Here is a 55,089-nt window from a genome sequence, read left to right as displayed (position 1 = left end):
ACGCTGGTCAATGTGCTCTCGGGCGAACTGTCCACCGACGACGGCGAGATCCGGATGAACGGCCAGGACATCACGCACTGGGTACAGCCCCGGCGAGCCCGTGCCGGCATTGGCCGCAGCTACCAGCGCACCACCATTTTCCCCAGCCTGTCGCTGCACGAGAACTGCCGCCTGGCCGCCCAGGCGGGACACCAGCACTTCTGGCGCTGGCTGCAGCCGGCCACCACGTGCCTGCGATCCAACGAAGCGGCGGAACAGGTGCTCGAATTGACCGGCCTGCAGGCCCTGCGCGGCCAGGCGGCGGGATCGCTGTCCCACGGCAAGAAACGCCAGCTCGAGATCGCCATGAGCCTGACCACCCAGCCGCAGGTCTTGCTGCTGGACGAACCTCTGGCCGGCATGGGGCCGGAAGAAACCGAACGCATGCTGGAGCTGCTGGAATCGCTCAGGTCCGACCATGCCATCCTGCTCATCGAGCACGACATGGACGCGGTCTTCAGGATAGCCGACCGCATCACCGTGATGGTCAACGGGTCGGTGATTGCTCACGGCGACCCCGAGTCCATCCGCAGCAACGCGGACGTCCAGGCCGCCTATCTCGGCAAGGAGGAACCGTGCCAGCACTGATCGAAGCCAGCGAACTGCACACCTACTATGGCGAAAGCCACGTCCTGCGCGGCGTCAGCCTGCGCATCGACGCCGGCGAGTCGATCGGCCTGCTCGGGCGCAACGGCATGGGCAAGACCACGCTGATCCGGACCTTGGTCGGCCACATCCGGCCAGCCCGTGGCACGGTCAGCATCCGCAGCCAGTCGCGCGGCCAGCGGCCGCCTCACGAGGTTGCGCGGCTGGGCATTGCCTACGTGCCTGAAGGACGCGGCATCTTCCCCAACCTGAGCGTCCGGGAAAATCTGCTGGTTGCGGCCGGGCCGGGTTTTTCGGGCAACAGCGACTGGACCCTGGCACGCATCCTGGCCCTGTTCCCCCGCCTGGGTGAACGCCTGCGACACGGCGGCCACCAGCTGTCTGGCGGCGAACAGCAAATGCTGGCCATCGGCCGGGCGCTGCTGACCAACCCCGACGTCCTGATCCTGGACGAGGCAACCGAAGGCCTGGCCCCTCTGATCGTCGAAGAGATCTGGCGCGTGATCGGCAGCATCCGTGCATCGGGGGTCGCCACCCTGATCGTGGACCGGAACTACCGCAAGATCCTGGCTCACACGGATCGCTGCATCATCCTGCAAAAGGGCGTGGTGGCGATCGAGGACAACAGCGTGGCGCTCAGCGCCCAGGACGAGGTCCTGAGCCATTATCTGGGGGTCTGACAGCCTGCGGCAGCAGGCCGCGCGCTACGATCCGAATGCGGCGGCCGCGCGGCCGATCCGGTCGTTGATGCCCTGCCAGGCAGGCTCTTCGGGGGGACGTTGCAGCACGATGCGATCGTAGCCGGCAACATCCAGTTCGCGCAGCAGCGCGTACAGGCGGCGCGCATAGTGGGCCGGTTCAGCCCGCACAACCACCCAGTCCACGCCCTCGGGCGCAGGCCCGGGCGGCGTATCCAGCACCACCACGGCCAGGCGGCGGACGGCGGATGCGGCCTGCACGCATCCCCATGCCGGGGCTGGCGCCGTGCCGGCCGCCCAGGCCGACAACTCGGCAGGGCCCATCAGGGCCACCGGCGTATGCGGCGCATAGTGCGCCTTGAGAGACCCCGACACCCGGGGCGCGGCTGCGTCGGGCATGTTGGGCAGGTCGCCCAGGACTTCCGCCAATTGCAGCACGTCGATCTGGCCTGGCCGCAGCAAGGTCGGCCCCACGCCCTGATCCAGGCGGGACAGATCCAGGATGGTCGATTCGATGCCGACCTGAGACTCGCCGCCTTCCAGGATCATCAGGGCCTGGTCGTCCAGGTCGGGAAAGGCCTGGCGCACATGGCTCGCCCGGGTTGGCGACACCTGACCGAACTGATTGGCCGAAGGCGCCGCGACGCCGCCACAGCCATGGGGCTTGAGCGCCGCGAACACATGCAGCAGGGTCTGCGCGACCGGATGCGCCGGGCAGCGCAGGCCGATGCTGTCCTGGCCGCCGCTGACCGCATCCGGGATCCGGTCGGCGCGCGGCAGGATCAGGGTCAGCGGCCCCGGCCAGAACGCCGCCATCAGCTGTCGCGCCTGGAGCGGCACTGTGGTCGCCCAATAGGCCGGATCCGTGTCCGGCGCCAGGTGAACGATAACCGGATGGTTGGCAGGACGCTTTTTGGCTGCGTAGATGCGGGCCACTGCCTGCGGGTTCTCGGCATCGGCCCCCAGGCCATAGACGGTCTCGGTGGGAAAGGCCACCAGGCGCCCCTGATCCAGCCGGCGGGCGGCTTCCAGAATACGAGCCTGCATGGAGTCAGGCATCCGGCAACCCCAGCACGCCAGCTACGCGGGCGATGCGGTCCTGCAATTCGGCTGCCGTAGCGCCCAGGATATTGATGTGACCCATCTTGCGCCCGGCGCGAGCCTGGTTCTTGGCATACAGGTGCAGACGCGTGCCAGGCACGGACAGAACCCCCGCCCAATCCGGCTCGCGTTGCTGCCCATCGGGGCCGAACCACAGGTCGCCCAGCAGGTTCAGCATGGCGGCAGGGCACAGCGTATCGGTCGCGCCCAAGGGCAGGCCGGCCATGACGCGGGCCTGCTGTTCGAACTGGCTGACCAGGCAGCCGTCCTGGGTGTAATGGCCGCTATTGTGGGGGCGCGGCGCCATCTCGTTGGCAATGACGGCGCCATCGCGCAGCACGAAGAATTCGACGCACAGCACCCCGTGATAATCCAGATGATCCGCCACCCGCAGGGCATGCCGGCGGGCCTGGTCCGCTACGGCGGGGGCTATCGTGCCATCCACGGTCGACACGGCCAGGATGCCGTCGCGATGCGCGTTGCGCGCAGGCGGATAGGTGACCGTGCGGCCATCCAGGCCGCGCGCCACCACGACGGAGATCTCGTAGTCCAGCGGCTGCAGGGATTCCAGCACGCAGGCCACCCCACGCAGGGACTCAAACGCCCGCCGGGCGTGTTCGCGGGACGCCACCCGCATCTGGCCCTTGCCGTCGTAACCCAGGCGCGTGGTCTTGAGAATGCCCGGAAACAGGGATTCTGGGCAGGCATCCAGATCGGACGCCCGCAGCACGGCCGCATGCGCGGCCACCGGCACTCCCGATGCCTGCAGATAGGCTTTTTCGGCCAGGCGGTCCTGGGCAATGGCCACGGCATCCCCGGAAGGGGTTGTCCGGCACAGCCGGGCCAAGTTGCGCAGGCTATCGGCCGGCACGTTCTCGAATTCGGTCGTCACTGCGACGCATAGATCGCCCAGGGTATCGAGCGCCTGTGGATCATCGTAGGCAGCGCGGATGTGGCGATCCGCCACTGCGCCGGCCGGGCTGGACTCGGCAGGGTCCAGTACCGCCACGCGATAGCCCAGCGCCTGGGCCGATTGGCAGAACATGCGGCCCAGTTGGCCGCCCCCCAGCACACCCAGCCAGGCCCCTGGAGCCGTCGGCAGAGTGGGCCCGTCGCCGGAGCCCGCCATCAGGAAGCCTCCGGCGGCACGACCATGGCGCGGGCGGCCTGAGTCTGGCGCGCCCGATAGGCCTGCAGACGCTGCAACAGGTCGGCATCGGTCATGGCCAGATTGGCGACCACGTGCAAAGCGGCATTGGCAGCTCCCGCTTCGCCGATGGCGAAGGTGCCGACGGGCACCCCTCGGGGCATCTGCACGATGGACAGGAGAGAATCCTCGCCGCGCAGATAGCGCGAAGGCACTGGCACCCCGAACACAGGCACCGGCGTCAAGGCGGCCATCATGCCAGGCAGATGGGCGGCTCCGCCCGCACCGGCCACGATGGCCCGCAGGCCCCGTGTGACGGCCTGGGCGCCGTATTCGACCATATCCAGCGGCATGCGGTGCGCCGATACCACTCGGGTTTCGTGAGCGATGCCGAACTCGTCGAACACCGCCGCTGCATGACGCATCACGTCCCAGTCGCTGGACGAGCCCATGATCAGCCCGACCACGGGAGCGACGATGTCGTTCATGCTACCCCCTTGGCGCTACGCGCCGTCCCCCCGAGGGGGAATTCGCACTTGGGGCGGCCCGGCGCGCTCATGCTACCCCCTTGGCGCTACGCGCCGTCCACCGCGCGGCCTGCATGCCGCTCCGATTCGTCAGGCGCAGGCCAGTCCGCAGGGACTGCCCTGCGTCCGGACTCATCCCCCCGAGGGGGAATTCGCACTTGGGGCGGCCCGGCGCGCTCATGCTACCCCCTGGGTCAGGCGGTCCTGGGCCTCGCGGTATTTGGCTGCGGTGCGTTCCAGCACGTCGGCAGGCAGGCGTGGGGCGGGCGCGGTCTTGTCCCAGTCCTGCGTTTCCAGCCAGTCGCGCACGAACTGTTTGTCGAAGGACGGCGGACTGATGCCCAGGGCGTAGCTGTCGGCAGGCCAGAAACGCGACGAGTCCGGCGTCAGGACCTCGTCCATCAGGTGCAAGGTGCCCCGGGCGTCCAGGCCGAACTCGAATTTCGTGTCGGCGATCAGGATGCCCCGGCGGCTGGCATATTCGGCGGCCTCGGTGTAGAGCGCCAGGGTCATGCGGCGAATCTGCCCCGCGAGTTCGGCGCCGACCTGGGCCACCACGTAATTGAAATCGACGTTCTCGTCGTGGTGCCCGAATTCGGCCTTGGCAGCCGGGGTGAAGATGGGTTCGGCCAGCTTTTCCGCCTGACGCAGGCCAGGCGGCAGCGCCACACCGCACACCGCGCCGCTGGCCTGGTAGTCCTTCCAGCCGGAACCGATCAGGTAGCCGCGCGCCACGGCCTCGACCAGGATGGGTTCCAGGCGCTTGACCACCATGGCCCGCCCCGCCACCTGATCCCGTTCTTCGGGTGCCACCACGTCTTCGGGCGCGATGCCGGTGACGTGCGTAGGCACCAGATGCCCCAGGCGTTCAAGCCAGAATTCCGTCAGGGCGGTCAGGACCTTGCCCTTGCCTGGAATCGGGTCGCCCAGGATCACGTCGAAGGCCGAGATGCGGTCCGTCGCGACGATGAGCAGTTTGTCTTCGCCCACGGCATACATGTCGCGGACCTTGCCGCGCCCCAGCAGGGGCAGCGACTGGATGGTGGATTGGAGCAAGGCCGTCATCGAGATTTATTTCACCAATTGCTTGAGTTCGCCTGCGGCGTAGCGGGCCGCCATGTCCGACAGCGGGATCGGCTTGATCTTCGAGGCGTTGCCGGCCGTGCCGAACTGCTCGTAGCGAGCCAGGCAGACTTTCTTGGCAGCTTCGCGGGCAGGCTTGAGGTATTCGCGCGGATCGAACTTGCCCGGGTTTTCCGCCAGGAAGCGGCGGATGGCGCCCGTCATGGCCAGACGGATGTCGGTATCGATGTTGACCTTGCGAACGCCGAATTTGATGGCTTCCTGCAGTTCTTCCACCGGCACGCCGTAGGTTTCCTTCATGTCGCCGCCGAACTGGCGAATTTCCGCCAGCAGTTCCTGGGGCACGCTGGAGCTGCCGTGCATCACCAGGTGGGTGTTGGGCAGGCGGGCGTGGATTTCCTTGATGCGCTGGACCGACAGGATGTCGCCCGTGGGCTTGCGCGTGAACTTGTAGGCGCCATGACTGGTGCCCACGGCGATGGCCAGGGCGTCGAGCTGGGTTTGTTTGACGAAGTCGGCCGCCTGTTCGGGGTCGGTCAGCAGCTGTTCGCGGGTCATGGTGCCCTCGGCGCCGTGGCCGTCTTCCTTGTCGCCCTTCATGGTTTCCAGAGAACCCAGGCAGCCCAGTTCGCCTTCTACCGTGATGCCGAGTTTGTGTGCGATCTGGACGACCTGCCGGGTGACGTCCAGGTTGTACTCATAAGACGAGATGGTCTTGCCATCGGACATCAGCGAGCCGTCCATCATGACGCTGGAAAAGCCCAGGTCGATGGCGCCCTGGCAGACTGCCGGCGACTGGCCGTGGTCCTGGTGCATGACCACGGGGATGTGCGGGTAGGAGTCGACCGCTGCCTGGATCAGAAGTTTCAGGAAACCTTCGCCGGCATATTTGCGGGCGCCCGCCGAAGCCTGCATGATCACCGGGCTGTCCGTCTGGGCAGCGGCTTCCATGATGGCCTGGACCTGTTCCAGGTTGTTGACGTTGAATGCGGGAATCCCGTAGCCGTGCTCGGCGGCGTGATCGAGGAGCTGACGCATGGAAACCAGGGCCATGGCTGGACCTCCAAAAGGTGAGATAGTGGATAAAATCGGATTGCCAAGATTTTAAGGCGGAATGGGAATTACTGCTGGTTGCCTGCCCTTCTGGCCGACTTCGGCCGGAATGCCCGGACCACGGCGTCGCGCGTCTCGACGTACGGGCCGCCGATCAGGTCCAGGCAGTACGGCACGGCGGCGAACACGCCCGGCACCCGCACCTGGCCGTCCGCATCGCGCAGGCCTTCCAGGGTTTCCTGGATGGCCTTGGGCTGGCCCGGCAGATTGATGATCAGCGCCGCATGGTCGGGCTGCTCCCGGATGACGGCCACCTGGCGCGACAGGATGGCGGTCGGCACGAAGGCCAGGCTGACCTGGCGCATCTGCTCGCCAAAGCCAGGCATCTCGCGCGTAGCGACGTCCAGCGTGGCCTCGGGCGTCACATCCCGGCGGGCCGGACCCGTACCGCCCGTCGTCAGCACCAGGTCGCACCGGGCTTCGTCCACCAGTTCGCGCAGGGTGGCGGCGATGCCGGCCCGGTCATCCGGAATCAGGCGGGTCACGACCTGAGGCGGCCGGGTCAGGGCCGACACCAGCCAGTCCCTCAGGGCGGGAATGCCCTGATCCTGATAAACGCCCGACGAAGCGCGGTCGGACACGGACACCAGGCCGACAATCAATTCGTCGGGATGGCTGCGGCGCAGGGGAAAGGAATCGTTCATGGGATAGACTGTGCAGACATGGAAACGGACATTCTATTAGGTACGGCCCCGACGCAGGCGCGCACCCTGCTGCTCGTGGGCGGCGACCTGGGCGCGCGCACGGCGCAGTCACTGCCCCCGAAACGCTGGACCTGCATCGGCCTGCGGCGGCAGGCCATGATCGCCCAGCCCGGCGCCCGAGTCCACTGGCTGCAGGCCGACCTGGGTGATCCCGGCAGCCTGACCAGGGCACTGGCCGCCGTCCGGGACATCACGCCCACCCCCATCTCCCATATCCTGTACGCCCCCGCGCCGGACACCCGCACGCCCGAGGCCTACGCCCGCGCCTATCCGCAAGGCCTGCGGGCGCTGCTGGACGCGTTGACCCGCCTCGATGGCGTGCGGCGCTGCGTGCTGGTCGATTCCTCCGCCGTCTGGGGGCCGGGCGCGGACGACCGCCTGGTGGACGAGGACACACCCCCTGCGCCGGCGGATTTTCGCGGCACGGCGATGCTGGACGCCGAGGCCCTGTTGCACGCCCGGCTGCCCGAACGCGGCACCGCCCTGCGCCTGTCAGGCCTGTACGGCCCCGGCCGGCTGCGCTTGCTGGACGGCCTGCGCGCCGGGCGGACGGCCGCGCCGGACGGTCCGGGCCACTGGGCCAATCGGATCCATATCGACGACGCCGCGCGGGCCTGCGCCCACCTGCTGACGCTGGCCGACCCCCTGCCCTGCTACATCGGCACCGACGACCGCCCCATGCCCACGGCAACACTGTACGAGGCGCTGGCACAGATGATCGGCGGGCCGCCGCCTGGCCGGGAAGTCCGCCCCCCGGACGGCAAGCGCCTGTCCAATGCGCGGCTACGGGCCAGCGGCTGGGCGCCCGCCTGGCCCGATGCGCTGGAAGGCTACGCAGCCTGCCTGGCCGAGGCGTCTGCGCGCCGGCCCTGAACGCGGCGCCCAGGACGACGGGCCATGCCCTTTCAGCCTTGAGCCGCCTTGGCACGCCGCGTACACTGCCTCCCATGACCCGCATCCCCTCCACCTCGCCGCTTGCAAGCGGCCCGGACTCATCCCTGGAACTGAGCACTACGCTGAGCCTGCGCAGCGGCAGCCAGAGCTGGGGCACGGAACGGCGCATGGCACTGCTGGCCGCCATCGGCACGGAAGGATCCATCAGCGCGGCAGCGCGCAAAGTCGGACTGAGCTACAAGGCGGCCTGGGACGCCGTGGACATGATGAACGGCGTGGCCGGCGGCCTGCTGGTCGAGCGCGTCACCGGCGGCAAACGAGGCGGCGGAGCGCACCTGACGGACCGGGCGCGCGAACTTATCGCCTGGTACCAGGCGGCCCAGGCAGAACACCAGCGCTTCATGGAGGCACTGGCACGCTTCGGCCCCGACGGCACCCGGCACCTGGATCTGCTGCACAGCATGGCGCTGCAGACCTCGGCCCGCAACCGCTACGAGGGCACCATCGGGGCCATCGAATCCGGCAGCATCAATGACCGAATCCGGCTGGATCTGGACGAAGGCATTTCCCTGACCGCCACCCTGACCCACGCCAGCACCGAACGGCTGGGCCTGGCCGAAGGCAGGCGCGCGCTGGCCTTCCTGAAGGCCCAGGCAGTCCGCGTCCTGCCGCAGGACGCCGTTGATCGGGATACCGCCCCCGAGGGGCTGAACCGCTGGACCGGCCGTATCAGCCACCGCGCGGACGACGGCATCCTGGCGGAAATCAGCCTGGACGTCAGCGCCAGGGTGCGCATCACGGGGCTGGCCGCCCCCGACGCGCCAGCCGGCGGATTGGCGTCGGGCGAGCTGGCCGCAGCCTGCTTCCAGGCGGCCGATGTGCTGATCGGCACGATGGACTGATCAGCACTGTTGACGCGCTGCCCGCGTTCTGCAGGCCCGTGCCTCAACCCCGGGAAACCAGTTCGGCGCCGCCCTGGATTTCTCCGTGGGCAATATGGAATACCTGGTCGGCCAGGGCCTGGACGTCTGCCGGATCATGCGTGATCAGGACTGTGGGGATGTCGATGTCGCGCTGCAACTGGGCCAGTTCCACGCGCATCTGCGCGCGCAGGTCCGAATCCAGGGCTGACAGGGGCTCGTCCAGCAACAACAGGCCGGGATCGGTCGACAGGGCCCGCGCCAGGGCGACGCGCTGGCGCTGCCCGCCCGACAATTCGGCCGGATAGCGGTCCAGCAGGCCATCCAGATGAAAGGCCCGCACCCAGCGCATCGCAGCAGGCGGCAGCTCGCGACGGCGAAACCGGCGCCCCTTGAGGGCGCCGTCATCGTCCGCCGCGCTGATCGGCCACCCCCAGCCATGCCAGTTCAGCCAGCCGCGCTGCAGGCCGAAGCCGATATTGCGGCGCACGGTCAGGTGCGGGAACAGCGCATAGTCCTGAAACAGATAGGCCAGGCGCCGGGCGCGAGGCGGCAGGTCGATACCGGCGGCATGATCGAACAGCACCCGCCCATCGACCACGATGCGCCCCGCATCCGGTCGCAGCAGCCCGGCAATCGCCTGCATGGTCAGGCTCTTGCCCGCCCCCGATGGCCCGAACAGGGCCACCCGGCGCCCATCGGTCCGCCATGAGGGCTGCAGCAAAAAGCCGTCCGACCCGCCGATGCGGCAGCGGATGTCCACGCTCAGGCTCATGCGGCGCTCCGGGATCGGCGCGGCGTTCGCCCACCCGGCATCAGCCAGGCGGCCAGGCACAGCACCGCCACGCAAGTGGCCGAGGTGACCAGCACCAGGAGATTGGCGGTATCGTCATTGCCGGCCTGCACGGCTTCGTAGATGGCAATCGACAGGGTCTGTGTCTTGCCGGGGATATTGCCCGCCACCATCAGCGTTGCGCCGAATTCACCCAAGGCCCGGGCAAAGGCCAGCAGCACCCCGGCCAGAATGCCCCGCGCGGCCAGAGGCAGGCTGACGCGGAAGAACACGGCGGCCGGCGACACGCCCAACACGGCGGCTGCCTGCTCCAGGCGATGATCCACATCCAGAAAGGCGGCCCGGGCGGCCTTGAGCACCATGGGGAAGGCCACCACGGCCGCAGCAACGACGGCCCCCTGCCAGGTGAAGACCAGCTCGATGCCATGCGATTGCAGCCAGGCGCCCAGCCAACCGCGCCGCCCGAACAGCACCAGCAGGTAATAGCCGGTGACGGTGGGCGGCAGCACCATGGGCAGGGTCAGGAAGGCGTCGACCACATCGCACCAGCGCGACGGCCAGCGCGACAGTCCGTAGGCCACTGCAATGCCGCCCACCGTCGCCAGGGCGGTGGCCCAGCCCGCGACCTTCAGGGACAGCAGCAGAGGAATCCAGAGATCAGACATATCGATGTCGCCAGGCCGCCCGCCACCGGGCGCCACCAGGCAAAAGCGGCATTATGGCTTGGCGAAGCCGTACCGGGCCAGCACGGCCTGCCCTTCGGGAGAAATGACGTACTTGAGGAAATCGGCGGCTTGCGGAGCGCGACCGTCGCGCTTGACCAATGCGATCGGGTAGACCACCGGGGTGGGTGTCTGCACCGCCTGCACGACCCGGACCCTGTCCTTCATGAGCGCGGCATCCGTGGCGAAGACGAAGCCGGCATCGACTTCACCGCGCTCTACGTAGCTGAGCACCTGGCGCACGTTCTGGCCCAGGATCTCGCGCGCCTTGACCGTATCCCAGGCACCGGCCTTTTCCAGCGCCGCCTGGGTATAGCGCCCCACCGGCACGGACGCCGGATTGCCCAACGCGATCCGCTTCACGTCCGGCTTGGACAGATCCTTCAGGGACCGGATCGCGCGCGGATTGTCGGCCGGCACCACCAGCACGACCTCATTGCGCACGAAATCGACCCGGCTGGCCGGATCGATGGCCTGCGCAGCAGCGGCCTTGTCCATCGCCTTCTGGTCGGCAGACGCGAAAACGTCGGCGGGGGCGCCTTCGGTGATCTGGCGCAGCACCACATCCGACGCGCCAAAGGTCGTCAGCACCTTGGTGTCCGGATGGGCAGCCTGGTACTGAGCCGCCAGGTCCTTGAAGGCGTTGGTCAGGCTGGCGGCGGCCGACACCAGAATTTCGCCGGCCATGGCCGGGGCGACGACCCCGGACAGCACGCAGACGGCAAGCAGACGGCGGAATGACATGAAGGCTCCTTCAAACGGAAATCAGGGAATGTGCGCCATCGTAATATATATAGGTATATTTCGCTATTCGACAACACCAGGATTTGACCTGTCGCAAGCTTTGCACCGCGTCCCCTGCCGCCGGGCGGCCACCGTTCAGCGAGTAGAATGAGCCTCACCGTCCCGAGCGGCCGATGCCTCATGGCCGCCGGAGTCTGCGACCGACCTGCTCTGGATATGGCCACCCAGCCCTCGCCTTTTCCCACCATCGATACCTTTCTGGACACCCTGTGGCTGGAAGACGGCCTGGCCGACAACACCCTGGCGGCCTACCGACGGGATCTGAGCGCCTTCGCCCACTGGTTGCTGAAGACCCAGGACCTGCCACCGGAATCCGCTCGCCAGGAAGACATTCAGGCCTGGCTGGCCGCCCAATACCAGTTGACCAAGGCCAGTACGGCAAACCGTCGTCTGGCGGCCCTGCGGCGTTTTTATCTATGGGCCCTGCGCCGCAATCTGTGCTACGAAGACCCCTGCCTGGGCCTGCACAGCGCCCGGCAGCCCGCCCGATTTCCCAAGACCCTGTCCGAGGCCCAGGTGGACGATCTGCTGCAGGCGCCGGACACAGAGACGACCCTGGGCCTGCGCGATCGCGCCATGCTCGAAACCCTGTACGCGACCGGACTGCGCGTCAGCGAACTGGTGCACCTGAACGTGCAGGACACCAGCCTGAGCGACGGCGTGGTGCGGGTGGTCATGGGCAAGGGTGCCAAAGACCGCCTGGTGCCGCTGGGCGACGAGGCCCTGTACTGGATCGAGCGCTACCTGCGCGAAAGCCGCCCGGCCATCCTGGGCGCGCGCGCCTGCGATGCACTGTTCGCCACCACGCGCGGCGCATCCATGACACGCCAGGCATTCTGGCTGCTGATCCGCAAATACGCACAGCAGGCCGATATTCGCGTCCCCCTGTCGCCGCACGTGCTGCGCCACGCCTTCGCCACCCATCTGCTGAACCACGGCGCCGACCTGCGCGTCGTGCAGATGCTGCTGGGGCACGCCGATATTTCCACCACGCAGATCTACACCCATGTCGCCCGCGAACGGCTGAAAGCCCTGCACGCCCAGCATCATCCGCGCGCGTGACGCGGAGCCCTCATTCATCTGGCACTGTCATGTCAAAAACAAAGCACACGTCCGAAACTCCCGCCACGCATTGGCTGCGGCAGCAAAAGATCGCCTTCGGCGAACACCCCTACGACTACGTCGATCACGGCGGCGCCCGAGAAGCCGCTCACCAGCTGGGCGTCCCGCTGCATCAGGTCGCAAAGACCCTGATCATGGAAGATGAACACGGCCATCCGCTGGTGGTGCTGATGCACGGGGATTGCGAGGTCTCCACCAAGAACCTGGCACGGCAGACAGGCGCAAAGAAAATCAGCCCCTGCACGCCGGACACGGCCCAGCGCAATTCGGGCTATCAGGTGGGCGGCACATCGCCATTCGCCACGCGCAAGCGCATGCCGGTCTGGGTGGAAAAGACCTTGCTGGATTACGACACCGTCTACCTGAACGGCGGCCGGCGGGGCTACCTGATCAGCGTGGCCGCCAGCGTGCTGACAGGGCCCTTGGGCGCAAAACCCGTGGAAGTCGCGCTGGGAGACGACGCGGGATAGATTCCAGCCGCGCAGCGGCGGCAGGTCACTGGCGTCTCCTGCAGGAATCGAACCTGCAATCTTCCCTTAGGAGGGGAAAGTTATATCCATTTAACTAAGGAGACGCGGCGGACGGTGTGCGAACGCAACAGCCGATGCATCGGCTGCGATCGGACACACACAGCGATGCAAACAAGTAGTATAAAACACGCTTCCCGGCCACACCGATGCGGCGCCCGGTTTTTGTCTGATCCAGGCGGTTTTGATGATCCGTCAACATGTCTCGCAACACGGCGCCGCCCCGACTGCCGCCATCCGGATGCCCAGCCGTCGATCTTCACCAGGCCTCTGGCGCATTCTGCTGCTCGGCTGCCTGGCCCTGGCAGGCGCGTGGCACAGCCCGGCATCCCACGCCCAGCCGCCCAGCGTCTACCTGGAAGACCTGACTTCGCCCGAACTGCGCGAGCGCATCGCAGCCGGCGCCACCACCATCCTGATTCCCATCGGCGGCACGGAACAAAGCGGCCCGAACATCGCCCTGGGCAAGCACAACGCGCGCGCCCGCATCCTGGCCGGGCGCATCGCGCAGGCGCTGGGTCATGCGATCGTCGCCCCCACCATCGCCTACGTTCCGGAAGGATCCATCACACCGCCCGCCGCGCACATGCGCTTTGCCGGCACGATTTCGGTACCCGAGCCGGTCTTCGAGGCCGTGCTGGAATCCGCCGCGCGCAGCTTCAAGCAGCACGGGTTTCGCGATGTATTTTTCCTGGGCGACCATGGCGGCTACCAGCACAGCCTGGAAGCCGCAGCTGCTCAGTTGAACCATGAATGGGCCAAATCCCCCTGCTGCCGCGCCCACGCGCTGCTCGACTATTACCGGGTCACCCAGACCGCCTATGTCGACGCCCTGAAAAAACGCGGATACTCGGCCGCAGAAATCGGTACGCATGCGGGCCTGGCCGACACATCGCTGGCGCTGGCGCTGGACCCCGCACAGGTCCGCACCGGGCTGCTCTCGCAAGGCAGCCAATGGACGCCGCGCGACGGCGTGCACGGCGACCCGACCCGCGCCAATGCCGAACTGGGCCAGATCGGCGTGCGCCTGATCGTGGACACGTCGGTCGCCGCCATCCGCCGGCAGCTGGCCCACCCCCCTTCTTCCCAACGTCCCTCCGCACACAAATAGGGAGTTTCATCGTGGTATCGAAAAAGTCATTCGGCTCGTACGCAGCCTGGTCCGCTGCCGTGGCGTTGTCCACAGGCGTGACCGCCGCCCAGGCGGCCGGCCCGGCAGCGGCTGCGCCAACGGTCATCCAGACCGTCCCGGGCATGCCGCCCGTGATCGACCCGAACAACGTCTACAGCGAAATCGGCGCCAGCCACCTGAGCCCTGCCGTCCAGAAGGATCTGGCACGCGTCTACGTGCCCAACTTGCGCTCCAACGATGTCTCGGTCATCGACCCGGACACCCTGAAAGTGGTGGATACCTTCAAGGTCGGCAAGAGCCCGCAGCACGTCGTGCCTTCGTGGGACCTGCGCACCCTGTGGGTGGCCAACAACGCGGAACGCACCCATGACGGCAGCCTGACCCCCATCGATCCACTGACCGGCAAGCCCGGGACTGCGGTGCCGGTCGACGACCCCTACAACATGTATTTCACGCCGGACGGCAAGTCGGCCATCGTCGTGGCCGAAGCCCGCAAGCGCCTGGACTTCCGTGACCCGCACACCATGGCCATGCAGTATTCCATCGATGTGCCACAGTGCGGCGGCCTGAATCACGCCGATTTTTCCATCGACGGCCGCTATGCGCTGTTCACCTGCGAATTCGAAGGCAGCGTCGCCAAGATCGATATGGTGAACCACACAGTGCTGGGCTACCTGCCGCTGCCCTTGCCAATGGCGCACGCCCAGGAAGCCGCGCCAACGAACGGCAAGCCTGCCAAAAAAATGAGGATGCCCAAGAAAGGCATGCCCCAGGACGTGCGCATCTCGCCGGACGGCAAGCGCTTCTACATCGCCGACATGATGGCCGACGGGGTCTTCGTCGTCGATGGCGACGCCTTCAAGCAGATCGGTTTCATTCCGGCAGGGCTGGGCACCCACGGCCTGTACCCCAGCCGGGACGGCAAATCCCTGTACATCACCAGTCGGGGCACGCACCAGATCCACGGCAAACCAAAGGGCAAGGGCAGTGTCGCCGTCATGGATTTCGCCACTGGCAAGATCACGGCCAACTGGCCTATTCCCGGTGGCGGCAGCCCCGACATGGGCAACGTCAGCGCAGATGGGAAATGGCTGTGGCTGTCAGGCCGATTCGACGACGTGGTCTATCGCATCGACACCCGGACCGGAGAGGTGCGGCAGGTCAAGGTCGGCCAGGAACCTCACGGCCTGACCGTCTGGCCGCAGCCAGGCCGCTATTCCCTGGGGCACACCGGCAACCTGCGCTAGCCGCGCGCAGCGCCCAGATCGACCCTGACGCCGACCTCCTGGGCGGTTTCCTGGACCGCCACCAGCAAGCGCCGCGCACCCGGGCTATCCGCCTGCGCGGCGATCAGGGCCCCCGACACGCGCACGTAATCCGGCCGCAACTCGTGCAGGTACAGCAGGGCGTCCGGCTGCTCGGCAAAGCGCCGCAGCCCCATCCGCACGCCATGTTCACGCAGCATCTCGGCAAATTTCATGATCTGCGTCCGATACGACACCAGGCCGTAGGAATCGAGTTCGACCAGCAGGCTGGCCGCCTGGTCCGGGCGACCGGTCAGCCGAGCGGCGACCTCGGCCCGGAAGTCGTCCTGCAGAATCGAGGCCAGGGACATGCGCAGCGTCAGGTCGCCGGGATGCGTCGCCAGCCAGTTCAGGCCCAGATTGACGGCCTGGGCATCGCAGGCGGCAGACATGCCCAGACGCACGGCCGGCGGCATGAACAGGTAACCCGACAGCGGCTCGGACGCACCGGGTTCCTGCAGCATCAGGGTTCCCATCACGCATTCCGCACCAGCAGCTACAGATTCGTCACGCTGCAGGGCCAGAGAAAACCAGCCTTCGTCCAAGGCATTGCGCAACAGGTTGCGCCAGGCCTGCTCACCACCGACCCGCCCGGCAGCGTCCTTGTGCATGGCCTCGTCGGGCAGATATTCGACTTCGTTGCTGCCAGCGCTTTCCGCGCGCATCAAGGCCTCGTCCAGACGGACCAGCACGGCCGACAGGTCTCCGCCGGACTCATAATCCGTCAGGACCATGCGCCAGCGGCACAAACCCGCCTGCCCCAGCTGGATGCGCTGCGCCTGCAGGACGTCGGACACCGCCTTGGCCACCCGGACAGCCACCGGTCCCGGCATCATCGGCAGCACGAAGGCGAAATCCGATCCATTGAGCCGTGCCAGCCAGGCCTGCGGCCCCATCCGGACATGCAGCAGTTCGAGCACCAACTGCCCGACATTGCGCAGCCACTGGTCCACGACCACCCGGCTCATGGACTGGTTCACAGCCTGCAGATCACACTGGCGAAACAGCATGACGTGACCGCTGCTGCCGTCCTGGCTGGCAGGCTGTTCCAGCAGGCGCCGCAGTTCATTGATGAAATACTTGCGATTGGCCAACCCCGTCACCGGGTCCTGATTCAGTTCCAGTTGCAGGGACTCGATCCGAGCCTCGCGCTCGGTGGCTGTGGCTCGAACCTGTTCGTGGGTGCGCACGATGGCCAGCGAGACTTCTCGGAGTTCGGCAATGCCTGGATGTCGCACCGGCGGCAGATCCGCCGTGCCGCCCCCATCGGCCAGAGCGCGCACGCGAGTCATCACGTCGTCATGCAGGGCACGGCGCAGCCAGCGCATCAGCAGGCAGATGAACAGGCCCCACAGGACCCCCGCGCCGACCGTCAGGGTGACAATGCGTTCCGTGCTGGTCCACAAGGCATCGCGCGCATAGGCGTCGTTGGCCTGCAGGCGCACTACGCCCAGCTGCGACCAGCCGTTGGTCACCTGGCGCTGAGCCTCGTGGCGCTGCAGCGGCAGCAGATGACTGAACCAGTCGGGAGCCTGCACACGTTCATCCTGGCCATCACCGATTTCTCGTCGGATCAGGATTCGCCCAGTCGGGTCCAGGAATTCCACCACCCGGAACTGACCGCTGTCGAACAGCACGGAAATCAGCAGTTCGCGCACGGTGGGGTCCTGGTTGGAAGGCTGTGACAAAGTCAGCGCCAGGGACGTGGCGGTGGAATCGCTTTGCGCCTGCAGCTGGGCATCCAGATACTGGCGGGCCGAGCCGATGCTGAATATCGTCGCCCCGACCAGAATCACCAGAATCGCCAGCGTCACACTCAACAGCAATTGTCTTAACAAGGACATGACATTCCTTTTCTACGGAATCAGGGTTGAAAGCCTTCGGCCCGCATCTTGCTCAGCAGGTCGCGCCAGCGGCCGATCTGGTCGACCGACCGGCGGCCGCCGCCCGGCACATAGACGCCTTCGGCATTGAAGCTGAAGACCGGTGTCAGGTCGGGGCGCAGGTGCGCGGGCTGGATGCGGTCGATCAGGCTGTCGAGCACCAGGGGTTCGGCCTGCGGCGTCGGGTAGTAGCCCAGCACCATATGCGCGATGCTCTGGCTGCCGATCTGGGCACGCACATAGACCATGCGCAGTTTCTCGGGCGGCACCCCCAGGCGCAACAGGGAAAAATATTTGCCGATGACATAATCTTCGCAATCTCCCGCCCCCTTTGCCAGAGACTCCAGCGGCGTGGCCCAGTAGTCGGTCTTGCCCCAGATGGTGATGTCTTCCCCGCCGATCAGGGCCTGGTTCCAGAACGCATTGGCCTGCCGCAATTTTTCCTGTTCGTCTCCGCCCGCAGCCTGGTCCAGCATGGCCTGCCAGGCCTTTACCGCCCGTTCGGCCTTGGCTCCGTAGTGCTGGCGAGCATAAGTCGCCAGCTGCGCAGGGTCGAACGTCAAGGCTGGCGCCGACCCCCAGGCCAGCGCCAGTACCCAGACCAGGGCGATCAGCCAATGAAGCAGGCCCCTCACCCTGGCAGAAGCCTGCCGACGATCACACATTCATGGATTTTGATACAAAACCCAACCTACCGGAAGAGGACTGGGAAAAGGATGCTTGTTCTATGGGAAAGATGATAGTAATGGCACAGATCGGCATCGCCTATTGGCGGGAAAGACAGGCCGGTGTCGGCGCAGGCGCGCGCAACCACATCAACGCGCCGAAGGCTGCCAGGCCAATGGCGCCGGACAAGTACAGCGCCTTGACATCCCACGCATCCAGCGCAAGGCCGAAGACAAACGGCGACAGCGCCTGCGCCACGCGGGCCGGCATCATCAGCCAGCCCTGGCGCGCGCCGTACCCCCGGGCACCGAACATCGCAAGCGGCAGCGTCCCCTTGGCAATCGTCAGAATGCCGTTGCCCGCGCCATGCAGAAGGGCGAACGCGGGCGCCAGCACGGGACCGGCAGCCAGCAGCAGCACGGCGCCGGCCGGATGGGCCAGAGCCGCCATGCGCGCGGACAGCAGCGGATGGACGTGCCGCAGAAAGCCGAATTCAAGCACTCGGCCAGCGACCTGCGCAGGACCGATCAGCGCCCCGATGGCAACCGCAGCAGGAAGCGTGGCGCCTCCGGCCTGCAGGAGCTGCGGCAGGTGCGTAGCCATGGCCGTACTGATGAACCAGGTGGCCGCAAAGACAAAGGCCAGCAACGCAGCCACGATACCTGGCGGCATCGGCCGCCCGGTGCGGGACGATACAGCGTCTTCGGGGGTTTCGACAGCTTGCTGCTCGTCGGCCCCGGCTGCGGCCGGCGTCTTCGGCAGCCAGGCATTCAACGGCAGACCGACCAGAAGATGCAGGGCCGCCCAGCCGAAACAGGCATCCCGCCAACCGAATTGTGTTTCCATCCAGGCCGACAAGGGCCAACCGACCGTGCTGGCAAAGCCGGCAATCAGCGTGATACCCGTGATCGCAGCCCGGGCCTGGCGTCCGTACAGGTGGACCAGACAGGAAAACGCAGCATCGTACAAGCCCGATCCCATGGCCACGCCAATCACCAGCCAGGCGATCACCATCGTCCAAAGCCCCTGGGCCAGCCCCAGCATGATCAAGCCCAGCGCAAACAGGAGACTGGTACCGATCAGCACCCGGCGGCCGCCATGGCGATCGATCATCTGCCCAGCCCAGGGGCCGATCAAGGCCGATGCAGCCAGGGCCGCCGAAAAAGCGGCATAGACCGTGGCGGTGGGCAGCGCCAGTTCCCGGGCCATCGGAACCGCCAGCATCGCCGGCAGATAGTACGAAGATGCCCAGGCCAGCGTCTGGGCCGTACCCAGCACGCCAACGACCTTCACCACCGCCGAGGCCATCGATCAGTCTCGAGCCAGGCTGGCGTCGATCAGGCACGCGGCGACGTCCGCCAGATGCCGTATCGGCCCCTTGGCGCCCAGTATCTGACTGGATACGTAAGCGCCCTCCAGCAGCAGCTGCAAGCCGTCGCCCAGCGCGTCGGGATCGCGCGCGCCCATCCGGCGCGCCAGGTCGGCCAGGCGTTCGCGCACCTTTCGCTTGTTGGCCACCGATACCTGTCGGGCAGGATGATCGGGCGCCGGGTATTCGATGCAGGCATTGGTCAGGCCGCACCCCCGGTATCCCGGCAGGCCGGCCCGTTGTGCCAGCCCGGTGAAATAGGCCAGGATCTGCGCGCGAGGATCGTCCGGATGGGCCTCAGCCGCCGCATCGAAGCGGTGCCAGAACTCGAGTTCGTAATCCTGCAGATAGGCTGCCGCCAGATCGTCCTTCGAGGCGAAACTGCGATAGAGGCTGGGTTTGGTGACACCCGCCTCGGCCACGATGGCGTCTACGCCGACTGCCCGGATCCCCTGGTGGTAGAACAGATCCCGCGCGCTGCTGCGGATGCGGTCGGCAGCGCGCGGCGGCCCGGCCTTGGGCGCAGGCGCCCGGCCACCCGGCGGCAATCCGGCTTGCAGTGTCTTTTTCATGATGGCGCTTGACGAAGTTACTGACCGGTACGTATTATATGCCACTCCTACGCACGTACCGGTCAGTAACATATCATGTCATCTTCCGCGCGTCTCGCGAAATCCGCTCTCGTCTCCCGCCTGGGCCAGCGCTACGCTTTCGTCGTGGTCGGCGTCATTTTCTTCTGCCTGCTGTTCTCCGCCGGATTGCGCGCGACGCCCAGCGTGTTGCTGGACCCGCTGCAGCAGGCCTTCGGCTGGAGCCGGGCCACCATTTCGCTGGCTGCGGCCCTCGGCATCTTCTTCTATGGCATGGTGGGCCCGTTCGCCGCCGCAGCCATGGATCACTTCGGCTTGCGGCGGGTGCTGCTGTGGGCGCTGGTCGTCATGGCGGCATCCTCCGCCGCCAGTGCCTACATGACCCAGACCTGGCATCTCATCGCCCTGTGGGGGATCTTTTCGGGGATCGGGTCGGGAGCCGTGGCCACCGTGCTGGGCGCCACGGTCGCCAACCGCTGGTTTCACAAGCACCGGGGCCTGGCCATGGGGATCCTCACCGCCAGCACCGCCACCGGCAACCTGATCTTCCTGCCCCTGCTGGCCGGGCTGGCCTCGTCCGGCGACTGGACGCGCGCGGTCTGGGCCGTGGCGGCCGCCATGGTGGTGATGGTGCCCCTGGTCTGGAGGCTGGTGCCCGGCCTGCCGGCGGACGTGGGCCTGCTGCCCTATGGCAGCAACCCGACCCATCCGCCCGCGCCTGCTGCGCCCCGCATCGGCCTGATCGCCGCCACTTTCGGCGCGCTCAAGCGCGCCAGCCGCACCCGTGCCTTCTGGTTCCTGTTCGCCACCTTCTGGGTCTGCGGCTTCACCACCAACGGCCTGGTGGGCACCCACCTGATCGCAATGTGCGGCGACCACGGCGTCGCTCCGGTCCAGGCTGCGGGCCTGCTGGCGCTGATGGGCGTGTTCGACCTCGTCGGGACCACGGCATCGGGCTGGCTCACCGACCGCTACGACCCGCGCAAGCTGCTCTTCGTGTACTACGGCCTGCGCGGCATCTCGCTGATGCTGCTGCCCTACACCGATTTCTCGCTCTACAGCCTGTCGATCTTCGCAGTGTTCTACGGCCTGGACTGGATCGCCACCGTGCCGCCCACGCTGCGCCTGGCCACCGACGTCTTCGGCGACCGCGACGCCCCGGTGGTGTTCGGCTGGATCGTCGCCGGCCACCAGATCGGCGCGGCCACGGCAGCCTGGATGGGCGGCTACGTGCGCGAAGTGTCCGGCAGCTACCTGATGGCCTTCGTGCTGTCGGGCGCCACCGGCATCATCGCCGCCGTCATCGCGCTGATGATCCAGCGGCGGCCTGCGGCCGACGCGCTGGCAATGGCTTGAGGGACTGCCCTATACTTTTCGCATCCCCTTGATGCAAGGATGCCCGAATGAAAAGACGCACCATACTGGCCGCCGCGATGAGCGCAGGCATCACGCTGGCGCTCGGCGCCCAGGCCGCGCCCCCGGAAGGCAAGGGGCAAGGTCACGGCGGCAATCCCCACGGCAACGGAAACAAAGATAAGGGAAACAAGGGCAAAGGGAATCAGGGCCAGGGAAACCAGGGCCACTCCGGCGGCGGGTCAGGCGACCACGCCGGGCACAAGGGCCAGCAAGCCTCCTATGACTCGCACGGCCGGAATCGCGACTACTTCGACGATCACAGGGACAGCCAAGGGCGTCTGCGCGGCGGCGATGACTACGGCGGTCTCATCTACGCGGGAATCACGGCATCTGCGGCCCGTGGATACGCGGGCGATTACGGCATCAGGGGGTACGGCTCACTGCCGCCAGGCATCCGAAAGAACCTGGCAAGAGGCAAGCCTCTGCCCCCGGGCATCGCCAAAAAGCTCGTGCCGGGGCCTCTGCTGGGCCGGCTGCCCAGGTACGATGGTTATGAATGGCGAGTGGCGGGAAGCGACCTGGTTCTGATCGCCATCGGAAGCGCGGTCGTGGCGGACATTCTGTACGACGTGTTCGACTGAGCCTGCCGCCGGCGATCAGCAGCACACGGACAGCACCTGGGCCGGCAGCCGGCTCAGGCTGATGTAGATGTGGCCGACGCCGCTGTCGAAATAGGCCGCTTCGTGCAGGCCGAGTTCCACCGTTTCGCCATTCTCGAACAAAATGCGTACGCGCCCGGACAGCACCATGACGAATTCCTGGCCCGGGTGGCGGATGGTTTCTGAAAAATCGTGCGCTTCACGCGCATTGATCAAGGCCACGAGCGGCTGCATCTTCTTGCCCGGGAACGCACCGCACAGCACGCTGTATTCGTACTGATCGGTCTCGTAGCGCTGCACGTCCTCGAAGCGGTCCTTGACGAACGTCGGGGGTTCAGCCGCGCCGGACCCAAGCTGCGCCGACGCCGGCATGAACAGGCGCGTCATGTCGATGTCCAGCGCACGGCCCAGCTGCAGCACCTTTTCATAGCTCAAGGCGATCAGCCCGCGCTCGGCCTTAGAGACGGTCGATACCGCCAATCCGCTGCGCTGGGCCACCTGCTGCAGCGTCAGCTTGCGTTCCTTGCGCGCCGTGCGGATCTTCGCCCCGACCTCGTGCCTCCCCGCGAGCCCCCGGCCTCCGGCCGGCGCGCTCGCGCCCGGAAGCACCTCGGCAAGAACCTGGGCTGCTTTGGATTTCTGAGTCGACGAACCGGGCATAAGGGCAGGAAACACGAAACGTGCTGGGTCAGGACCGGGCCATTCTATGCGCTATCCGGTCCCGATGCGCGTTCAGGCGTTCGATGATGCTTCATTCTGGCGGCGCGCCACACGCAACCAGCCCACGAACGCCAGCGCCATCAGCACGAATCCGATATAGCCATAGATCGGATACACAATCCCCACCAGCTGGATGAACCCCACGAAGCTGCCTGCCAAGGCAAGCGCCCCGGCCGCCACGGTACCGGCGCGAAACCGGATGGTGTCGGCGGGAACGATGCGCGCCATGAAGGCATAGAGCATGCCGACCGCCGTATTGAGGATCATGCCGAAGATCACCAGCGACATCAGGTGGCCCAGCCAGGGCGAGATCTGCGCGGCGATCGCCAGCATCGGCATCGGCACCCCGCCGATCGTGTCCATGCGCAGATACATGGCCGTGGCGATCAGCAGCATCAGCACGGCCAGCAGCAGACCGCCCAGGATGCCGCCCCAGAACGCGGTCGACCGCGACTTGGCCTGGCCGCCCATGATCACCAGAAACGGCATCCCCGCCACGATGTTGTAGGACACATACAGCAGGGCGGCCACCGGCCACTGGCCAGCTCCCCGAGGCTGGGCGGCCGCGGCTGCATCGAGCGCTTCGATACTCGGATGAGGCGACACCAGCACGTAGCCCGCCACTACGACCGTCATGAACATGAGAAACGGTGTGACGGCGCCGATGAAGGCGATCACGCTGCGAATGTCCAGGCAGACGATGAGCACGGTGACCACGGTGGTCAGCACGCTGCCCCAGACCTCGGGGATTCCCAGCCACTGCTGCAGCAGGGAACCTGCCCCGGCCAGCATCACGACGGTCACCGCGAACAGGAAGAACGTTATCAGCACGTCGAACACCAGACCCAGATACCTGCCCAGCATCGCATTGATGACTTCCTTGTGGGAATGCGCCGCCAGGCGCTGCCCCATGGTGGAAAACGCCATCGACAGGAGGACGAACAGCAGCCCAGACACCACGCATCCCATCAGGCCGATGCCGCCGAAGGCGGCGAAGAACTGCAGGATCTCCTGTCCTGACGCGAACCCCGCGCCAACAATGACTCCCACGAAAGCGCCTGCGATCTTGCAGACATCCTTGAATGCACTCATGCCTCGTCTCCGGACTCGATATTGAATTGATGATGATGGAATGCACCGCTTTGCCGCCCGGCGGCGCTCAAGCTTGCTATGCAGCGAAGCGGCGCGGGCTCAGGCGTTCGGCCTCGACCCCCTGCCGCAGCAGGAAGTCAGGCAGTGTCTGTCCCAAAAGCAGCGCACAGGCAGCCGCCGACGCACCCGCCGATGTCTGGATGCCGTACCCGCCCTGCCCCGCCAGCCAGAAAAGGCCCTGACATGAAGGATCCCAGCCGATCACGAAATCACCATCGGGAGCGAAGCTGCGCAGCCCGGCCCAGACGTGCGCGGGCCGGCGGATGCGCAGGCTGGTCAGCGACTCGATCCGATGGATTCCCAGGGCGATGTCGAGCTCTTCCGGGACGACATCATGCGGCGCCACGGGATCCGCATTGGCCGGCGACCCCAGCAGCTGTCCCGCGTCGGGTTTGAAATAAAAGCTTTCGTCGACGCCGATCACGGCGGGCCAGAGGCTCACGTCCACGCCCTCAGGGGCCGGGAACGTGAACGCGGAACGGCGCCGGGGCTCGATCCCAAGCGTCTGGGCGCCGCACAGGGCGGCGACCGGATCGGCCCACGCGCCGGCGGCGTTCACCACGCTGCGGGCGCTCACGACGTCTCCGCCACCCAGCGTCAGCGTCCACACACCGCTGCGCTCACCGCGCACGGCGCCGGCCAGTTCGGCCTTGCAGCGCAACTGCGCGCCCTGTCTGCTCATGCCGCGTAGAAAGCCTTGATGCAGTTCAGCGACGTCGATGTCGGTCGAATCCATGTCGAGCACGGCGCCGATGAGCTTGTCTTCATCGAGACACGGGGCCAAGGCCTTGGCCTGGGCCGCGCTGAGCATCTCCGCCTGCAGGCCTTCACGCCGATAAACCGCCAGCGCATCTTCCAGCAACCGGTCCTGCCCCTCTATTCCGATATACAGCACACGCCGCGGATGCAGCAGCTCATGCTCGCAGAAACCCGCCGGCGGCTGCTCGAAGAACGCACGGCTGGCCCGCGTCAGGGCGCGAATCTGCTCCGTGCCATAGCTTTCCATGAACATGGCCGCCGAACGGCCCGTGGAGTGATAGCCCGGCTGCGATTCACGCTCCAGCACCACCACGGACGCGCCTTCCTGGGCCAGCTGGTACGCGACGGACGCTCCCGCCATCCCCGCCCCGATCACCGCGAAATCGAACACTGTGCCGCTCATTGCCTTGATCCATTTTTTCCGATTGGAAAATTTTCTCATAGGAAAAAAATCAAGCCAAGCATGGTTTACACCAATTCCGTTCCGCCCGCTGCCTGCCCCCCCACAGGCGAGGACCAGAGGGCCGCCCCTCAATTTCCGCCACCACCCGACGAAAGATGCTCGACATGAACAGACGAACCATACCGGCTGCCCCGATACGACGGCGACGAATGGCACGTGGCGTGGGTTGGCCTGGTTCTCATCGCCATCGGAAGCGCCGTGGCGGCGGACGTTCCGTACGACGTGTCCGACTGAACTGCGCAGGCGATTCAACCGAGCAGAAGGCAAACCTCAGCCGACCGCCTTCCGTCATCATAGATGCCAGAGAGGTTCTGCTGCTAAAGGCGCCCGGCAAGGCGGCACCCAAGCCTCTTTCCGATGAGGCATTCGCCAAGAAATCGCCCGGATGGAAGGCAGCAATCGAGTCCGGCAAAAAGTCGGTCAACGACCTGATCACCACCATCCAACCCAAAGACATCCTCACGGAAGATCAGAAGGGTCCGTGGCCTCGAACGACCGAAAAATCGGCGCTTGAAACCGCCGATCAAAACCACTGAATATTTGACAGTGTCTAATATCGCGTCTAATACGGGCAAAAAAAAGGACCTAGAATCTCTTCTAAGTCCTTGATATTTCTGGTGGGCAGTCAGGGACTCGAACCCTGGACCGACGGATTAAGAGTCCGCTGCTCTACCAACTGAGCTAACTGCCCATCGCGTATTTCGCGAAGAACGAAACTATACACCCATTTCCGATGTGGCGCAAAAATCCGTAGCACGGCCCCGGATCGGCGATGACATGTCCGGCGAACCGGAGAGATGCCATCGGATCCATGCGATCAGATCGCCCGGGCCAGCTGGGCGGCCAGGCCGATGTAGCTGCGCGGCGTCATGGCCAGCAGGCGGGCCTTGGGTTCCGCCGGCAGATCCAGGCCGGTGATGAATTCGCGCAGAGCATCCTGGGTGATGCCCTTGCCGCGCGTCAGGGCCTTGAGCTGTTCATAGGGCTGCGGCAGGCCGTAGCGGCGCATGACGGTCTGCACGGGTTCCGCCAGGATTTCCCAGCAGGCGTCGATGTCGGCATCGATGGCGGCGGCGTTCAGTTCCAGTTTGCCCAGGCCGCGCAGGCAGGCGTCGTAGGCCACCAGGCTGTAGCCCAGGGCGACGCCCAGGTTGCGCAGCACGGTGGAATCAGTCAGGTCGCGCTGCCAACGCGAGACCGGCAGCTTTTCCGACAGATGACGCAGCATGGCGTTGGCCAGGCCCAGGTTGCCTTCGGAATTCTCGAAGTCGATGGGATTGACCTTGTGCGGCATGGTGGACGAACCGACCTCGCCGTCCTTCAGGCGCTGCTTGAAGTAGCCCAGCGCAATGTAGCCCCAGACGTCCCGGTTCAGATCCAGCAGGATGGTGTTGGCGCGGGCGATGGCGTCGAACAGCGCAGCCATCCAATCATGCGGCTCGATCTGGATCGAATACGGATTCTGGGTCAGGCCCAGGCCGCCCAGCACCCCGCCGGAAAAAGCGGGCCAGTCGATGTCCGGGTAGGCGGCCAGGTGCGCGTTGTAATTGCCGGTGGCGCCATTCATTTTGGCCAGGGGCTGGACGGCGCGGATGGCGTCCAGGGCGCGATCCAGGCGGGCCACCACGTTGGCGAATTCCTTGCCCATGGTGCTGGGGGTGGCCGGCTGGCCGTGCGTGCGCGACAGCAGGGGCTGATCCGCATGCTGATGGGCCAGCTCGCGCAGCCGCGCCACGACCGATTCCAGCGTCGGCACGACGGCCTGCGAACGCGCCCGACCCAGCATCAGCGCATGCGAGGTGTTGTTGATGTCTTCCGAGGTGCAGGAAAAATGGATGAATTCCGCCGCCTGCGACAATTCCGCATCGTCGGCCACCTGTTCCTTCAGCCAGTATTCCACGGCTTTGACGTCGTGATTGGTGGTGCGTTCGATGGCCTTGATGCGGGCTGCGTCGGCCTCGGAGAAATTGCGCACCAGGGCCTGCAAGCGCGCCCGTGCGGCCGGCGAAAAAGCGGACAGTTCGGGCAGGCCGGCATCCGACAGGCCGATCAGCCAGGCAATCTCGACCTCGACGCGATGCGCCATGAAACCGGCTTCCGACAAAAAGGGCCGCAAGGAATCGGCTTTTGCCGCATAGCGCCCGTCCAGGGGCGACAGCGCGTTCAGGGCGCTCAGGGTGGAATCGATCTGCATGTTGAACAATGAATGATGGGCCAGTCAGTGGCCCGGGTGGCGGGTCAAGCTGCGATTCTAACATTCGCCTCTGGTGTCAAGGCTTTGGGCGGATATACCACACCTGCCCCCGCAATCCTCTCAAAAATGGGATCAGGCAGGCCCCGCAGCCGGATCACCGGCCCGGCCCTGATATACTTTTTGAGCCTTAGACTACCCCCCGGTTTGCCATGAGATTGATTGGTTCCCTGACCAGCCCCTACGTCCGTAAAGTCCGGATCGTGCTGGCAGAGAAAAAACTCGACTACGAACTGGTTTTGGACGACCCTTGGGCGGCCAATACGCAGGCGCCTGCCTTCAACCCTCTGGGCAAGGTCCCCTGCCTGATCCTGGACGAAAACGAAACCCTGTTCGATTCGCGCGTGATCGTCGAATACCTGGACACGCTCTCGCCGGTCGGGCGACTGATCCCGCCCCCAGGCCGTGAACGCATCGCCGTCAAACGCTGGGAAGCCATCGCCGACGGCATCATGGATGCCGCGACCAGCATGATCCAGGAAAGCCGCCGCCCGCAGGAACAGCAAAGCGCTTCCTGGGCGGATCGCCAGAAGGGCAAGATCTACGCCGCACTGGATCACATGAACAGCCTGCTGGGCGAACAACCCTACTGCACAGGGGTCAACCTGTGCCTGGCGGACATTGCCGTGGGCGCAGCCCTGGGCTACCTGGACTTCCGCAACCCCAGCCTGGACTGGCGAGCGCGTCACGCCAACCTGGCCCGACTGACGGAAAAGCTGGACGCCCGGCCTTCTTTCGTGTCCACGCGTCCGCCGGACGCCTGAATCCTGCTTGCACCGGATGCGCATCAGGCCCCGCTGGGGCCTGATGTTTTTTCTGCGCTGGCAATGCCGGCAGGGCATCAGGTGATCACGCCGCCTCCCAGGCAGATGTCGCCGTCGTACAGCACGGCCGACTGGCCGGGCGTGACCGCCCACTGGGACTCATCGAACGACAGCTCGAAAGCCCGATCATCACGCACCGCCAGCGAACACGCCGCATCGGTCTGGCGGTAGCGGGTCTTGGCCCCATAGGCGCCTGGCGCGGGAGGCTCACCCGCAACCCAGCTCGCATCCTGGGCGGCCAGCGTCGGCGACAACAGCCAGGGATGATCGTGGCCCTGCACGACATACAGGACGTTGCCGGCCAGATCCTTGCGGGCCACATACCAGGCATCGGCCGTGCCATCGTCGCGCTGAGCGCCCTGCACCCCGCCGATGCCCAGCCCTTTGCGCTGGCCCAGCGTGTAGAAGGCCAGCCCCTGGTGCTGCCCCAGCACCAGGCCTTCCGGAGTCCGCATGGACCCAGGCTGCGTGGGCAGGTAGCGATTCAGGAATTCCCGGAACGGACGCTCGCCGATGAAGCAGATGCCAGTGGAATCTTTTTTGGCGGCATTGGGCAAACCGATTTCGCGGGCGATGCGACGAACCTCGGTCTTGTGGATTTCTCCCAGGGGAAAGACCGTGCGGGCCAACTGCGCCTGATTCAGCCGATGCAGGAAATAGCTTTGATCCTTGCTTGCATCGACGGCCTTCAGCAGCTGCGTGCGCGGACCGCCAGCGGTTTGCACGCGCCGCACCCGGGCGTAGTGACCGGTGGCGATGTAGTCGGCCCCCAGGCCCATGGCATGGTCCAGGAAGGCCTTGAACTTGATTTCTGCGTTGCACAGCACGTCGGGGTTGGGCGTGCGTCCGGCGGAATATTCCCGCAGAAATTCGGCGAAGACGCGGTCCTTGTATTCGGCGGCGAAATTGACGGCCTCGATGTCGACCCCGACCACATCGGCGACGCTGGCTGCATCCAGCCAGTCCTGGCGCGACGAACAGTATTCGCTGTCATCGTCGTCTTCCCAGTTCTTCATGAACAGGCCGATCACCTCGTAGCCCTGCTGTTTCAGCAGCCAGGCCGTGACCGAGGAATCCACACCGCCCGACATTCCCACGACGATCCGCGCCCCCGCTGCAGGCATGCCCGTCTTGTCCACATCAGCCATGCATGGCCTCGTCCACGGTTTCGATCCAGTGTCGCACGGGGGTGTCCGTACCGCTTTGCAGATGGCAGATGCAGCCGATGTTCGACGACACGATGGTATCGGGCAGGGTTGTCTGAATGGACTGCAGCTTGCGGTCCCGCAAGGACTTGGACAGGGTCGGCTGGGTGATGGAATAGGTGCCGGCCGACCCGCAGCACAGGTGGGACTCGCCAAACGTCTGCAGGTCGAAACCCAGGTCCGCCAGCAGGCGTTCGGTCAGCGGCCGCAGGCCCTGCCAATGCTGCAGGGTGCACGGCGGATGAAAGGCGCTGCGGCCCGGCGCCCGCTGCATGCGGGCGCGTACGTCTGCGGCCAGGGGTGCGAGGAATTCGGCAATGTCCTTTACATAGGGCATCAGCCGCGCGGCGCGCTCGGCGTAGGCCGGATCATGCTGCAGGTGATGGGCGTAGTCCTTGATCATGCCGCCGCAGCCCGACGCATTGACCACGACGGCTTCGACTTGCCCGGATTCCAGCAGGGGCAGCCAGGCATCGATGTTGGCTCGCATCTGCTGGCGCGCGTCTTCCTGGGCATCCAGGTGGAAATTGATGGCGCCGCAGCAGCCCGACCCGGCGACAAAGCGCGTGCCCACCCCGACGGCATCGAGCACGCGCTGCGTGGCGGCATCGATCGACGGCAGCATGGCGGGCTGCACACAGTTGCTGAGCATCACGACCTGGCGCGCGTGGCGCTGCGCCTGCACGGGCAGCGCCCCGGCCGGCCGGGGCACTGCGATCTTGCCCTGCAGGACGGCCGGCAGGACAGGACGGACCCAGCGGCCCAGGCGGTACAGCGGTCCGAAGGCGGGCGACAGCATCAGGCGCCGCAAGGCATGGCGCAGCAGGCGCTGATGCCAGGGGCGTTCTACCCGTTCGCTGACCAACTGGCGGCCGATATCGACCAGTTTCCCGTATTCCACGCCGGACGGACAGGTGGTTTCACAATTGCGGCACGTCAGGCAGCGGTCCAGGTGCTGCTGCGTGACGTAGGTGGGCTGGACGCCTTCCAGCACCTGCTTGATCTGGTAGATGCGCCCGCGCGGACTGTCGAGCTCGTCTCCCAGGATCTGGTAGGTCGGACAGGTCGCCAGGCAAAAGCCGCAGTGCACGCAGCGACGCAGAATCGCATCGGCCTCCTGGCCGATATCCGTGCCTTGCGCCCAGTCGGCGAGTTGGGTTTGCATGATGGATCCTTAGAATTCCGGCACCAGGCGGCGCGGGTTGAAGACGCAGCTGGGGTCGAATTCCTGTTTCAGCCGCCGGTGAATCTGCATCACACCGGCCGCCAGAGGATGAAAGGTCGTCACGTCGCGGGACACCCCGCCACGATGGTACAGACAGGCAGAACCGCCCAAAGCCTGCACTCGGGCCCGCAAGGCAGCGGCATCCTGGTCGCCGGCCAGCCAGCGCAGGCCGCCGCCCCATTCGTGCAGGGCCGGCCCCAGGTCCAGGGCCGGCACGCGCGGCGGCAGGCTCAGCCGCCACAGGGGCCGCTGCTGGAAAAATGCATGGGTCTGATCGCGCAGGCTCAGCCAGAATGCCTGGGCCTGATCGCCGGGCACGGCCTCGCCGCCAATGGCATCCTGGCCCTGGCGCACGGCCGATTCATTGCCCGACAGACGGACCATCAGGCGCCCTGCCCCCACCCTATCGCCAGGCACCCAGGCGGTGGCCGACACCGGCATCGGCCGGGCACGCCACTGCAGGCATTGGCGCAAGGCTCCCGCCTCGTCGAGTTCCAGGACCCGAGTGGCCTCGCTGCGCGGCCGAGGCATGACCTTGATGGACACTTCCATCAGGACGCCCAGTACTCCCAGGGACCCGGCCAACAGCCGGGACACGTCGTACCCCGCGACGTTCTTCATGACCTCGCCGCCAAAGCGCAGCACGTTGCCGTCCGCATTGAGCAGCCGAGTGCCCAGGACGAAATCCGCCAGGGCGCCAGCTGCCATGCGGCGCGGGCCCGACAGGCCGGCAGCCACGCAACCGCCCAGCGTGCCGGCGGCGCCAAAACGCGGCGGCTCGAAGGCCAGCATCTGGTCCTGCTCGGCCAGCAGCGCCTCGACCTGCGCCAAGGGCGTACCCGCCCGGGCCGTCAGCACCAGTTCGGACGGCTCGTAGCCGATCACGCCCTGATAGGCCGAGACATCCAGCCAGCTGGCTGCGTCATCCTCGGGCGCCGGTTCGCCGTAGAACAGCCGCGTGCCTCCCCCCCGGATCATGAGGGATTTCTTGGCGGCCCGCGCCGTGACCACCTGTTCGCTCAGTTCAGACAGGACAAATTCCATAGGATCACTTCAAAAACGGGGGATGTCGGGAAAGCGCAGTTCGCCCTGATGCACGTGCATTTTCCCGTACTCGGCGCAGCGCACCAGCGTGGGAATCAGCTTCAGGGGATTGAGCAGGCCGTAGGGATCGAAGGCGCGCTTGAAGGCCGAGAAGGCATCCAGTTCCTCGCGGGAAAACTGGGTGCACATCTGGTTGATCTTCTCGATGCCCACGCCGTGTTCACCCGTGATCGTGCCGCCGACCTCGACGCAGAGTTCCAGAATGGCGGCGCCGAAGGCCTCGGCGCGCTCGACCTCGTCGGGCTGGTTGGCATCGAACAGGATCAGGGGATGCAGATTGCCGTCTCCGGCATGGAAGACGTTCGAGCAGCGCAGGCCGAATTCGGTTTCCATCTGGGCGATGGCGCCCAACACCCGCCCCAGGTGGCGACGCGGAATGGTGCCGTCCATGCAGTAGTAGTCGGGCGAGATGCGCCCCGCAGCCGGGAAGGCGTTCTTGCGTCCTGCCCAGAACTTCAGGCGCTCGGCCTCGGATGTGGAGACTTGCAGGCGGGTGGCGCCGACTTCGCGCAACAAGGTCTCGACCCGGCTGATTTCCTCGGCGACCTCGTCGGGCGTGCCGTCGGATTCACACAGCAGGATGGCTTCGGCCTCCAGGTCGTAGCCGGCCTGCACAAAGGGTTCGACCATATGCACGGAACGCTTGTCCATCAGTTCCAGGCCGGCCGGAATGATGCCGTCGGCAATGATGCGCGTCACGCCCTGCCCGGCCAGTTCGACGCTGGGGAAGCTGGCCATCACGACCCGCGCCAGCTGCGGGCTGGGAATCAGGCGCACCGTGACTTCCGTCACCAGGCCCAGCATGCCCTCGGACCCGATGAACGACTGCAGCAGGTTCAGGCCGGGGGTGTCGGGGGCCTCGCCACCCAGCTCGATGACTTCGCCTTCGATGGTGACCATGCGCACCCGCAGGACATTGTGCACGGTCAGGCCGTATTTCAGGCAGTGCACACCGCCGGAATTCTCGGCCACGTTGCCGCCGATCGAACAGGCGATCTGGCTGGACGGGTCGGGCGCGTAGTACAGGCCGTGCGGCGCGGCGGCCTCGGAGATCGCCAGATTGCGTACGCCAGGGCCGACCACGGCAGTGCAGGACTGCGGATCCAGCCGCACGATGTGGTTGAGTTTCGCCAGGCCGATCACCACGCCCTGCGGATGCGGGGTGGCCCCTCCGGACAGGCCCGTACCCGAACCCCGCGGGACGACCGGCACATTGTGTTCGCGGCAGGCCTGCAACAGCGCAATGACCTGGGCCTCGTTTTCGGGCAGCACCACGACGGGCGGCAGTTCGCGATACAGGGACAGCCCGTCGCATTCGTAGGCGCGGGTCTGATCCACGCGGGTCAGGATGCAGTGGGCCGGCAGATCGGCGCCGATACGGGCCAGGAAGCCGGGGAAATCGGGCACGACGGCCTGCGCTGCAGCTACCGGAGAAGCGAGGTCCATGAAAGATCCTATGGGTTCAGGCTGCGGGCGGCAGCATCTTGCCGGGATTGAGGATGTTGCGCGGATCCAGCGCGGCCTTCAGCGAGCGCATGACATCCAGCGCATCGGCGCCGTGCTCGGCCTGCATGAACACCTGTTTATGCAGGCCCACGCCGTGCTCTCCGGTGCAGGTGCCGTCCATGGCGATGGCGCGTTCCACCAGGCGATGGTTGAGCGCTTCGGATTCCGCCCATTCGGCAGAGCTATCGGGATCCAGCAGCATCAGGACGTGGAAATTGCCGTCGCCGACGTGGCCGACAATGGTGTAGGGAAACGAGGCCTGGTCCAGTTCCTGGGCGGTTTCGCCCACGCATTCAGCGAGTCTCGAAATGGGCACGCAGACGTCCGTGGTGCTGGCCCGGCAACCGGGCCTCAGCCCCAGGCCGGCGAAATAGGCATTGTGCCGCGCCGTCCAGAGCCGGCTGCGGTCTTCGGGGCGTTCTGCCCAGTCGAAGTCCTGCCCGCCATGCTCGCGGGTGATCTGCTGCACGGATTCGGCCTGCTCCCGCACAGCGGCGGGGCTGCCGTGAAATTCGAACAACAGCAGCGGCGATTCGCGCAGCGTCAGGTTGCTGTAGCGGTTGGTCGCGCGCACCGCCCCCACATCCATGAATTCGACCCGAGCCACCGGAATGCCCATCTGGATCACGTCGATGACGCTGCGCACGGCGGAACCCAGGTCCGGAAAATTGCAGATGGCGGCTGAGATGGCTTCGGGTTGGGGGTACAGGCGCACCGTGACTTCCACGATGATGCCCAGCGTCCCCTCGCTGCCCACGAACAGGCGCGTCAGATCGTAGCCGGCCGAGGACTTCCGCGCCCGGTTGGCGGTCTCGATCACGCGGCCGTCGGCCGTGACGACCTTCAGCGACATGACGTTTTCACGCATGGTGCCGTAGCGCACCGCATTGGTGCCCGAGGCCCGGGTCGCCGACATGCCGCCCAGGCTGGCATCCGCCCCTGGATCGATGGGGAAGAACAAGCCGGTATCGCGCAGCGATTCATTCAATTGCTTGCGGGTCACGCCCGCCTGCACCGTGGCCGTGAAGTCTTCTGCGTGCACATTCAGGATGCGGTTCATGCCCGACAGATCCAGGCAGACTCCGCCCTGGACGGCCAGCAGATGGCCTTCCAATGACGAACCCGCCCCATAGGGGATCAGGGCGATGCCGTGCGCGTGACAATGCCGCGCCACCCAGACCACGTCGTCCACCGATTGGGCAAACACCACCGCATCGGGCAGCATGGCGGGATACGGCGATTCGTCGCGGCCATGGTGGTCGCGCACGGACTGCGCCATCGAGCAACGCTCGCCGAAATGATCCTGCAAGGCGGCCAGAAAGCCGGCCGGCATGGGGCGCGGCTGTGGCGCAAACGACAAAGTATCCATCATCGATCCTGAAAACGGCGAGTAAGCCCCGATGGCCGACCGGCCGGCGGGGCAGGGATCAGGCGGCGCTGCCGACCGATGCGGCCTGCGTCGGGGCCAGCCGCTGACGGCGCGCCCGGACAGCGCTGGCCAGGCGTTCCAGCAAGGACACCGATACGTCCCAATCCACGCACCCATCGGTAATGCTCTGACCATACACCAAGGGGCGGCCCACGACCAGATCCTGGCGTCCGCCCACCAGATGGCTTTCGATCATGACGCCGAACAGGCGCGAATCCCCGCCTTCGACCTGCTGGCAGATGTCCTCGACGACTTCCGGCTGGCGAGAGTAGTCCTTATGGCTGTTGGCATGGCTGGCATCGACCATGATGCGCTGGCGCATGCCGGCCTTTTCCAGGGCTTCGGCAGCCGCCTGCACGAATTCGGCCTGGTAGTTGGGCGTCTTGCCGCCGCGCAGGATCACGTGGCAGTCTTCGTTGCCGCGCGTGGCCACGATGGCGGAATGGCCGCCCTTGGTGACCGACAGGAAATAGTGGGAATTGGACGCGGCCTTCAAGGCGTCGATGGCGATGCGCGTGTCTCCTGTGGTGCCGTTCTTGAAACCGACCGGGCAGGACAGACCCGACGCCAGTTCGCGGTGCACCTGGCTTTCGGTGGTGCGGGCGCCGATGGCCCCCCAGGACACCAGATCGGCGATGTACTGCGGCGTGATCATGTCCAGGAATTCGGAACCGGCCGGCAAGCCCAGGGCATTGACGTCGATCAGCAGCTCGCGCGCCGTGCGCAGGCCCTGATTGATGTCGAAGCTGCCATCCAGGCCGGGGTCGTTGATCAGCCCCTTCCAGCCAACCGTGGTGCGCGGCTTTTCGAAATACACCCGCATGACGATTTCCAGGTCGGCCGAAAAGCGCTGGCGCTGTTCGCTCAGGCGTCGGGCATATTCCATCGCCGCCTGCGTATCGTGGATGGAGCAGGGTCCAATCACCACCACCAGCCGATCGTCCTGGCCCGTCAGCACGTTGTGGATGGCCTGACGGGCGTCATGCACCGTGCGCGAGATCTCCGGCGTGCAGGGAAATTCACGCATCACGTGGGCGGGCGGGGCGAGTTCCCGGATTTCCCGGATGCGAATATCGTCGGTATTGTGTGACACGGTCTTGCTCCAATCATGAACCGGATGTCCGAGGCGACAACAAAAAAGCCGCCTGGCAGCGCCGGCGGCTTTTGGGGAATTTGTTGACTACCTGGATGTACAGCGATTCCCTTCCTCCACCAGCGGTTTTGGAAACGTAAAAAAATAAAAGAAATACGGGATCGAGTGCATTCGCTAATCCTAGCACAGTGAAAAGGGGCAGGCAAGAAGGCCCGGGGGGCCGCATCCATCCGGAATTCATTCCTCATGAATTGATTGCTACACTAATGATTCTATAATCTATCGTTCGCATAAGAATCATTTGATACGTATCCATACGCTGTCTACAGAAGATCGCCCGGACCAGCGTCCCCGCGATCCCTTCACAGAATCAGGAGACCCCCCATGAAAAAAACACGACATACCGTCCTGCTGACCGCCATCACGGCCTGCACCCTGGGCCTGGCCGCAAGCGCCCAGGCCGCCGATCTGGCTGCCATCCAGAAATCCGGCACCATCCGCATTGCCATCGCCAATGAAATCCCCTACGGGTACATGGACCTGAGCGGCGAGGCCAAGGGCGTAGGTCCTGACGTCGCCAAGCACATCGCCCAGGCCCTGGGCATCAAGAACGTCCAATGGACCACGACCAGCTTCGGCTCGCTGATTCCGGGCCTGCAGGCCGACCGCTACGACATGGTCGCCGCCGAAATGGCCATCCTGCCGCAGCGCTGTCAGCAGATCGCGTTTTCCGAGCCCGACAGCTCGTACGGCGAAGGCCTGCTGGTAGCCAAAGGCAACCCGAAGAACATCCACGACTACGCCAGCTTCGCCCAGTCGGGCAACAAGATCGCCATCATGGCGGGCGCAGACCAGCTGGAGATGCTGCAAGCCCTGAAAGTGCCCGCCGACCAGATCGTGACGATCTCCAGCAACGCCGACGCCATCTCCACGGTTTCGACCGGCCGGGCCGACGGCTACGCTGCCACCAGCCTGACGGTCAGCCAATTGGCGACCAAGGGCAAAGGCAAGGTCGAGGCCGCGCACGACTTCAAGGACCCCGTCGTCGATGGCCAGCCGGTGCGCAGCTGGGGCGGCTTCGCCTTTGCCCAGGATGCCACGGCACTGCGCGACGCCGTCAACAAGGAACTGGCGGCCTTCAAGAAGACCGACGACTGGAAGAAGATCATGGTCCAGTATGGTTTTTCCTCGGAAGATGCCGCCCAGTCCTTCGACCGCAGCACCGCCCAGCTGTGCAAGGGGTAACGCCCCTTTGACCATGGATTGGCTCGCCTATTTGCCTCCCCTGATGGTGGGGGCCAGGGTCACGATCGAACTGACCCTGTACTCCACCATCCTGGGGGGGGTTTTCTCCTTTCTGTTCGGCATCGGGCGCCTGTCGCGCAGCCTGCCGTGGCGCTGGGCCTCCATCGCCCTGATCGAGATCTTTCGCGGCACGTCCCTGCTGGTGCAATTGTTCTGGTTGTTCTTCGCCCTGCCCGTCCTGGGCCAGGCCCTGGGCATCGACCTGCGCCTGCCTCCGGTCGTGGCCGGCACCCTGGCGCTGAGCCTGAACATCGGTGCCTACGGGGCCGAAATCGTGCGCGGCGCCATCCAGGCAGTGCCGCACAACCAGTACGAAGCCGCCAAAGCCCTGGATTTCACGCCCCGGCAGACCCTGTGGCGCATCGCCCTGCCCCAGGCCGTTCCGGAAATGCTGCCCAGCTTCAGCAATCTGGCCGTGCAGAATCTGAAGGACACGGCGCTGGTGTCGCTGATCGGCCTGGGCGACATGGCTTTCCAGGCTGAACGCATCCGCAATTTCACCCAGGACAGCGTGTCCGTCTATACCTTGCTGCTGCTGATGTATTTCGGCATGGCGCTGGTGCTGGCGGGCCTCATGCGCGTCCTGGAAACCCGTGTCGGCCGCTGGCGCAGCCGGAGGACCTGATCATGCTCTTCGGGATCGAATGGAACACCGCCAACGACTGGGTCTTTGCCTGGTCCATCCTGCCCATCCTGCTGCGCGGCCTGGTCGTGACGATCGAAGCCACGCTGCTGGGCTTCGTGGTGGGAGCAGTGCTGGGCCTGGTCCTGGCCGCGCTGAAGAGCGCCCGCCTGCGCGTGATCGCCTGGCCGGCGCGCCTGCTGACGGAATTCCTGCGCGACACCCCGCTGCTGGTACAGCTGTTCTTCCTGTACTACGTGTTGCCTGAATACGGCCTGGTGCTGCCGGCCTTCCTGACGGGTGCCCTGGCGCTGGGCGTGCAGTACAGCGCCTATATGTCGGAAGTCTACCGCGCGGGCCTGGAATCGATCACCCACGGCCAGACCGAGGCCGCCCGCGCCCTGGACATTTCCCCGCTGCGCACCTTCGGCGTCATCATCCTGCCGCAGGCCATCCCGCGCATCATTCCGGCCCTGGGCAACTACCTGGTCTCCATCATGAAGGACGTGCCTGTCCTGTCCGTTGTGTCCATCCTGGAAATGCTGAACGTGGCCCGCATCATCGGCGACCGCAGCTTCAACTACATGGTGCCGCTGACCATGGTGGGCGCGCTCTACCTGATTCTCACCCTGATCGCCTCGGCCGGTGTGCGCTACCTGGACGAACACCTGCCCAAGCGCGGCATCCCCCTGCGCGGTTGAACACGCGCCCGGCCTGCCACCCACATGCCTCAGGAGCCACTCTTGACGAACACATCTCCTCCCTTCGACGCGCCGGCCGACTCCGCCGCCTCCGACCCTGCCTCGCCGATCATCGTGATGGACAAGGTCGTCAAGCGCTTCGGCGACGCCATGGTCCTGAACGAACTGGATTTCCAGGTCGCCAAGGGTGAAAAGGTCACCATCATCGGCCCGTCGGGATCCGGCAAGTCGACCGTGCTGCGCATCCTGATGACGCTGGAAAAAATCGACGGCGGCCTGATCCACGTGGCCGGCAAGCCCCTGTGGCACGAATACCGCGAGGGTCATCCCGTGCCCGCCAGCGAGGCCCACCTGCGCACGATGCGCAAGGAAATGGGCATGGTGTTCCAGCAGTTCAACCTGTTCCCGCACATGACGGTACTGCGCAACATCACCGAATCCCCCATCCACGTCCTGGGACTGTCGCGCGATCAGGCCCGCAAGCGGGCCTACGAATACCTGGACCTGGTCGGCATGACCGACCACGCGGAGAAATTCCCCAGCCAGCTGTCCGGCGGCCAGCAGCAGCGCGTAGCCATCGCCCGGGCTCTGGCCACGCGCCCCAACATCATGCTGTTCGACGAGCCGACCTCCGCGCTGGACCCGGAGCTGGTGGGCGAAGTGCTGAACGTGATCCGGCGCCTGTCGGAAGAACACGACCTGACCATGCTGCTGGTGACGCACGAGATGGAGTTTGCCCGTCAGATTTCCGACCGGGTCTGTTTCTTCGACAAGGGCGTGGTGGTGGAACAGGCGCCCCCCGAGGATATGTTCACCCATCCCCAGGAGGAACGCACCCGGGATTTCCTGAAAAGCTTTCTGGAAATCCGGCAGGGGGGCAACTAACCCCCCCTGGCCTAGGCGGCCACCGCCAACGGCGCCAGCGCAGCCGGGTCACGACGGGCCGCGATGTGTTCCGGCCGGGGGGCCATGCCGTGGAATGGCGCCACCAGCCGATTGTCCACGCTGTTGTAGACCATGAACACGTTGCTGCGCGGCCAGGGCGAGAGATTGCCGCCCGAACCATGCAGGGTGTTGCAATCGAAAAATACCACCGAGCCCGCCGGCGCAGTGACCGAACGCAAGCCGCCTTGTTCGGCCAGCAGGCGCAGGCTGACGGGGTCCGGCACGCCGACTTCCTGGCGGCGCAGGGAAGTCCTGTAGTTGTCCTCGGGCGTCTCCCCCACGCAGGCCACGAACTGCCGATGCGAGCCCGGAATCAGCATCAAGGGCCCGTTGAACGGCGTGTTGTCCGTCAGCAGCACGGAACAACTGAGCGCCCGCATGGCCGGCATGCCGTCTTCGACGTGCCAGGTCTCGAAATCCGAATGCCAATAGAATTCCTTGCCATCCAGCGCGGGCTTCATATTGATCCGTGACTGATGGATATAGACCTCGGATCCCAGGATCTGGCGGGCCACATCCAGCAGGCGCGGATCGCGCGGCAGATCCGCCAGGCGCTCGCCCAGCTCGTGCACCCGGAAGATCGACCGCAAGGCGGTGCTGCCCGGCTCGCGGATGACTTCCTCGCCTTCGCGCACGGCGGGGTCGTGTTCCAGTGCTGTGGCTTCTGCGCGCAGGGCACCGATCTCGGCCTCGTCGAAGACACCCTGCAGAATCAGGAAACCGTCCTGCTCATAGGCCTGCAACTGCGCCGGTTCCAGCGCCTGGGCATAGCGCCCGTCTTCATAGACGACGGGATCGCACCGCGCAATCAGCGCCGCAGCGCGGCCGGTGCGGGATACATAACAATCCTTCATCGTTGGAATCTCCTTCAAAAATTCGCCAGGCTAGGCGCCGCAGGGACCGGTCCCAAGCCGCTTCAGCTCTCCACCTCGTCGCTTGCAAGCGACTCGGATTCGACAGGCTGGGAATGGTCCGCAGGGACCATTCCCAGTCCAGTCTCATCCAGCGGGTAGGCACCGGACGCGTCATGCACCTCGCGGCCCGTCAGGGGCGGGTTGAAGACGCAGATCACCCGCAACGGTTTGATGCCGCCACGCAACCAGTGCTCGTCGTGCTGATCCAGCGCATACACCACCCCCGGCCCCAATGCGTACTTCCGGCCGTCGGCAATGGTTTCGATCTCGCCGTCGCCCTCGATGCACCACACGGCCTCCAGGTGGTTCTGATAATGGATGTGGGTTTCCGTTCCCGGGAAAATGATGGTCTCGTGGAAAGAAAACCCCATCTTGTCGTCGGCCAGCAGCACGCGGCGGCTGGTCCAGTTGTCGGTGACGATCTCCTGGTCTGTGCCGATCACCTCATTGACATGACGTACGATCATCAATGACCTCCTGCCACTTTCAGCACACGGGGCTGCCGGCCCAACGATGCCAGGACTTCATTGGCGCTGCGTTCGACCACTTCCAGCCCCTGTTCCAGCAGTTCATACGGAATCGTCAGGGCCGGCAGGACCTTCAATACCTCGTCATGGGCGCCAGAGGTCTCGATGACCACGCCCTGCTCGAATGCGCGCCGCGCAATCCGATTGGCCAGGTCGTCGCCCACGGGAGTCACCAGGCCCTGGATCAATCCGCGCCCGCGCACGCCCAGCCCCGCGCCCCGGCAGCTATGCGCCAGATTTTCCAGCCAATCACGCACCAGGCTTTCCTTGGCGGCGACGCTGGCCGACAGGGCGTCGTCGGACCAATAGGTTTCCATCGCCTGGGCGGCCGTGACGAAGGCCAGATTATTGCCCCGGAACGTGCCGCTATGCGCGCCCGGTTCCCAGATGTCCAGTTCGGGCTTGAACAGCACCAGCGACATGGGCAGTCCGAAGCCGGACAGGGACTTCGACAGCGTGACGATGTCGGGCGAAATGCCGGCCGTCTCGAAGCTGAAGAAACTGCCCGTACGCCCGCAGCCCACCTGGATGTCGTCGACGATCAGCAGCATGTCGTGCCGCCGGCACAATCGTTCCAGTTCCCGCAGCCAGCGCTGGGATGCCACGTTGACGCCGCCCTCCCCCTGGACAGTTTCCACGATCACGGCGGCAGGATGGTCCAGGCCGCTGCTGGGATCGTCGAGCATGCGTTCCAGGTACGCCATGGTGTTGACGTCCGGCCCGAAATAGCCATCAAACGGCATGAAGCTGGTATTGCCCAGGGCCATGCCGGCGGCCTTGCGAAACTTCTGATTGGCCGTCGCAGCCAGGGATCCACCCGACACCCCATGAAAACCATGGGTGAAGGAAATGACGTTCTGCCGACCCTTGATCTGGCGCGCCAGCTTCAAGGCCGCCTCGACCGCGTTGGTGCCGGTCGGGCCCGTGAACTGCAGGGTGTATTCCAGGCCGCGCGGCTTCAGAATCAATCTGTCCACGGTCTGCAGGAAGTACTTCTTTGCGCTGGTGGCCATGTCCAGGCCGTGCACCACGCCGTCGGACGACAGGTAATCCACCATCCGGTTCCGCAGGACAGGATTGTTGTGACCGTAATTCAGGGTGCCCGCGCCGCTGAAAAAATCGATATAGCGCTGTCCCGCCTCATCGAAAAGCTCCGACCCCCTCGCTTTGGCGAATATCACCGGAAACGACCGGACGTAGCCCCTGACTTCCGACTCCATCCGGTCAAAAATTTTCAAATCCATGGGTTCCTCCTTGTTGACGTTCGAATAGACGACAGCAACTCATTTCACTGCCGACAAGGAAAGCGGGCCGATACGCAGAAGCGGTTCCGCTTCATGGTCACGCGCGTCGATCCCGAACAGCGCTGCCTCGAACAGCGCCGACTCGTGCATGGAAGCACCCATCTGGTCCGCCAGACGGGCAAACAACCGCCGGGACGCCTGATTGCCAGGCCCCACAGTGGTTTCCACCCAGCGGACCGGGCGCATCCCGAAGCGCCGCAGCAATTGCCGCAACATCCGCAGGCCCAGGCCCAGGCCTCGTGCACGAGGATGAACAGCCACCTGCCAGACGAACAGCACGTCGTCGCGCGCAGGCGGCAGATACGCCGACACCATGCCCAGGACGCCACGGTCGTCCTCGGCCACGATGCAGGTTTGGGAAAAATGTTCCGTCAGCAGCAGATAGAGATAGACGGAGTTGAGATCCAGCGGCGGGCAGTGCGCCACCAGGGAATGCAGTGCGGGTCCATCGGCCCTGCGGGGCGGGCGCAACCGGACTGGTAGCGCATCGCCTGGGTCGGACCCTTGAATCAAACCACCAACCCGGATTCGGGCGCCACCCCGGTGATCGGCACATCCAGCATGGGCGACTGCGGATCGGCCACAGGCGCCAGACCCGTATCGGATTCGATCAGATCGACGACGCGCTCCAGCGACAGCGTGATGGTGGCCTGCTCGAGTTCGGGCAGCGCCTTGAGCGAATCGGCCAGCTTCTGCTGCAGCGGCGAAGGCGTGTCATGCGCCAATTGCCGGCCGGCGTCGGTCGCGCTGACGAAGACGATGCGGCGGTCTGCCCGCCCCCGCTCGCGGACGATCAGGCCCTTGTCTTCCAGGCGATCCAGGATACCGACCACCGTGCTGGCACTGACATGGACTTCACGGCTGATGGCCGTAGCCGTCATCGGCCCCTTGTCGATCACGGTGCGCAGGCAGACGAGCTGCGGACCTGTGATGTGGCTGCAAGCCGACAGCTGCCGGGAATGCAGGGCGACGGCGCGAGTGATCCGCCGCAACGCCCGCAAGATACGCAGGTCGTAAGCCTGCTGCGCATCCACTTTGGTATCCATGTTGATTCAAGGTCCTCAAAAATTAATTTCAATTGAAATGATAAGCCTATGAACTATATCGGTCAAGATCTTTCCCGCCCGCACCAAGACTCCAACGAACAAGCCCCCGCAGGAACGCTACGGGGGCTTGTGCACAACAGACGGACCAGAGGTGGATCAGTGCCCGGAATTCGGGTCGATGGCCTCGTCGCTGTGGAAGATCGTGTGGTCCGCCTTGCCCTTCACGGTCAGGAAACCGGCCACGCCTTTTTCCACTCGGGACAGGGCGTGGTCCACCAGCAGGTAGCGGCCCGGATAATCGGTCTTGAATTCCACCATCGTCGCGCCGCCGGGCGGCACCAGCGTGGTCTGCACATCGGTCAGCGGCTTGCTAGTCAGGGAGGCCTGGTCGTAGACCTTGTCGAAGACCTCGCCGATGATGTGGAAGCTGGACGTCAGGTTCGGCCCGCCCACACCAAAGAAGATACGCACCGTGTCGCCGACATTGGAGGTCATGTTGTAGACCTTGGTCAGTGCGTCCATGGAACCGTTGAACATGACGTGCTCGGGATTTTCCGCCAGCAGTTTCTCCAGGGAGAATTCCTGCAGCCCGCTGGCCCCATGCGCCTGGGCCGTATAGAGTTCGCCCTGCATGACATAGAACTCATGGTCGACCTTGGACAGGCCGCCTTCGGGTTCCACCAGAATCATGCCGTACATGCCGTTGGTGATGTGCTGGGCCACCATGGGGGTGGCGCAGTGATAGACGAACAGCCCGACGTGATTGGCCTTGAAGGTAAAGGCTTTCGTCTGCCCCGGCGCCACCTGGGTGACAGCCGCGCCACCGCCGGGCCCGGTCACCGCATGCAGGTCGATCGAGTGGATGTGGGTGCTGTCCTTGGCGTTGGTGATGTTCATCGTCACCGTATCGCCGACCCGAACGCGAACGAACGGACCCGGGACCTTGTTGTTGAAGGTCCAGAAACGATAGGTGCTGTTGTCGCCCAGGCGGCCTTCGACTTCCGTGGTCAGCAGGTCGACCGTGACCTTCTGTGGGCCGCGTTTGCCTACCGGCGTGCCGACCTGGGTGGGATCATGCGCGATCTGCGGCGCCTGCGTGACGACTTCGTCGGACGGTTCGCCCACGATGATCCGCCCCACCATGCCGGCCGCCTTGTGGCCCGGCAACGTGCACAGGTATTCGAACGTACCGTTTTTCGTCGCCCGGAACACGATGGCGGTGGCGGCGTTCTTGCCAGAGATCTGATCCGATTTGGCCTTGAACTCCGGCACCGCGATGTCGTGCGTGGCCCCATCGCCGTTTACCAGGTTGATCTGTACCACCGCGCCCTCGGGAACCTTCAGGTCAGGATTGACCTGGCCTTCCATTTCGCCGCGCTCGCCGATGAAGACCAGCTTGCCTTCGGCGATCGAAGTGCGCAACGTGAAGGTGACGTCCGGCTTGTAGGTGACGTCCTGGCTGCCGTGAGAGGCGGCGCCATGTTCTGCCCAGGCCGGGCCGAATCCCAGTCCGGCCGCGATCAGCAGCAGACTGGTCAACAGGTGTCGGATCAATGCCATGGTTCCCTCGATTGTTGTTTGATATCGAAATGTTTGCGTTCTCGACAGTATAGGCATCCCTATCGAGTGCCTCTACTGTATCGCCCCTCAACCCTGTTGAAGACGCGGAATTAGGTGGAAAGCCGACAATTCTCAAGACATCTTCGACGAATTCGACAAAACAATGGTGTAAACCCCAATTATCTCAGCAGAGAACTTATAATCCTGTTCAACGTGTGGGCTTTTCTTTTCGCACTGCTTTCGACAGGTTTTATTTTGCCGGCTGATCCCTCCTTCCCAGGACCGACTTCCAGGACATCCGCGCTTCGGCGCGTCCCAGTGGCCCCCGACTCCACCCGGTGTTCCACCTGTATGCTGAACGCCATCTGCCTGCCACTGGGCATGGCGCGCCAGGATGTCGTCAAAATGGATGAACTCATCAAAGAGCGCATCCGCCTGCCCAAAGGCGGCACGCTGTATCGCCAGGGCGACACGGCAGAAGCCATCTACGGCCTGCGCTCGGGATCCATCAAGACCCAGATCGAAGACGCGAGCGGCCAAGTGCAGATCACCGGCTTTTTGCTGCCCGGGGAAATCCTGGGCATGGACGGCCTGATGAATGCCCAGCAGGTCTCACACGCCATCGCCCTCGAAGACACGGAACTCTGCATCATCCGCCTGGATGAAATGGATAAACTGACTCCGCAGTTGCCGACCCTGAATCTGCAGCTGCGCCGCCTCATGAGCAAGGAAATCAACCGCTCGCACCAGCAGCTGCTGGCCCTGGGCAGCCTGAGATCCGAACAGCGCCTGGCGGCTTTCCTGCTGAATCTGTCGCAGCGTCTGCAGGTTCTGGGCTATTCGCCTTACGAATTCATCCTGCGCATGAGCCGCGAGGAAATCGGCAATTTCCTGGGCCTGACGCTGGAAACCGTCAGCCGGCTGTTTTCCCGGTTCGCCCGCGAGGGCCTGATCCGGGTCCAGCAGCGCGAAGTCCATCTCCTGGACATCACCAGTCTGCAGGAACTGTCGGGCGCGGACTGCGGCTGAAGGCTCAGTCGATCGGGTCGCCGAATTCATCCAGCACCACGCCCCGGGGGGCGATGCGCAGGGTCAGCGCGCTGGACAGGGCCGCCGTGGCCCAGAACAGAAAGAAGCCCAGGGTATACACCGTCAGGCGGCTGGCCTGGAATCGCCCTGCAAACACCAGATCCAAAGGGTCCACCAGGGCGAATACCAGCCCGCTGGTCACCGCGCCCATCAAAAACGAGGGCCATAAGATCCACATCAGATTGCGTGCCTTCAAAGCCGTTCTCCCGGATTTGGATACTGTTCATTGTCCCGTCTGGGCGGGGGGTGGCGGCGTCACTACCAGCCCCTGGCGCTGTCCGCCGTCCTGGATTTCCTGATCGCCATACGACTGCACGGCCAGCACGATGGTGATGACGCAGCCCACGACGGCCACCGCCGGCCCCAGCAACAGAAACCACGGCCAGCGGTGTCGCCACCAGGGGCGGCCTTCGGACAATTGCTCGTGTGTCACGGATGGCATGATAGCGTCCTGATCAGTGAGGGACATAGAAACTGGACTGCTCCACCACCTGGGTGACCTCGCCCGCCGGGCGGGTGCCGGTGGTTTCGAAACGGATATCGTACAGGCCCGGCTGCAGGCCGCTGGCAGGCGCCTGCAACACGATGGGCACCAGGCGGTTGGACGAGCCTTCGACTCGCACCTGCGTCGTCCCCTGATCGGCCGTCTGCAGGCGCAGGCCGGGCACGCCGGTAGCCGACAGATCCAGATCCACGGGCTCTTCCGCCGAGTTGATGATCTGCAGCCGATAGACGTTTTCGATCTGGCCGCCGGCGACCTCCCGGCCCAGCGCCCCACGATCGCGGATCACGTCCACGCGCAAGGTCGTGCGCGTGGCCAGGGAAAAGACGAAGCCTACGGCGATCGCCCCCAGCAGCGCCGAGTACGCCAGCACGCGCGGACGCAGCATGCGGCGGCGCACCTGCGGCTGCGTCAGCCGTTCGGTAATGGCATTGCCCGAGGTATAGCGGATCAGCCCGGGCTCGTAGCCCATCTTGTCCATGACGGAGTCGCAGGCATCCACACAGGCGCCACAACCGATGCACATGTACTGCAGGCCATCGCGGATATCGATGCCCGTGGGACAGACCTGCACGCACAGGCTGCAGTCCACGCAATCGCCCATGCCTGCTTCTTTGTGATCGATCTTGCGCGAGCGACCGCCGCGCGGCTCGCCGCGCACGTGATCATAGGTGACGACGAAGGTGTCGTCGTCCACCATGACGCTCTGGAAGCGCGCGTAGGGGCACATGTACTTGCACACCGCTTCGCGCATGAAGCCGGCGTTGCCCCAGGTGGCGAAGGCGTAGAACAGCATCCAGAACCACTGCCAGGGCCCCAGATCGAAGGCCAGCAGATGGGCGCCCAGGTCGCGGATCGGGGCGAAATAGCCGATGAAGGTATAGCCGGTCCACAGCGCCAGCACGATCCACAGGGCGTGCTTGGTGGCCTTCAGGCGCAACTTCCGGGCGTTCCAGGGCTGTTCGTCCAGGCGGATGCGGGCCAGGCGATCGCCTTCGACCCGCGTCTCGATCCACATGAACAGCTCGGTATAGACTGTCTGCGGGCAGGCATAGCCGCAGAACAGCCGCCCGGCCATGGCGGTGAACAGGAACAGGGCAAACGCCGACAGCACCAGCAAGACCGCCAGGTAGATCACATCCTGCGGCCACAGCACCATGCCGAACAGATAGAACTTCCGCGCACCCAGGTCAAAGAGCACGGCCTGCCGGTCGTTCCACTGGAGCCAGGGCAAGCCGTAGAACACGGCCTGGGTCAGGAAGACCATCAGCACCCGGATGCGGGCAAAATGCCCCTGGACCGAACGCGGATAGATCTTGGAACGGACCTCGGCCAGTGCCTTTTCGACCTGCGGGGACGTGCCGCCCCCCGAGCCCTTGCGGATTCTTCGCACGGGCTGCCAGGCCGGGTCGTCGCGCTGCGTTTGCTCGACGGCCTGTGGGGGGGTGTCCTTCTGCATGATGATCTCTGGGTTCTTTTAACGGTTCGATTGCCCCCAGACCCAGCCGGTCAGCAGACGGATCTGCTCGGGGGTCAGATGGGTTTCCTGCGCGGGCATCTGATTGTCGCGGCCATTCAGGATGGTTTCGACGATGGTGGCCTCGGAACTGCCATACAGCCAGACGCCATCGGTCAGATTGGGGGCGCCCACCAGGGGGTTGCCCTTGCCTTCCGCGCCGTGACAGGCCACGCAATACGTGTCGAAGCCGCGCTTGCCCGCATTGACGCGCAGGGGGTCGTGAGCCAGCCCGGAGAACGAACGCACGTACTGGGCGATGGCCGATGCTTCTTCCGGCTTGATCATGGCGCCCCAGGGCGGCATGACGCCGTGGCGTCCCTGGGTGATGGTCGCCTGGATCTGCTCGGGCGAACCGCCCCACAGCCAGTCGTTGTCCGTCAGATTGGGAAAGCCCCGGCTGCCCTTGGCATCCGAGCCGTGGCACTGCGCGCAATTATTCAGGAACAGGCGCTGGCCGATGTCGCGCGCCTGGGCGTCCTGGGCAATGTCCGGAATCGACATCTCGCGGAAGCGCTCATACACGGGCTGGATGCGCTCGTTCAGAGCCGCCTGTTCCTGCAAAACCTGTTTGCCCGCCGTGAAACCCAGCGTGCCCGGATTGCTGCCCAACCCAGGATACAGCACCAGGTAACCCAGCGCGAAGACGCACAGCAACAGGTACATCACCGTCCACCAGCGCGGCACGGGATTGTTCAATTCCGTCAGATCCCCGTCCCAGACGTGGCCGGTGCTTTCCACCGCCTTGACATCGCGTTTGAGCCAGGCGCGTTGGGAAAACAGGAGGTACACGCACCAGACGATACCGCCCAGCGCGATGACGGCAATGTAATAGCTCCAGAAACTGCTGATGAAATCACTCATGGGTCACCCCGGCATTCTTGTCGTTCTGATATTCCTCGGGCAGGGCGAATGGCAGCTGCGCCGCCTGTCGGTTGGCCTCGGCGCGACGCGCCGACCAGGCCCACCAGACGATGCCGGCAAATGTCAGCATCGCCAGCCCCGTCACCAGTCCATTGATCACGGCGAGCATCTCATTGGCCCCCATCTTGCATAGCCTGTTCGGCGGCGGCACGACCACCCACGCCCAAGCCCTGCAGGTAGGCGACCACGGCGTCTTCCTCGGTCTTGCCCTTCAGCGCTTCGGGCGCAGCGGCGATTTCCGCATCGGTGTAGGGCACGCCAAGACGGCGCAGGACCCGCATGCGTTCCTGAACGTCAGCGCCTTCCACCGTGTTTTCCTTCAGCCAGGAGTAGGCCGGCATATTCGATTCCTTGACCACGTCGCGCGGATTGCGCAGGTGGATGCGGTGCCATTCATCGGAATAGCGCTGCCCCACGCGGGCCAGGTCCGGGCCGGTGCGCTTGGAGCCCCACAGGAAGGGATGGTCGTAGACCGATTCCGCCGCGATGGAATACGGGCCATAGCGCTGGACTTCCGACTGCAGCTTGCGGATCTGCTGCGAGTGGCAGCCGACGCAGCCCTCGCGGATGTAGACATCGCGCCCGACCAGGCTCAGGGCTTCGTAGGGCCGGACGCCCTCGACCGCCGTGGTCGTGGAATGCTGGAAGAACAGCGGGATGATCTGCACCAGGCCGGAGAAGGACACCACCAGGATGCTGAAGATGATCAGCAGACCGACGTTGCGTTCCAGCATTTCGTGCGAAAAACGTTTCTTGGTACCAGACATGGTCAACTCCTCAGGCCGATGCCGGCACGGCAATTGCGGGGGCGGCGTGCGCATCCGGGCTGTCCAGCGGCACAGGGGGATTCACCCGCTGCTGGCCGCGCACGGTAAGCCAGGTGTTCCAGGCCATCAGGCACATGCCCGTCAGGAAGAACAGACCGCCGATCACACGAATGAGATAGAAGGGATAGGTGGCCTTCACGGCTTCGACGAAGCTGTAGGTCAGCATGCCGTCGGCGCCCGTGGCGCGCCACATCAGCCCCTGCATGACCCCGGCGATCCACATGGCAGCGATATACAGCACCACGCCCAGCGTAGCCAGCCAGAAATGCAGATTGATCAGGTCCGGGCGAGCCATGCTCTCGCGACCGTAGAGACGCGGGATCAGGTAGTACAGCGAACCGAAGGTGATCATGGCCACCCAGCCCAGGGCGCCGGCGTGCACGTGGCCCACCGTCCAGTCGGTGTAGTGAGACAGGGCGTTGACCGTGCGGATCGACATCATGGACCCTTCGAAGGTCGCCATGCCGTAGAAGGACAGCGCCACCACCAGGAACTTCAGGATCGGGTCGGTGCGCAGTTTGTGCCAGGCGCCCGACACCGTCATGATGCCGTTGATCATGCCGCCCCAGGACGGCGCCAGCAGGATCAGCGAAAACGCCATGCCCAGGGACTGCGTCCAGTCCGGCAAGGACGTATACAGCAGGTGGTGCGGACCGGCCCACATGTAGGTGAAGGCCAGCGCCCAGAAGTGCACGATGGACAGGCGGTAGGAATAGATGGGACGGCCGGCCTGCTTGGGCACGAAGTAATACATCATGCCCAGGAAGCTGGTGGTCAGGAAAAAACCCACCGCATTATGCCCGTACCACCACTGCACCATGGCGTCCTGCACCCCGGCGTAGGCGGAATACGACTTCCACATCGACACCGGCAGTTCCAGGTTGTTGAAGATGTGCAGGATGGCGATGGTCAGGATGTAGGACCCGAAGAACCAGTTCGCCACGTAGATGTGCTTGACGCGGCGCTTGGCGATGGTGCCGAAGAACACGACGGCGTAGGCCACCCAGACCAGCGTGATCAGGATGTCGATGGGCCATTCCAGTTCGGCGTATTCCTTGGTGGACGTATAGCCCAGGGGCAGCGTCACGACGGCGCCCACCAGCACGGCCTGCCAACCCCAGAAGGTGAAGGCAGCCAGCTTGTCGGAGAACAGCCGCACCTGGCAGGTGCGCTGCACCACGTAATAGGACGTGGCGAACAGGGCGCTGCCGCCAAAGGCGAAGATCACCCCATTGGTGTGCAGCGGACGCAGGCGTCCGTAGCTGAGCCACGGCGTGTTGAAATTCAGTTCCGGCCAGATCAGCTGCGATGCGATCAGCACCCCGACGGCCATCCCCACGACGCCCCAGAAAATCGTCGCGATGGTGAACTGCCGGACGACGCCGTAGTTGAAGGTTTCGGCCGGTGTTCCCGTATGCCCGGTCGTGCCCATAAGCGTTCCCCTCAGAACAAGGTTAAGACATTGATTTTTGAAAACCTGAATAATCCCTGAAGCGCCCGAAAACAGCCTTGATATAAATCAATCGGCCCGGGAACACCCGCGATCATCATCTTCCAGGATGGCGTTTGCCGCGTCCCGGGTATCGTCGAACTGACCGGCGAAAATCGCCCACCAGAACGCCACCCCGATCCCCAGAACGAATAACAGCGAAATCGGCAGCAACAAGAAAAGCGCATCCATGGCTGGCCTCAGGCCGGTTCGGCGGCCACGATGCCAGCGGCGGGGCCGGGCGCAACACGGACCAGGCGCCAGGCATTGGCAGCCACCGCCAGCGAGGACACCAGCATGGTGATGGCCGCCAGCCAGGGCTGTACCCAGCCCAATGCCGCCAGCGGCGTCATCAGGACATGCCAGGCCATGGATCCCACCAGATTCTGTCGGGCGATGCGGCGTGTGGCCAGATCGACGAACGACGGCGATTGCCCGTCGGCTCCCTGGCCGCCCGGCTGCCCTGCCCTGTCGCGCAGGATCACCGCCCGGCGGGCCGCCAGCGCGGCCGGCACGGACATGGACAAGGCACAGGGGCAACTCATGACCAGCAGCGCCACCGTCACTGCCAGGGCATGCCCCGGCTGCGTGTGCCACCAGTAGGCGCCCACCAACCCGGCCAGCAGGATCTGCACGCAGACGAACCAGAACGCCAGCCGGTCCGCAAGGCCCAGCAATGCCTCGTCCGCAGCATGATGCGCATCCACGGCCTGGCGGGCGCACAGTTCCAGAAAGCGGGCCGTGAGCAGAAAGGCCACGAACATGGACACAGAATCGAAATAGACCTCGCCCACATCGCGCCATGTGGCGATCACGCTGGGGATAAAGGCGGCCACAATGCCCAGGGCCACCGGCACGTCCATGCCGATCCGGCCCCGGCCCAGGCTGCGCCAGGCGCCCCGCCAGACCGGCCAGGCGCAGTACAGCACCAGCGGCACGCACAGGATCAGGCTGAGCCAGTTCATCAGCACGATGGCCTGTTCCAGCGCCTGCTGCGAATCTGCCGCGCGCGCGTTGTGACGCAGATACCCCGGAAAGGCCAGCATCATGACCTGCATCATGATCAGCCAGGCCAGACCGGTGCGCGCCAACATGTGCCGACGAGAACGGCGCATGGCATCGGTCATGTGCGGCGGAGGCGACAACAAAGATGGAGCGTGCATGGCCGGACTATAGCCAGCCCCGCCAGCCCCGGCCTTGACCCAGATCAATCCATGCAGCGATAGGGCTCAAGGCCTCGCCCGCCGGATGCCCAACAAAAAAGGGAAGGCTCACGCCTTCCCAAAGCACACCACATGGGTGCCCTCTCACCCATCTTGCGGCTTGCAGGCCGCCCGGACTCGCCAGGCTCGCAACAGCCCGCAGGGGCCGTCGCGATTCCGGGCTCACCCAGTTTCCATTCCGATCAGGCGACCTGCGCTGCGGCGGGCGCCTCGTCGAACTGGGCTTCCTCGGTCGAACCGCTGAGCGCGGTCGTCGAGGACTGGCCGCCTTCGATGGTCTGCGTGACGGCGTCGAAGTAGCTGACCCCCACCTCGCGCTGGTGCTTGACGGCGGTGAAGCCCTTGTCGGCTGCGGCGAATTCCTTTTGCTGCAGTTCCACGAATGCGCTCATCTGCGTGCGGGCATAGCCGTGCGCCAGTTCGAACATGCTGTAGTTCAGCGCATGGAAGCCGGCCAGCGTGATGAACTGGAATTTGTAGCCCATGGCGCCCAGTTCGCGCTGGAACTTCGCCACCGTGGCGTCGTCCAGGTTCTTCTTCCAGTTGAAGGACGGCGAGCAGTTGTAGGCCAGCATCTTGCCCGGGAACTGACGGTGGACGGCCTCGGCGAACTTGCGGGCATATTCCAGGTTGGGAGTCGACGTCTCGCACCAGATCAGATCTGCGTACGGGGCGTAGGCCAGGCCGCGCGAAATCGCCTGATCCAGGCCGGCGCGGGTGCGGTAGAAACCTTCCAGCGTGCGCTCGCCCGTCACGAACGGCGCGTCGTTGTCGTCCACGTTGCTGGTCAGCAGGTCGGCGGCTTCGGCATCGGTACGGGCTACCAGCAGCGTGGGCACGTTCAGCACGTCGGCAGCCAGGCGGGCGGATACCAGCTTGGCGACGGCTTCCCGGGTGGGCACCAGCACCTTGCCGCCCATGTGGCCGCATTTCTTCACAGAGGCCAGCTGGTCTTCGAAGTGCACGCCGGCGGCCCCCGCCTCGATCATGGACTTCATCAGCTCGAAGGCATTCAGCACACCGCCGAAACCGGCCTCGGCATCCGCCACGATCGGGGCATAGTAATCGATGTAGCCGTCGTCGCCTGGGTTCTTGCCTTCCATCCATTGGATCTGGTCGCAGCGGGTCAGGGAATTGTTGATGCGCTTGACCACGCTGGGCACGGAATTGGCCGGATACAGCGACTGGTCGGGGTACATTTCACCGGCGATGTTGGCATCGCCCGCCACCTGCCAGCCCGACAGGTAGATGGCCTTCAGGCCGGCCTTGACCTGCTGCATGGCCTGGTTGCCGGTCAGGGCGCCCAGGGCGTTGACGTAATCTTCCGTGTGCAGCAGGTCCCAGAGCTTGTCAGCCCCCCGGCGGGCCAGGGTGTGTTCCACCACCACCGAGCCCCGCAGACGCACGACTTCGTCGGCGCCGTAGCCCCGTTTGATGCCTTGCCAGCGGGGGTCTTCGGCCCAGCTGCGTTGCAGATTGCGCACTTCCGTTTCGCGAGAGGTCATGATGTTGCTCCTGAGTAGGTGAAAACAAGAAACCGTTGAGAAACAGTCTACGCTTATGCTGCACTGCACACATAACTTATATCTTATATAAGATAGAAAATATTATTGTTAATATTCAATATGTTATATATTTCATTCCATGTTATGAAATAAATTTCCCGATCATGAAATGCATACCAATGCAACGCAACACGGATTTTTCACATCCCAAAACCATGTTTTCATCATATGAAATATGGATCGGGCAGGCAGTACAATGAGCCCTGCCGCCGCCCGCCCGACACCGTCATAGAACCACCTCATGCAGCCTTCTTCGCTCGAACACAGCCCGCTGGGCCGGAAATCCACCGGATCCGATCACTACGACCCATCCCTGCTCTTTCCGATTGCCCGCGCCGACACGCGCGCGGGCCTGGATCTGCCCCAGGCGCCGTATGGGTCCGACATCTGGAACGCCTACGAACTGTCCTGGCTGAACGCGAAGGGCCGGCCCGTCGTGGCCATGGGGCGGTTCACGTTTCCCGCCAACAGCCCAGGCCTGATCGAATCGAAATCCTTCAAGCTCTACCTGAACAGCTATAACGAAGAACGCTTCGATTACCCGGAAATCGCGCAGCAGCGCCTGCAGACAGACCTCAGCCGCGCCAGCGGCAAACCGGTCCACGTGGAGATCCTGTCGGTGCGGCCAGCGTTCGAGCTCAGCTGCGCCCCGCTGCGTGGCACCTGCATCGACGACCAGGACATCGACTTCCCGCGTGCGGATGCCCCGACCCCCGACACCCTGGCCCTGTCGCAACCGGCCCCCTTCGTGCGCGAAACCCTGGTGTCGGAACTGATGAAATCCAACTGCCCCGTCACCGGCCAGCCCGACTGGGCCAGCCTGCAGATCCAGTACGCCGGCCCGCGCATCGACCATGCCGGCCTGCTGCGCTACATCGTGTCGTTACGCCATCACGGTGAATTCCATGAACTGTGCGTGGAAAAAATCTACGGGGAAGTCATGACGCGCTGCGCGCCCGAAGAACTGCTGGTGTATGCCCGCTACACGCGGCGCGGTGGTCTGGACATCAACCCCTGGCGGGCCAATTTCCAGCCGAAGGACATCGGCCAGACGCGCACACTGCGGCAGTAGGCAGCACACTGCATCCGGCGTCGGACCGGGGCGCACGCGCCCCGCGAACCGCAGGCGCGGCCATGCGGCCGACGGCTCGCGTCACGGGGCACTACGGCTGCCGCTGGCCCCCTGGGCCGCCGCCATGAACTCGTCGGCCATGGCCTCTGGCGCCCGGGTCATCAGGCTGACGCCGATGAACAGCAGCGCGGAAACCGGCAAGACCCACACGCCGGCCGACAGGCCCAAGGGCCGGATACCGGTCGCGAACATGAACAGCACGATGGCGCTGCCGCCCAGAATACTGGTCAGCGCGCCGGCGGACGTTCCCCGCCGCCAGTAGAAAGCGCCGATGATGGCCGGCACCACGACCGCCAGGCCGGTGGAAGCCGCCACCGACAGCACCGCGATCAGATTCAGGCGCAGTTCGGCGAAGAGCAGCGCCAGCACGGCGATGACCGCCAGCACCCATTTGCCGAAACGCACCTG

57 protein-coding genes, 2 tRNA genes and 1 pseudogene (2 of these 60 running past the window's edge) are annotated in these 55,089 nt (G+C 65.1%); 18 read left to right on the top strand and 42 right to left on the bottom strand.

Annotated elements, in window-relative coordinates; genetic code table 11:
- Together VDP74_RS02990 and VDP74_RS02985 are read left to right on the top strand one after the other, a co-directional pair.
- Positions 1-627: the 3' portion of an ABC transporter ATP-binding protein gene (locus tag VDP74_RS02990; RefSeq protein WP_322998130.1), read on the top strand. The gene continues 138 nt to the left of window position 1, outside the view; only the last 627 of its 765 coding nucleotides appear in the window; its start codon lies off the left edge, out of view; the stop codon is at positions 625-627.
- Entirely contained in the window at positions 615-1,325 is a 711-nt protein-coding gene (locus VDP74_RS02985) for an ABC transporter ATP-binding protein (protein ID WP_322998129.1), read from the top strand. Before VDP74_RS02990 ends, VDP74_RS02985 begins: the two co-directional genes overlap by 13 nt.
- A 24-nt stretch (positions 1,326-1,349) precedes the next feature.
- Here the strand turns inward: VDP74_RS02985 and VDP74_RS02980 are convergent, their stop codons facing one another.
- The 6 genes from VDP74_RS02980 to mog form a co-directional block, all read right to left on the bottom strand.
- Positions 1,350-2,390: an L-threonylcarbamoyladenylate synthase gene (locus VDP74_RS02980; protein WP_322998128.1), complete on the bottom strand. Its 1,041-nt coding sequence runs from the start codon at positions 2,388-2,390 to the stop codon at positions 1,350-1,352.
- 4 nt (positions 2,391-2,394) lie between these two features.
- Positions 2,395-3,573 carry a 5-(carboxyamino)imidazole ribonucleotide synthase gene (locus VDP74_RS02975; RefSeq protein ID WP_322998127.1) on the bottom strand — a complete coding sequence of 393 codons (1,179 nt, stop codon included), beginning with the start codon at positions 3,571-3,573 and terminating at the stop codon, positions 2,395-2,397.
- Positions 3,573-4,079: a 5-(carboxyamino)imidazole ribonucleotide mutase gene (purE, locus tag VDP74_RS02970; protein WP_322998126.1), complete on the bottom strand. Its 507-nt coding sequence runs from the start codon at positions 4,077-4,079 to the stop codon at positions 3,573-3,575. Before purE ends, VDP74_RS02975 begins: the two co-directional genes overlap by 1 nt.
- Positions 4,080-4,295: 216 nt before the next feature.
- Entirely contained in the window at positions 4,296-5,183 is an 888-nt protein-coding gene (locus VDP74_RS02965) for a phosphoribosylaminoimidazolesuccinocarboxamide synthase (protein ID WP_322998125.1), read from the bottom strand.
- A gap of 6 nt (positions 5,184-5,189) precedes the next feature.
- Positions 5,190-6,254, bottom strand: coding sequence for a class II fructose-bisphosphate aldolase (gene fba, locus VDP74_RS02960; protein ID WP_322998124.1), 1,065 nt, complete (start codon positions 6,252-6,254; stop codon positions 5,190-5,192).
- 68 nt (positions 6,255-6,322) lie between these two features.
- Positions 6,323-6,958 (bottom strand): molybdopterin adenylyltransferase, encoded by a 636-nt coding sequence (mog, locus tag VDP74_RS02955; RefSeq protein WP_322998123.1) that lies wholly within the window; start codon positions 6,956-6,958, stop codon positions 6,323-6,325.
- Between the two features lie 18 nt (positions 6,959-6,976).
- On the opposite strand from mog, the gene VDP74_RS02950 reads away from it, so the two are divergent.
- Positions 6,977-7,891 (top strand): NAD-dependent epimerase/dehydratase family protein, encoded by a 915-nt coding sequence (locus VDP74_RS02950; RefSeq protein WP_322998122.1) that lies wholly within the window; start codon positions 6,977-6,979, stop codon positions 7,889-7,891.
- A 74-nt stretch (positions 7,892-7,965) separates the two neighbouring features.
- Complete coding sequence (locus VDP74_RS02945; protein ID WP_322998121.1) at positions 7,966-8,814, top strand: TOBE domain-containing protein; 849 nt, start codon at positions 7,966-7,968, stop codon at positions 8,812-8,814.
- Positions 8,815-8,857: 43 nt separating this feature from the next.
- On the opposite strand, the gene VDP74_RS02940 is transcribed toward VDP74_RS02945, so the two are convergent.
- Genes VDP74_RS02940 through modA form a run of 3 tightly spaced genes read right to left on the bottom strand, consistent with a single transcriptional unit; the run spans position 8,858 to position 11,091 of the window.
- Positions 8,858-9,607, bottom strand: coding sequence for an ABC transporter ATP-binding protein (locus VDP74_RS02940; protein ID WP_322998120.1), 750 nt, complete (start codon positions 9,605-9,607; stop codon positions 8,858-8,860).
- On the bottom strand, positions 9,604-10,290 hold the full coding sequence (modB, locus tag VDP74_RS02935) for a molybdate ABC transporter permease subunit (RefSeq protein ID WP_322998119.1): 687 nt from the start codon (positions 10,288-10,290) through the stop codon (positions 9,604-9,606). Before modB ends, VDP74_RS02940 begins: the two co-directional genes overlap by 4 nt.
- Positions 10,291-10,341: 51 nt before the next feature.
- Positions 10,342-11,091 carry a molybdate ABC transporter substrate-binding protein gene (gene modA, locus VDP74_RS02930; protein ID WP_322998118.1) on the bottom strand — a complete coding sequence of 250 codons (750 nt, stop codon included), beginning with the start codon at positions 11,089-11,091 and terminating at the stop codon, positions 10,342-10,344.
- 216 nt (positions 11,092-11,307) lie between these two features.
- On the opposite strand from modA, the gene xerD reads away from it, so the two are divergent.
- Entirely contained in the window at positions 11,308-12,213 is a 906-nt protein-coding gene (gene xerD, locus VDP74_RS02925; protein ID WP_322998156.1) for a site-specific tyrosine recombinase XerD, read from the top strand.
- Between the two features lie 29 nt (positions 12,214-12,242).
- Positions 12,243-12,743 carry an aminoacyl-tRNA deacylase gene (locus VDP74_RS02920; RefSeq protein WP_322998117.1) on the top strand — a complete coding sequence of 167 codons (501 nt, stop codon included), beginning with the start codon at positions 12,243-12,245 and terminating at the stop codon, positions 12,741-12,743.
- Positions 12,744-12,772: 29 nt separating this feature from the next.
- Here VDP74_RS02920 and VDP74_RS02915 read toward each other — a convergent pair.
- Positions 12,773-12,847 (bottom strand) — tRNA-Arg (locus VDP74_RS02915).
- Between the two features lie 140 nt (positions 12,848-12,987).
- On the opposite strand from VDP74_RS02915, the gene VDP74_RS02910 reads away from it, so the two are divergent.
- Both VDP74_RS02910 and VDP74_RS02905 read left to right on the top strand, forming a co-directional pair.
- The gene (locus tag VDP74_RS02910) at positions 12,988-13,911 is read left to right on the top strand and encodes a creatininase family protein (protein ID WP_322998116.1); all 924 of its coding nucleotides are present in this window, start codon (positions 12,988-12,990) and stop codon (positions 13,909-13,911) included.
- A gap of 143 nt (positions 13,912-14,054) precedes the next feature.
- On the top strand, positions 14,055-15,179 hold the full coding sequence (locus tag VDP74_RS02905) for a YncE family protein (RefSeq protein ID WP_322998155.1): 1,125 nt from the start codon (positions 14,055-14,057) through the stop codon (positions 15,177-15,179).
- Here the strand turns inward: VDP74_RS02905 and VDP74_RS02900 are convergent.
- From VDP74_RS02900 to VDP74_RS02885, 4 genes are all read right to left on the bottom strand, one after another.
- Positions 15,176-17,080: a LapD/MoxY N-terminal periplasmic domain-containing protein gene (locus VDP74_RS02900; RefSeq protein ID WP_322998115.1), complete on the bottom strand. Its 1,905-nt coding sequence runs from the start codon at positions 17,078-17,080 to the stop codon at positions 15,176-15,178. The two genes, VDP74_RS02905 and VDP74_RS02900, sit on opposite strands and share 4 nt — an antisense overlap.
- Positions 17,081-17,100: 20 nt before the next feature.
- A complete protein-coding gene (locus VDP74_RS02895) occupies positions 17,101-17,784 on the bottom strand; it encodes a transglutaminase-like cysteine peptidase (RefSeq protein WP_322998114.1) in 684 nt (227 codons plus the stop codon).
- Between the two features lie 100 nt (positions 17,785-17,884).
- Complete coding sequence (locus tag VDP74_RS02890; RefSeq protein WP_322998113.1) at positions 17,885-19,093, bottom strand: MFS transporter; 1,209 nt, start codon at positions 19,091-19,093, stop codon at positions 17,885-17,887.
- A gap of 3 nt (positions 19,094-19,096) precedes the next feature.
- The gene (locus VDP74_RS02885; RefSeq protein WP_322998112.1) at positions 19,097-19,726 is read right to left on the bottom strand and encodes a TetR/AcrR family transcriptional regulator; all 630 of its coding nucleotides are present in this window, start codon (positions 19,724-19,726) and stop codon (positions 19,097-19,099) included.
- 75 nt (positions 19,727-19,801) lie between these two features.
- On the opposite strand from VDP74_RS02885, the gene VDP74_RS02880 reads away from it, so the two are divergent.
- Both VDP74_RS02880 and VDP74_RS02875 read left to right on the top strand, forming a co-directional pair.
- On the top strand, positions 19,802-21,100 hold the full coding sequence (locus tag VDP74_RS02880) for an MFS transporter (protein ID WP_322998111.1): 1,299 nt from the start codon (positions 19,802-19,804) through the stop codon (positions 21,098-21,100).
- Between the two features lie 47 nt (positions 21,101-21,147).
- Complete coding sequence (locus VDP74_RS02875; RefSeq protein WP_322998110.1) at positions 21,148-21,741, top strand: anti-virulence regulator CigR family protein; 594 nt, start codon at positions 21,148-21,150, stop codon at positions 21,739-21,741.
- Between the two features lie 15 nt (positions 21,742-21,756).
- On the opposite strand, the gene VDP74_RS02870 is transcribed toward VDP74_RS02875, so the two are convergent.
- From VDP74_RS02870 to VDP74_RS02860, 3 genes are all read right to left on the bottom strand, one after another.
- Positions 21,757-22,419, bottom strand: a complete 663-nt coding sequence (locus VDP74_RS02870) for an XRE family transcriptional regulator (RefSeq protein ID WP_322998109.1) — start codon at positions 22,417-22,419, stop codon at positions 21,757-21,759.
- A gap of 72 nt (positions 22,420-22,491) precedes the next feature.
- Positions 22,492-23,571: a hypothetical protein gene (locus VDP74_RS02865; RefSeq protein WP_322998108.1), complete on the bottom strand. Its 1,080-nt coding sequence runs from the start codon at positions 23,569-23,571 to the stop codon at positions 22,492-22,494.
- Positions 23,572-23,647: 76 nt separating this feature from the next.
- Positions 23,648-24,793, bottom strand: a complete 1,146-nt coding sequence (locus VDP74_RS02860; RefSeq protein ID WP_322998107.1) for an FAD-dependent oxidoreductase — start codon at positions 24,791-24,793, stop codon at positions 23,648-23,650.
- A gap of 209 nt (positions 24,794-25,002) precedes the next feature.
- Between VDP74_RS02860 and VDP74_RS02855 the strand changes: the two genes are divergently transcribed.
- Positions 25,003-25,389, top strand: coding sequence for a hypothetical protein (locus VDP74_RS02855; protein ID WP_322998106.1), 387 nt, complete (start codon positions 25,003-25,005; stop codon positions 25,387-25,389).
- Positions 25,390-25,468: 79 nt separating this feature from the next.
- On the opposite strand, the gene VDP74_RS02850 is transcribed toward VDP74_RS02855, so the two are convergent.
- Positions 25,469-25,544: transfer RNA gene (locus VDP74_RS02850), tRNA-Lys, on the bottom strand.
- Positions 25,545-25,670: 126 nt separating this feature from the next.
- Positions 25,671-27,047 (bottom strand): adenylosuccinate lyase, encoded by a 1,377-nt coding sequence (purB, locus tag VDP74_RS02845; protein WP_322998105.1) that lies wholly within the window; start codon positions 27,045-27,047, stop codon positions 25,671-25,673.
- Between the two features lie 209 nt (positions 27,048-27,256).
- On the opposite strand from purB, the gene VDP74_RS02840 reads away from it, so the two are divergent.
- Positions 27,257-27,868, top strand: coding sequence for a glutathione S-transferase (locus tag VDP74_RS02840; RefSeq protein ID WP_322998104.1), 612 nt, complete (start codon positions 27,257-27,259; stop codon positions 27,866-27,868).
- 77 nt (positions 27,869-27,945) lie between these two features.
- Here the strand turns inward: VDP74_RS02840 and mnmA are convergent, their stop codons facing one another.
- From mnmA to aroG, 6 genes are read right to left on the bottom strand one after another with little or no spacing between them, the layout of a single operon-like run.
- Positions 27,946-29,076: a tRNA 2-thiouridine(34) synthase MnmA gene (gene mnmA / locus VDP74_RS02835; protein WP_322998103.1), complete on the bottom strand. Its 1,131-nt coding sequence runs from the start codon at positions 29,074-29,076 to the stop codon at positions 27,946-27,948.
- On the bottom strand, positions 29,069-30,298 hold the full coding sequence (gene glcF / locus VDP74_RS02830) for a glycolate oxidase subunit GlcF (protein WP_322998102.1): 1,230 nt from the start codon (positions 30,296-30,298) through the stop codon (positions 29,069-29,071). The genes mnmA and glcF overlap by 8 nt, the downstream gene beginning before the upstream one ends.
- Positions 30,299-30,307: 9 nt before the next feature.
- Positions 30,308-31,402 carry a glycolate oxidase subunit GlcE gene (glcE, locus tag VDP74_RS02825; protein WP_322998101.1) on the bottom strand — a complete coding sequence of 365 codons (1,095 nt, stop codon included), beginning with the start codon at positions 31,400-31,402 and terminating at the stop codon, positions 30,308-30,310.
- 9 nt (positions 31,403-31,411) lie between these two features.
- On the bottom strand, positions 31,412-32,908 hold the full coding sequence (locus VDP74_RS02820; protein ID WP_322998100.1) for an FAD-linked oxidase C-terminal domain-containing protein: 1,497 nt from the start codon (positions 32,906-32,908) through the stop codon (positions 31,412-31,414).
- A 16-nt stretch (positions 32,909-32,924) separates the two neighbouring features.
- Positions 32,925-34,337 (bottom strand): FAD-binding oxidoreductase, encoded by a 1,413-nt coding sequence (locus VDP74_RS02815; protein WP_322998099.1) that lies wholly within the window; start codon positions 34,335-34,337, stop codon positions 32,925-32,927.
- 58 nt (positions 34,338-34,395) lie between these two features.
- Positions 34,396-35,490: a 3-deoxy-7-phosphoheptulonate synthase AroG gene (gene aroG, locus VDP74_RS02810; protein WP_322998098.1), complete on the bottom strand. Its 1,095-nt coding sequence runs from the start codon at positions 35,488-35,490 to the stop codon at positions 34,396-34,398.
- 384 nt (positions 35,491-35,874) lie between these two features.
- On the opposite strand from aroG, the gene ehuB reads away from it, so the two are divergent.
- From ehuB to ehuA, 4 genes are all read left to right on the top strand, one after another.
- A complete protein-coding gene (ehuB, locus tag VDP74_RS02805; RefSeq protein WP_322998097.1) occupies positions 35,875-36,735 on the top strand; it encodes an ectoine/hydroxyectoine ABC transporter substrate-binding protein EhuB in 861 nt (286 codons plus the stop codon).
- A 13-nt stretch (positions 36,736-36,748) separates the two neighbouring features.
- A complete protein-coding gene (gene ehuC, locus VDP74_RS02800) occupies positions 36,749-37,420 on the top strand; it encodes an ectoine/hydroxyectoine ABC transporter permease subunit EhuC (protein ID WP_322998096.1) in 672 nt (223 codons plus the stop codon).
- 2 nt (positions 37,421-37,422) lie between these two features.
- Positions 37,423-38,118, top strand: coding sequence for an ectoine/hydroxyectoine ABC transporter permease subunit EhuD (gene ehuD / locus VDP74_RS02795; protein ID WP_322998095.1), 696 nt, complete (start codon positions 37,423-37,425; stop codon positions 38,116-38,118).
- A 117-nt stretch (positions 38,119-38,235) separates the two neighbouring features.
- Entirely contained in the window at positions 38,236-39,003 is a 768-nt protein-coding gene (gene ehuA, locus VDP74_RS02790) for an ectoine/hydroxyectoine ABC transporter ATP-binding protein EhuA (RefSeq protein WP_322998154.1), read from the top strand.
- A gap of 11 nt (positions 39,004-39,014) precedes the next feature.
- Here ehuA and thpD read toward each other — a convergent pair whose 3' ends face one another.
- The 6 genes and pseudogenes from thpD to nirK all read right to left on the bottom strand — a co-directional run bounded on the left by thpD (position 39,015) and on the right by nirK (position 44,414).
- Positions 39,015-39,917: an ectoine hydroxylase gene (thpD, locus tag VDP74_RS02785; protein ID WP_322998094.1), complete on the bottom strand. Its 903-nt coding sequence runs from the start codon at positions 39,915-39,917 to the stop codon at positions 39,015-39,017.
- A 143-nt stretch (positions 39,918-40,060) separates the two neighbouring features.
- Positions 40,061-40,444, bottom strand: a pseudogene (locus VDP74_RS02780) (ectoine synthase); the annotation flags it as partial.
- On the bottom strand, positions 40,444-41,748 hold the full coding sequence (ectB, locus tag VDP74_RS02775; protein ID WP_322998092.1) for a diaminobutyrate--2-oxoglutarate transaminase: 1,305 nt from the start codon (positions 41,746-41,748) through the stop codon (positions 40,444-40,446). The pseudogene VDP74_RS02780 and the gene ectB, both read right to left, overlap by 1 nt.
- Positions 41,749-41,787: 39 nt before the next feature.
- Positions 41,788-42,336: a diaminobutyrate acetyltransferase gene (gene ectA, locus VDP74_RS02770; protein ID WP_416232920.1), complete on the bottom strand. Its 549-nt coding sequence runs from the start codon at positions 42,334-42,336 to the stop codon at positions 41,788-41,790.
- The gene (locus tag VDP74_RS02765; protein WP_322998091.1) at positions 42,318-42,854 is read right to left on the bottom strand and encodes a MarR family transcriptional regulator; all 537 of its coding nucleotides are present in this window, start codon (positions 42,852-42,854) and stop codon (positions 42,318-42,320) included. Before VDP74_RS02765 ends, ectA begins: the two co-directional genes overlap by 19 nt.
- Before the next feature lie 156 nt (positions 42,855-43,010).
- Positions 43,011-44,414: a copper-containing nitrite reductase gene (gene nirK, locus VDP74_RS02760; RefSeq protein ID WP_322998090.1), complete on the bottom strand. Its 1,404-nt coding sequence runs from the start codon at positions 44,412-44,414 to the stop codon at positions 43,011-43,013.
- Between the two features lie 351 nt (positions 44,415-44,765).
- Between nirK and VDP74_RS02755 the strand changes: the two genes are divergently transcribed.
- On the top strand, positions 44,766-45,443 hold the full coding sequence (locus tag VDP74_RS02755; RefSeq protein WP_322998089.1) for a helix-turn-helix domain-containing protein: 678 nt from the start codon (positions 44,766-44,768) through the stop codon (positions 45,441-45,443).
- A 4-nt stretch (positions 45,444-45,447) separates the two neighbouring features.
- On the opposite strand, the gene VDP74_RS02750 is transcribed toward VDP74_RS02755, so the two are convergent.
- The 10 genes from VDP74_RS02750 to aceA all read right to left on the bottom strand — a co-directional run bounded on the left by VDP74_RS02750 (position 45,448) and on the right by aceA (position 53,489).
- Complete coding sequence (locus tag VDP74_RS02750; RefSeq protein WP_322998088.1) at positions 45,448-45,699, bottom strand: hypothetical protein; 252 nt, start codon at positions 45,697-45,699, stop codon at positions 45,448-45,450.
- Positions 45,700-45,726: 27 nt separating this feature from the next.
- Complete coding sequence (locus tag VDP74_RS02745) at positions 45,727-45,945, bottom strand: FixH family protein (protein ID WP_322998087.1); 219 nt, start codon at positions 45,943-45,945, stop codon at positions 45,727-45,729.
- Between the two features lie 13 nt (positions 45,946-45,958).
- Entirely contained in the window at positions 45,959-47,464 is a 1,506-nt protein-coding gene (ccoG, locus tag VDP74_RS02740) for a cytochrome c oxidase accessory protein CcoG (RefSeq protein ID WP_322998086.1), read from the bottom strand.
- 18 nt (positions 47,465-47,482) lie between these two features.
- Positions 47,483-48,385 (bottom strand): cytochrome-c oxidase, cbb3-type subunit III, encoded by a 903-nt coding sequence (gene ccoP, locus VDP74_RS02735; RefSeq protein ID WP_322998085.1) that lies wholly within the window; start codon positions 48,383-48,385, stop codon positions 47,483-47,485.
- Positions 48,378-48,554, bottom strand: coding sequence for a CcoQ/FixQ family Cbb3-type cytochrome c oxidase assembly chaperone (locus VDP74_RS02730; RefSeq protein ID WP_322998084.1), 177 nt, complete (start codon positions 48,552-48,554; stop codon positions 48,378-48,380). The genes ccoP and VDP74_RS02730 overlap by 8 nt, the downstream gene beginning before the upstream one ends.
- Before the next feature lies 1 nt (position 48,555).
- Entirely contained in the window at positions 48,556-49,212 is a 657-nt protein-coding gene (gene ccoO, locus VDP74_RS02725; protein WP_322998083.1) for a cytochrome-c oxidase, cbb3-type subunit II, read from the bottom strand.
- Between the two features lie 10 nt (positions 49,213-49,222).
- Complete coding sequence (gene ccoN / locus VDP74_RS02720) at positions 49,223-50,704, bottom strand: cytochrome-c oxidase, cbb3-type subunit I (protein WP_322998082.1); 1,482 nt, start codon at positions 50,702-50,704, stop codon at positions 49,223-49,225.
- Positions 50,705-50,791: 87 nt separating this feature from the next.
- Positions 50,792-50,953, bottom strand: a complete 162-nt coding sequence (gene ccoS, locus VDP74_RS02715) for a cbb3-type cytochrome oxidase assembly protein CcoS (RefSeq protein ID WP_322998081.1) — start codon at positions 50,951-50,953, stop codon at positions 50,792-50,794.
- A gap of 8 nt (positions 50,954-50,961) precedes the next feature.
- Positions 50,962-51,924, bottom strand: coding sequence for a hypothetical protein (locus VDP74_RS02710; RefSeq protein ID WP_322998080.1), 963 nt, complete (start codon positions 51,922-51,924; stop codon positions 50,962-50,964).
- 242 nt (positions 51,925-52,166) lie between these two features.
- Positions 52,167-53,489: an isocitrate lyase gene (gene aceA / locus VDP74_RS02705; protein WP_322998079.1), complete on the bottom strand. Its 1,323-nt coding sequence runs from the start codon at positions 53,487-53,489 to the stop codon at positions 52,167-52,169.
- 301 nt (positions 53,490-53,790) lie between these two features.
- Here aceA and queF point away from each other — a divergent pair, with 301 nt between their 5' ends.
- On the top strand, positions 53,791-54,621 hold the full coding sequence (gene queF, locus VDP74_RS02700; protein WP_322998078.1) for an NADPH-dependent 7-cyano-7-deazaguanine reductase QueF: 831 nt from the start codon (positions 53,791-53,793) through the stop codon (positions 54,619-54,621).
- Between the two features lie 81 nt (positions 54,622-54,702).
- Here the strand turns inward: queF and VDP74_RS02695 are convergent, their stop codons facing one another.
- Positions 54,703-55,089, bottom strand: the final stretch of a protein-coding gene (locus VDP74_RS02695; RefSeq protein WP_322998077.1) for a sodium:solute symporter family protein. The gene runs 1,101 nt beyond the window's last position; only the last 387 of its 1,488 coding nucleotides appear in the window; its start codon lies beyond the right edge, outside the window; the stop codon is at positions 54,703-54,705.

This window comes from Castellaniella sp., from assembly GCF_034674885.1.
Lineage (GTDB): Bacteria > Pseudomonadota > Gammaproteobacteria > Burkholderiales > Burkholderiaceae_B > Castellaniella.
The sequence above is the reverse complement of the archived record's forward strand: the minus strand, read 5'-3'. Positions and strand labels throughout refer to the sequence as shown.

What these genes read in the sequence shown, in the direction of transcription:
- VDP74_RS02980 (WP_322998128.1), bottom strand. Translation starts at nt 2,390, where the DNA reads ATGCAGGCTCGTATTCTGGAAGCCGCCCGCCGGCTGGATCAGGGGCGC.
- VDP74_RS02975 (WP_322998127.1), bottom strand. Translation starts at nt 3,573, where the DNA reads ATGGCGGGCTCCGGCGACGGGCCCACTCTGCCGACGGCTCCAGGGGCC.
- purE (WP_322998126.1), bottom strand. Translation starts at nt 4,079, where the DNA reads ATGAACGACATCGTCGCTCCCGTGGTCGGGCTGATCATGGGCTCGTCC.
- VDP74_RS02965 (WP_322998125.1), bottom strand. Translation starts at nt 5,183, where the DNA reads ATGACGGCCTTGCTCCAATCCACCATCCAGTCGCTGCCCCTGCTGGGG.
- fba (WP_322998124.1), bottom strand. Translation starts at nt 6,254, where the DNA reads ATGGCCCTGGTTTCCATGCGTCAGCTCCTCGATCACGCCGCCGAGCAC.
- mog (WP_322998123.1), bottom strand. Translation starts at nt 6,958, where the DNA reads ATGAACGATTCCTTTCCCCTGCGCCGCAGCCATCCCGACGAATTGATT.
- VDP74_RS02950 (WP_322998122.1), top strand. Translation starts at nt 6,977, where the DNA reads ATGGAAACGGACATTCTATTAGGTACGGCCCCGACGCAGGCGCGCACC.
- VDP74_RS02945 (WP_322998121.1), top strand. Translation starts at nt 7,966, where the DNA reads ATGACCCGCATCCCCTCCACCTCGCCGCTTGCAAGCGGCCCGGACTCA.
- VDP74_RS02940 (WP_322998120.1), bottom strand. Translation starts at nt 9,607, where the DNA reads ATGAGCCTGAGCGTGGACATCCGCTGCCGCATCGGCGGGTCGGACGGC.
- modB (WP_322998119.1), bottom strand. Translation starts at nt 10,290, where the DNA reads ATGTCTGATCTCTGGATTCCTCTGCTGCTGTCCCTGAAGGTCGCGGGC.
- modA (WP_322998118.1), bottom strand. Translation starts at nt 11,091, where the DNA reads ATGTCATTCCGCCGTCTGCTTGCCGTCTGCGTGCTGTCCGGGGTCGTC.
- xerD (WP_322998156.1), top strand. Translation starts at nt 11,308, where the DNA reads ATGGCCACCCAGCCCTCGCCTTTTCCCACCATCGATACCTTTCTGGAC.
- VDP74_RS02920 (WP_322998117.1), top strand. Translation starts at nt 12,243, where the DNA reads ATGTCAAAAACAAAGCACACGTCCGAAACTCCCGCCACGCATTGGCTG.
- VDP74_RS02910 (WP_322998116.1), top strand. Translation starts at nt 12,988, where the DNA reads ATGATCCGTCAACATGTCTCGCAACACGGCGCCGCCCCGACTGCCGCC.
- VDP74_RS02905 (WP_322998155.1), top strand. Translation starts at nt 14,055, where the DNA reads ATGCCGCCCGTGATCGACCCGAACAACGTCTACAGCGAAATCGGCGCC.
- VDP74_RS02900 (WP_322998115.1), bottom strand. Translation starts at nt 17,080, where the DNA reads ATGTCCTTGTTAAGACAATTGCTGTTGAGTGTGACGCTGGCGATTCTG.
- VDP74_RS02895 (WP_322998114.1), bottom strand. Translation starts at nt 17,784, where the DNA reads ATGTGTGATCGTCGGCAGGCTTCTGCCAGGGTGAGGGGCCTGCTTCAT.
- VDP74_RS02890 (WP_322998113.1), bottom strand. Translation starts at nt 19,093, where the DNA reads ATGGCCTCGGCGGTGGTGAAGGTCGTTGGCGTGCTGGGTACGGCCCAG.
- VDP74_RS02885 (WP_322998112.1), bottom strand. Translation starts at nt 19,726, where the DNA reads ATGAAAAAGACACTGCAAGCCGGATTGCCGCCGGGTGGCCGGGCGCCT.
- VDP74_RS02880 (WP_322998111.1), top strand. Translation starts at nt 19,802, where the DNA reads ATGTCATCTTCCGCGCGTCTCGCGAAATCCGCTCTCGTCTCCCGCCTG.
- VDP74_RS02875 (WP_322998110.1), top strand. Translation starts at nt 21,148, where the DNA reads ATGAAAAGACGCACCATACTGGCCGCCGCGATGAGCGCAGGCATCACG.
- VDP74_RS02870 (WP_322998109.1), bottom strand. Translation starts at nt 22,419, where the DNA reads ATGCCCGGTTCGTCGACTCAGAAATCCAAAGCAGCCCAGGTTCTTGCC.
- VDP74_RS02865 (WP_322998108.1), bottom strand. Translation starts at nt 23,571, where the DNA reads ATGAGTGCATTCAAGGATGTCTGCAAGATCGCAGGCGCTTTCGTGGGA.
- VDP74_RS02860 (WP_322998107.1), bottom strand. Translation starts at nt 24,793, where the DNA reads ATGAGCGGCACAGTGTTCGATTTCGCGGTGATCGGGGCGGGGATGGCG.
- VDP74_RS02855 (WP_322998106.1), top strand. Translation starts at nt 25,003, where the DNA reads ATGGCACGTGGCGTGGGTTGGCCTGGTTCTCATCGCCATCGGAAGCGC.
- purB (WP_322998105.1), bottom strand. Translation starts at nt 27,047, where the DNA reads ATGCAGATCGATTCCACCCTGAGCGCCCTGAACGCGCTGTCGCCCCTG.
- VDP74_RS02840 (WP_322998104.1), top strand. Translation starts at nt 27,257, where the DNA reads ATGAGATTGATTGGTTCCCTGACCAGCCCCTACGTCCGTAAAGTCCGG.
- mnmA (WP_322998103.1), bottom strand. Translation starts at nt 29,076, where the DNA reads ATGGCTGATGTGGACAAGACGGGCATGCCTGCAGCGGGGGCGCGGATC.
- glcF (WP_322998102.1), bottom strand. Translation starts at nt 30,298, where the DNA reads ATGCAAACCCAACTCGCCGACTGGGCGCAAGGCACGGATATCGGCCAG.
- glcE (WP_322998101.1), bottom strand. Translation starts at nt 31,402, where the DNA reads ATGGAATTTGTCCTGTCTGAACTGAGCGAACAGGTGGTCACGGCGCGG.
- VDP74_RS02820 (WP_322998100.1), bottom strand. Translation starts at nt 32,908, where the DNA reads ATGGACCTCGCTTCTCCGGTAGCTGCAGCGCAGGCCGTCGTGCCCGAT.
- VDP74_RS02815 (WP_322998099.1), bottom strand. Translation starts at nt 34,337, where the DNA reads ATGGATACTTTGTCGTTTGCGCCACAGCCGCGCCCCATGCCGGCCGGC.
- ehuB (WP_322998097.1), top strand. Translation starts at nt 35,875, where the DNA reads ATGAAAAAAACACGACATACCGTCCTGCTGACCGCCATCACGGCCTGC.
- ehuC (WP_322998096.1), top strand. Translation starts at nt 36,749, where the DNA reads ATGGATTGGCTCGCCTATTTGCCTCCCCTGATGGTGGGGGCCAGGGTC.
- ehuD (WP_322998095.1), top strand. Translation starts at nt 37,423, where the DNA reads ATGCTCTTCGGGATCGAATGGAACACCGCCAACGACTGGGTCTTTGCC.
- ehuA (WP_322998154.1), top strand. Translation starts at nt 38,236, where the DNA reads ATGGACAAGGTCGTCAAGCGCTTCGGCGACGCCATGGTCCTGAACGAA.
- thpD (WP_322998094.1), bottom strand. Translation starts at nt 39,917, where the DNA reads ATGAAGGATTGTTATGTATCCCGCACCGGCCGCGCTGCGGCGCTGATT.
- ectB (WP_322998092.1), bottom strand. Translation starts at nt 41,748, where the DNA reads ATGGATTTGAAAATTTTTGACCGGATGGAGTCGGAAGTCAGGGGCTAC.
- VDP74_RS02765 (WP_322998091.1), bottom strand. Translation starts at nt 42,854, where the DNA reads ATGGATACCAAAGTGGATGCGCAGCAGGCTTACGACCTGCGTATCTTG.
- nirK (WP_322998090.1), bottom strand. Translation starts at nt 44,414, where the DNA reads ATGGCATTGATCCGACACCTGTTGACCAGTCTGCTGCTGATCGCGGCC.
- VDP74_RS02755 (WP_322998089.1), top strand. Translation starts at nt 44,766, where the DNA reads ATGCTGAACGCCATCTGCCTGCCACTGGGCATGGCGCGCCAGGATGTC.
- VDP74_RS02745 (WP_322998087.1), bottom strand. Translation starts at nt 45,945, where the DNA reads ATGCCATCCGTGACACACGAGCAATTGTCCGAAGGCCGCCCCTGGTGG.
- ccoG (WP_322998086.1), bottom strand. Translation starts at nt 47,464, where the DNA reads ATGCAGAAGGACACCCCCCCACAGGCCGTCGAGCAAACGCAGCGCGAC.
- ccoP (WP_322998085.1), bottom strand. Translation starts at nt 48,385, where the DNA reads ATGAGTGATTTCATCAGCAGTTTCTGGAGCTATTACATTGCCGTCATC.
- VDP74_RS02730 (WP_322998084.1), bottom strand. Translation starts at nt 48,554, where the DNA reads ATGCTCGCCGTGATCAATGGACTGGTGACGGGGCTGGCGATGCTGACA.
- ccoO (WP_322998083.1), bottom strand. Translation starts at nt 49,212, where the DNA reads ATGTCTGGTACCAAGAAACGTTTTTCGCACGAAATGCTGGAACGCAAC.
- ccoN (WP_322998082.1), bottom strand. Translation starts at nt 50,704, where the DNA reads ATGGGCACGACCGGGCATACGGGAACACCGGCCGAAACCTTCAACTAC.
- ccoS (WP_322998081.1), bottom strand. Translation starts at nt 50,953, where the DNA reads ATGGATGCGCTTTTCTTGTTGCTGCCGATTTCGCTGTTATTCGTTCTG.
- VDP74_RS02710 (WP_322998080.1), bottom strand. Translation starts at nt 51,924, where the DNA reads ATGCACGCTCCATCTTTGTTGTCGCCTCCGCCGCACATGACCGATGCC.
- aceA (WP_322998079.1), bottom strand. Translation starts at nt 53,489, where the DNA reads ATGACCTCTCGCGAAACGGAAGTGCGCAATCTGCAACGCAGCTGGGCC.
- queF (WP_322998078.1), top strand. Translation starts at nt 53,791, where the DNA reads ATGCAGCCTTCTTCGCTCGAACACAGCCCGCTGGGCCGGAAATCCACC.